The sequence below is a fragment of the Candidatus Acidiferrales bacterium genome, from assembly GCA_036514995.1.
In the GTDB taxonomy this organism is placed as follows: Bacteria; Acidobacteriota; Terriglobia; order Acidiferrales; family DATBWB01; genus DATBWB01.
On the sequence record DATBWB010000117.1, the window covers coordinates 1 to 40,920 of the forward strand.

Below are 40,920 nucleotides of genomic sequence, written 5' to 3' on the forward strand. Positions count from 1 at the left end.
CGGGCTGGCCCACTTTTTCCTGAAAACGCCCGGCCAGCTTCTTCTGGCGGTGCTGATTTTGCTTCCGGTGGTTTTCCTTTTGCACCGGCTGAGCAACGCGCGCTACTCGCCTCATGCCGGCCCATCGGCTGAAGATGCCCCGGTGAGGCTATTTTCGTAGAAGCCAGTTCACAAGCTAGTTCTGGCCTGTCGCAGTGATGCCATGCTGAACGTAGTGAAGCATTTCTGCGATGGGATTCTTCGGTCGCCGCGACGACCTCAGAATGACAGCTCTAAAACGCTCCGGACGTTATGAAAAAGGTTCCAGACCGCCTGTCTGGTGTCTGCCAATCGGACTTCATATATAGCGGCTGATTCCGTTGGGGGAGCGGAGGACAGCTCGAGCGCCGGCGCGGCGAAACATTTTGGCGCGAGCGCGCTTCGAACCGCCATAGGCGATGACGGCAAAGAATTCGGCTCGAGCGCGGCGGCTCGAGATAGCGTCGTCAATGTTGTCGCCGAGGTAGATCACTCGCCTTGTGGGAAACCGGCGAATGATTTTTTGGAGTCCGTCAGGATGGGGTTTGGGGACGCATTCGCCGGTGCAGACCATCTGGGAAACGTAGGGCCAGAGGCCAAACTTCTTGAGGGTGTGGCGGGCCTCGCGACGTTGCCGGCCGGTGAACACGGCGAGCGGTGCCTTCCCGGCGAGCGCGCGAACGAGGCCGGGCCGGATCATCAAACGTTCATCAGCAATGCGCCCGCTGAAATTTTTTCCGAGGTAGATGCGCTGGAAGAGCCGCTTGATGTCGCCTCGGGTGACATTCCGTCCGCGGCGGCGCACCAGCGTATGGGTTAGTTTCCAATCGTCGTTGTACCCGCCTTCGTCCTTAAGGGCCTGGATTTCTCGTTGCGAGGGGGTCTCGCCGGTAAAGGCGCGGGTCACCTCGGCAATGGTTCGCCGGTAAGAACGACGGACGTCCACCAGCACGCCGTCCAGGTCAAAGACAATCAGCAGTTCTCGGTTTTTCTTTTCTCGCCGCGCCACCGGCGCTAGATTATCACGAAGACGATTGAGGGCGGGAGCCTACGCCTTCTGGTTGCTCCGCCGGCTGGCTCCGAGGCTTCGCAGGGGCCGATCCAGGCAGGCCCGCATTCGGGCAGGTCGGGAGTTGACTCCCAGAGGTCACGGCTGCCAACTTTTGCCACTTGCTGCCCATCTAAGGGATTACAATCGAAACGGGAAAAGCCTAGCCAGGGAGGTTTTATGCATTGGGGACTCGGTAAGAAAGTTCTGGTTCTAGCCACCATGTTGTTGCTCGGCCTTTCGGCCATGCCGGGGTTGGCAGCGGCCGATACGCTTGAGCTGCGCAACGGCCGGGTATGGCACGGCAAGTACGCCGGCGGAACGGCCAACACGATTCGTTTCCGCATTGGCGGAGAAGTTCAAGTCTTTGAGACGCGCCAGGTTCTTGCGCTGACTTTGGATTCAACTGAAACCGCGGAGCCCTTTGAAGCGCCGACGGCACCGGCCGCGCCAACATCTCCGGGCGGGCCAACATCGCCCACGCGAGCGGCGGCGTCCCGAAGCGTGGGGACGATTACGGTTCCGGCCGGGACGCCCATCGTGGTGCGCATGATTGACACGGTGGACTCAGAAAGGAATCGGGTCGGTGACGCTTTCCTGGCAAGTCTTGAGGAGCCGATCGTGGTGGATGACCAGGTGGTCGCAAGCAAGGGTGCGGACGTCGAAGGGCGTCTGAGCGAAGTAAAAGAGGCCGGGCGCATTGCCGGCAAGTCCGAGTTGCTGCTTGAACTGACCGCCATCACCATCAACGGGCAGAGGTATGCCATTTCCACCGGCAACTATGAAGTGGCCGGTGAGGGGCGAGGCAAGCGCAGCGCTCAAGTCATCGGCGGCGGCGCGGCGATCGGCGCCGTCATCGGGGCGATCGCGGGTGGCGGGAAGGGCGCCGCTATCGGCGCTGCCACCGGCGCGGGCGCCGGCACCGCCATCCAGGTGCTGACCAAGGGCGAACAGGTGCGTGTGCCGAGCGAAACGCGGCTCAGCTTTGATCTGAATCGCCCGCTGGTGGTCAACTTGCGGTAGCGCCCTCGGCAGCGCTTGGGGGCCGTCCACCGGGAGTTGGGCCCTGGGCGGCTGTTTCGTATTGCCGCTGGTAATTACCGTATGCTAGGATGCCGCTGGCGTCTCTCGCCAAATCCTGGTTAACCTGGACAGCGGTGCCGAAAGAGAAACCGAAAGTCAACATCGGCCAGATCATCCGAAGCTACCGCGCCGAGCGGGGGCTTTCTCAGGGTGACATCGAAAAGCGGACCGGTCTTCTCCGCTGCTATCTGTCGCGCGTCGAAAACAGCCACACCGTGCCTTCGCTTGAAACGCTGGCCAAGATCGCTGAGGCCATGGAAATTTCTCTGGCGGATTTCTTCCCCGGAGATGAGTTGCGCCCCGAGCGGCCCGAGCGCCACACCCTCTCGGAGCTGAACGAAAACGAGTTGCGCTTCTTGACCCAAATCAAGAAGTACTCGACCGGGCTGAGCGACGGCGACAAGCGCTTGGTGCTTTCGATGGTGCGGAAGATGGCCGCGGCGGTTGGCCGATAGCAACGCTTCGCCTGCCTTGGCGGCGCCGGAGCGGCCTGAGGAAGCTGTCTCCACGGGCAGCGTTTCCACTCATGCCAGGCGGGCGACGAAGCGGTTGAAGTCCACAATCGCGCGCATGACCTGACCCTTTCCCACCACTTCCTCGCCGTTCTTCGCTTCGACATCAAAGGTTAGAAAACGGTCGCCGATGGCGGTGAGCCTGGCGTGCGCCGTGACCTGGGCGCCGAGCATGACCGCTTTCAAATGCCGGACGTGGATTTCCGTTCCCACGGTGAGTTGGCCGGGTGAGAGCGCCGGCTGGACGGCCCGGGCGGCAGCCACCTCCATCAGGCCAATCATCGCCGGCGTGGCCCAGACGGGCGGCAGCTTGCCGTCGTAACTCGCAATCGTTCGCTCAAAGCGGACTTCCTCCGTCACACTGGCTTCGAGGCCGACGGCGAGTGGGATGCGATGGGTAGCGGAATCTTCGGCGCTCATACGGGCCCCTGCCAACCTCCCTAAGGCTAGAAAATAGAAAATAGAAAATAGAAACTGAATAAGAGTCAGCCCTGGTCTCGCGGCAGGATGCTTGAGGCTGGAGGCTTGATTCCAGCTTCGAGCTTCCGCATTTCCTAGTTTCTGTTTTCTCTTTTCTCTTTTCTATTCTCTTCGTCCAAGCTTCCGAGGCTCGCCTCGGCCGCGGCGATCGTCCGCTCGATATCTTCCTCAGTGTGAGCCAGGGAGACAAACGCCGCCTCAAATTGGGACGGGGGCAAATAGACGCCGCGCTCGAGCATGGCCCGGAAGAACCCGCCGAAACGAGCGGTGTCCGCCGTCTTGGCCGTATCCCAGTTGGTTACCGTTTGAGGGGTAAAGAAAAGCGTGAACATCGAGCCGACTTGATTGACTGTGGCGGCGACTCCCGCTTTTTGCGCTGCTTGGCGGAGCCCTTCGGCAAGCTTCGTGCTTCGCCTTTCGAGTTCCGGATAGATTCCCGCTTGCCTCAGCAACCGCAACGTGGCGATGCCCGCCGTGACGGTCAGCGGATTTCCCGAAAGGGTTCCGGCCTGATAGACCGGCCCCTCCGGCGCCACCAGAGACATGATTTCTTGGCGGCCGCCATAAGCACCCACCGGCAGTCCACCGCCAATGATTTTTCCGAGCGTGGTCAGGTCACCCTGCACGCCGAACCGCTCCTGTGCCCCGCCATAAGCGACGCGGAAGCCGGTCATGACCTCATCCATGATGAGCAGCGCGCCGTGTTTGCGCGTCAGCTCGCGCAAGCCTTCGAGGAAACCTTTTTCCGGCGCGCCTCGATCGGATCGGGGCGGCACGCAGCCCATGTTGCCCGCCACCGGCTCGACAATCACGGCCGCGATCTCTCCTTTCCGCGTCTCCAACGCCCGCTCGACGGCAGCCAGATCGTTAAAGGGCAAAGCGAGCGTAAAGCGGGTGAACTCCGCCGGCACACCCGGGCTATCCGGCAAGCCCAGCGTGGCCACGCCCGAGCCAGCCTTGACCAGCAGATAGTCGGCGTGACCGTGGTAGCAGCCTTCGAATTTGATAATGGTGTCGCGGCGGGTAAAGGCGCGAGCCACGCGGATGGCCGACATCGTTGCTTCCGTGCCGGAATTGGTCAACCGCACCCTTTCCATCCCCGGAAGGGCTTCCCGGATCCGTTCGGCAAGCTCAACCTCGGCCGGCGTGCATGCTCCGAAGCTTGTCCCGGCGTGGAGCGCTTTTTGAAGCGCCGCCACCACCTCGGGATGGCCGTGGCCCAGGATGAGCGGGCCCCAGGAGCCAACGTAGTCGAGAAAGGCGTTGCCATCCACGTCGTAAAGATAAGCCCCGGCCCCGCGTTCGAAAAACAGCGGGTCGCCCCCCACGGCGCGAAAGGCACGCACGGGGGAATTGACTCCCCCGGGGAGCAACTCGAGAGCTTTTTGAAACAAAGCAAGGGAGCGCTTGCGATTCATCGGACTCCGAAACGGGCAGCCGAAGCAAGGAAGCTGGCGGTCATCTCAGCCAGGTTCAGGAGCAGACTCGACCACAGCCGGCGCTTCAGCGCGCGATAGCCCAGCGTGCCGCTAAACAGGTCTTCCATCAGTTTTCGGAAACTCGCGCTGCGACGGGTGAACTGAATCATGCGGGTGGTAACCGAGCGGCCAAGGAAGCGGCCAAAGAAAAAGCGGTGGGCAATCTCAGCGCCGGCGATCAAATCGCGGCCAAAATCTTCGAGCAGCCGCCGCGGATAACCTTCTACGTCACCGACCATCAGCGACTGAGCCAAAAGGTCGGCGCTGCGCAGCGCATAGTACAGCCCTTCCCCCGTAATCGGGTCCACCCAGCCGGCTGCGTCGCCGATAAGCGCCCACCGGTAGCCCACCAGGCGGCGCTGGCGCAGCGTGCTGGCCTGGGGAGAAGGCAGGACGTGGCTGTAGAGTTTCCGCTGCCTGAAATCAAGCCCTTCCTGCTTCAAGAACCGGTCGAGCTTGGCGCGCAGGCTGGCGGCGGTGTTGGCTAGCATCTTGCCGCAGATGCCGACGGAGAGATGGTCCACGCGCGGGAACGACCAGAGGTAGCCGGCAAAATCGCGCACAAACTGGATGCGCACCAAGCTTTCTTCGAGCGGCAGGAAGTAGCCGACGGTCAGTTCGAGGTCGTTCGGCGAAAGTCTTTCGCCGTCGGGCACCAGCGGGTTCCGCGCTCCGGCGGCAATGACCGCGAAGTCGGCTGTCTCGTCCACCGCCGGCCCGAGCAGCCGCACCCGACCGTTGAAATCGAGTTGAGAGATATGCTCCTGAACCATGCGGCAGCCGGCGGCCATCGCCCGCTCCAGCAGCATCCGGTTCAGCACCTCGCGCGCATAGATGACAATCGGCTTGCCAAGATGGAGGCGGGCACGCAGCCCCTCGTCAGCGATCAACTCGACGTCACTGACTTCTTTTTTGGGATGGGGCACTTGCAGAAGGAAGGGATAGGTTTCCACCGCCTTGGGAGTCAACCCGCCACCGCACGGTTTTTCCCACGCGCCGCGTTTGTCAAACAGGGTGACACACGCGCCCGCCCGGGCAAGCTGCTCGCCGCAGAAGGCGCCAGCCGGGCCCGCACCAATGATGGCGATGTGCTCCATGAGGCGCAAAGCAAGAAGTATCAGGATTCATCCCCTTCACGGTGAACCCGTTCAGGGTGAACCCGATATGCCTGTCAGGCTCAAAGCCCGACCATCCTTAAAAGAAGAGGAGCGATAAACCAGCCGGTCAGTATAGCACCAAAGCGCACACAGGGGCCTATGTTAGAATGGGGTTTTGCCAAGGCGCAAAGGGCGCGCTTTGAGAGGCTCGCTTGGGAAAAGTCATCGCCCGGGACGCGCTGCTGATCCGGAGAGCGCAGTGGAAACGCAAGGGGAAACGAGTAGTCTTTACCAACGGCGTTTTCAACCTGCTCACCCCGGGCCATGTGCGCTTGCTTGAGAAAGCGAAGGCGCATGGCGACCTCCTGATCGTCGCCATCAACAGTGATGCGAGCGCGCGAAGAATCAAAGGCCATGACCGGTACCTCGTCCCTGAGAACGAGCGCGCGGAGATACTGAGCGCGCTTGAGGCGGTGGATTTTGTGATGGTGTTTGAGGAAGACACGCCGGTTGAGATCATCCAGGCTCTGCTGCCCGATGTTCTTGTAAAAGGCGGCTGGCCGCTCGACCAGATTGTGGGCCGGAAGGAAGTCGAAGCATCGGGCGGAGAAGTCTATTCCTACCCGCTTGAACCTTCCCCATCCACGACGGACTTGATTCACCGCATTCAGTCCCTCCCGGGCCAGCCATGATCCTGCCGCTGGTCAAAGATTTCTTTTCAAGGCTGGAGGCCGATCCTGCCCTCGACGCCGCCCTGAGCTCGCTGCGATGGGGGTCAAGGGCAGTGCCGCTGGCCGGCTTGACGCCGACCGCCAAGTCGCTGGCGGTGGCGATGGTGGCTCGCTCGCTTGGCCGGCCGGTCTTCTTCCTGGTCGAGTCCAACCGGGCGGCGGAGAACTATTTCGATGCCCTCCGATTCTTCTACACCGTCCTGACGGGCAAAGCCGAAACCGGAGTCGGCTATTTGCCGGCGCACGACGTTTTGCCCTACCAGGGGCTTTCGCCTCACCCGGAAATCGCTGAAGCGCGGGCGGTGGCGCTGGCTCGCCTGGCAGCCGGCCAGCTCGCTCTGGTGGTGACGCCCGTCGTGGCGGCGCGCCTGCGCCTGCGCGAGCCGGAATTTTATTCCGCTCTTTCGCTTCCCATCGAAAAAGATCAGGAGCTGCCGCTCGAAAACCTGGTGAAGCATCTTAACCGCGTCGGCTATGAGCGCCACGAGCCGGTTGAGATGGTCGGTCAATTTTCCGTGCGCGGCGGCATCGTGGATGTGTTTTCGCCGGAATCGCGCCGGCCCCTACGGCTGGAACTTTTTGGCGATACGGTGGAATCGCTGCGGGAGTTTGACCCGGGCACGCAACGTTCGGTCGGACCGATGGAGCGGGCGACGGTACTGCCGCTGACCGACTATCCGGCCGGCCCGGAGGGAATGGGGGAGGCAGGCGGCGAAGTCGGCGGTGGCGAAGGTTTGCCGCTTTATCCCGGATGGGAGTTTCGTCGGGCAGCCGTTCAACCCAGCCCGACAACGCTTTTTGCTCAGACCAAACGGCCAGTGGTGGTCTTCGATGAACCCGGCTCGCTCGATGAGGTACAGCAGAAATTCTTTGCCCGGCTGGCCGAGGATTACTGCCGGGCGGGCGGCGACGGCCCCGCCCCCGAGCAGCTTTTTCTCACACGGGAGGAGTGGGAGGGAGAGCTGGCCCATTGCCCGCGGCTCGAGCTGGAGCAATTGCCGCTGGAACGCGAGCCGCGATTCGATCGGGGCGAGCCGGGAAAAGCGCTTGTCTGGCTGACGCAACCCACGGCGAAATTCCGCGGCGCCGTGAAGTTGTTTGTCGAGGAAGTCCGAGGCCGGCTGCAAAAAGGCGAGCGGGTGGCGGTGGCGGCTGGCAGCCTGGGGGAAATGGAACGCCTGGCCGACGTGATGCGCGAGTACCAGCTTGCTTACCGCATAGGGAGCCGCGGGGAGGATGCGACCAGCGAGCGGCTGGCCGAGGAGTCGGTGGAGAGCTTGCCCGCCGCGCTTCTCTTCCCGTCTCCGGTCGGCGAGGGGGTGGCGTTTCCGGCCAGTGGCATGACGTTCTACGGCAGCCGGGACCTGTTCGAGGTGATCGAGCCAGCCCGCAAGCCAGTGCGGCCGAAGTCCAAGACGACCGCATTTCTTTCCGACTTCCGCGATCTGAAAACAGGCGACTACGTCGTCCACGCTGACCATGGCATCGGTCAATTCCAGGCTCTGCGACAGATTGAACACGAACGCGGGGTGGAAGAGTTCATGCTGCTGCTTTACCAGGACGATGCCCGCCTCTATGTTCCGCTGGCCCGGCTTGACCTGATCCAGAAATACAGCAACCTCGAGGGGACGCGTCCGCCGCTCGACCGCCTGGGCGGGGTCACCTGGGGACGCACCAAGGCGCGCATCCGCCGCTCGATGCTGGCGATGACGGAAGCCTTGCTCAAGCTATACGCCGAGCGAAAAGTGGCTGAAGGGCACGCCTTCAGCCCCGATACCACCTGGCAGCGCGAGTTGGAAGCTGCCTTTGACTTCGAAGAGACTCCCGACCAACTGGCCGCCATTTTGGACGTGAAGCAAGACATGGAGCGACCCCAGCCGATGGATCGGCTGGTGGTGGGCGATGTCGGCTACGGCAAGACCGAGGTGGCGATGCGGGCGGCCTTCAAGGCGCTCCAGGACAATCGCCAGGTTGCTCTGCTCGCCCCCACGACCATCCTGGCCTTCCAGCATTATCAAACCTTTCGCGAGCGCCTGGCGGCGTTCCCCGTGCAAATCGAAATGTTGAGCCGCTTCCGCAAGCCGGCCGAGCAGAAGCGCGTCCTGGAGGCGCTGGAAGCCGGCAAGGTGGACATTGTCATCGGGACGCACCGGCTGCTCTCCCGCGATGTGCGCTTCTCCAGCCTGGGCCTTCTCATCGTGGATGAAGAGCAGCGTTTTGGCGTGGCCGCCAAGGAGCGGCTGAAACAGCTCAAGCGAGACGTGGACGTGCTCACGCTCTCGGCAACGCCCATACCGCGCACGCTGCACATGTCGCTGGCCGGGTTGCGCGACCTTTCCGTGATCGAGACGCCACCCAAAGATCGCCTGGCCATCCAGACGGTGGTCGCTCCCTTTCGCGAGTCGCTCCTCCAGTCGGCCATCGAGCAGGAACTCCAGCGCGGCGGCCAGGTCTATTTCGTCCACAACCGCGTGCAATCGATCCAGGCGATGGCGAATCTGGTCGGCAAACTGGTTCCGCAGGCGCGCCTCGGCGTGGCCCACGGCCAGATGAGCGAGCGGGAGCTCGAACGGACCATGCTGCGTTTCATCGAGCATGAGTTTGATGTGCTGGTGGCGACGACCATCATCGAGAATGGTCTGGACATCCCGCTGGTGAACACGATTGTGATCAATCGGGCCGACCGGCTGGGGCTGGCCGAACTCTACCAGTTGCGCGGCCGGGTGGGGCGCTCGAATCGCCGCGCCTACGCCTACCTGCTGGTGCCGCCGGAGAGCGCGCTCAGCGGGCTGGCTCGCAAGCGGCTGGCCGCCCTTCGAGAATTCAGCGAATTGGGAGCCGGCTTCCGCCTGGCGGCGCTCGACTTGGAATTGCGCGGTGGAGGCAATCTCCTCGGCCGGGAACAGCACGGCCACATTCAGGCGCTCGGGTTTGAGATGTATTGCCGGATGCTGGAGCAGACCGTGCAGGAACTCAAAGGCCTGCCCGTGGCGCCCGCATTCCACACCAGCCTCCAGCTTGGCCTGGACATCCGGATCCCGCCGGAATACGTCCCCGAGGAAAGCCACCGGCTGCGCCTTTACAAAAAAATTGCTGCCATAAGGGACGAGGCCGACCGGGCAGCCATGGAACGAGAGTTAGTGGATAGCCTGGGTGCGCTGCCGCCTTCGGTGCGCAACCTGCTGGACTACGCCGTGCTCCGAGCCGGGTGCGAACGCCTGGGCATTGAGTCGGTGGAGCGGCAGGCCGAGCGCCTCAGCATCAAGTTTCACGCTTCGACGCCCGTCGCTCCCCATCGGCTGGTCGAGGTCGTCAAGAAGATCACAGGCGCTCGCCTCGACCCCAGCGGGGTGCTGCGGCTCGAATGGCCGCACGGCGCTGGCGCGCCGCTGGCCGGCATCGAAAACGTGTTGCGGCAACTCCAGCCACAGGAATAAAATCTTGCCCGGGCACCTTATATGAAACGAGCCACAACGGCACTCCTCGCGCTTCTACTACTTTTGTCGGGTGGAGCCACGGCGCGAGCCGGCAAGGTGATCGAGCAAATCGCCGCCCGCGTGAACGAGGACATCATCACGCTGGGTGAGATCGAACGCAGCCGCCGGCAGCTCCGCCAGGAACTGGCCCAGCAATTTGCCGGCGCTCAACTGGAGACCGAGTACGCCAAACGCGAGAAGGACATCCTCCGCGACCTCATTGACCAGCAATTGCTGCTGCAAAAAGCCAGGGAACTGAACTTCACTGGCGAGAGCGAGCTCATCCGGCGGCTCGACCGCATCCGCCAGGAGATGAAGCTCAACTCTTTGGAAGAGCTGGAGAAGGCGGCTGCGAGCCAGGGCGTTGCCTTTGAAGATTTCAAGCAGGGGATCCGGTCTCAGATCTTGACGCAGCAGGTCATCAGCCGGGAGGTGGGTTCGAAGATCACCGTCAGCCGCGAGGAAATGGCGGCTTATTACGAGGAAAACAAGTCAAGACTGCAACGCCCGGAACAGGTTCGCCTGAGCGAGATCTTTCTTACCACCGCAGACAAGAAGCCGGAGGAGGTAGAGGCCATCGAGAAACAGGCCGCTGAACTGCTCGAGCGGCTGCGGAGCGGTGAGGATTTTGCCGTGCTTGCCCGGCGCTTCTCCCAGGGTGCGACCGCCTCGAACGGCGGCGGCCTCGGCTATTTCCAACGCGGCCAGCTTGCCAAGGAACTCGAAGATATCGTCTGGAAGATGAAGCGGAACCAGATCAGCGAGGTGATCCGGACCAAGCAGGGAGTGCTCATCCTGAAACTGGAAGAGCACTTCGACGCTGGCATCCCGGCGCTGGAAAAGATCGAAAGCGAAATTTCAGAAGCGATTTACATGCGGCGCATTCAGCCGGCCTTACGCGCCTACTTGGCGAGTTTGCGCGACGACGCCTTTATCGAAATTCGCCCGGGCTTTGTGGATAGCGCCGCCACGGCTACCGAACTGGCCACATCGTCGGCGGCCAGCAAGCCGATTCCGCAAGCCTCCTCCGAAAAGGAATCGGGCAAGGGAAAGAAAAAGTCCGGCAGCAAAGAGAGCGAGAAGAGGAAGGACACAAGTCCGCCTTAGGCGAACCACCCATCCATGAAGCGACTTTTTGTCACCGATCTCGCGGCCGGCAAGCCGGCCAACTCCTGCTTCCTGGTTGTCGCCAAGGATCGGCGGCTGACGCAGAAACAGTCGCCCTACCTGGCGCTGGTCCTGGCCGATCGCACCGGCAAGATTAACGCCCGCGTTTGGGACAATGCCGATCAATTTGACCCGCTGTTCCAGGCAGGCGATTTTATCGAAGTCAGCGGCCAGGCCGAAGGCTACCAGGGCAGGCTGCAACTGAAGGTGCAGAATCTTCGGCGGGTGGCGAGCAGCGAGGTCGAAGCGGGCGATTTTGTTCGCCAGAGCGAGAAGGATCCGGAGGCGCTGTTCGCCGAACTGGTCGCGATCCTCAGCGAGGTTCGCAATCCCCACCTGCGGCGGCTGCTCGCATCGGTCCTGGAGGAGAGGGAAATCGCGGAAAAGTTGAAGCGCGCTCCGGCGGCCAAGCTGATGCACCATGCCTACGTCGGCGGACTTATCGAGCACATCGTCAGCCTCTGCCGGCTCAGCCAGCGCGTGGCCGAACACTACCCCGAGCTGGACCTGGATTTGTTGCTCACCGCCTCGCTGCTCCACGACCTCGGCAAGATTGATGAACTGAAGGTCGAGCCGGCCATCGAGTACTCGACCGAAGGCCGCCTGCTCGGCCACATCGTTCTTGAACTGGAGCTCGTCAATCGAAAGATAGATGCCATCGAGGGTTTTCCCGCCGCGCTTCGTCGCGTGGTGCAGCACCTGATCGTCAGCCACCACGGCCAGCGCGAGTTCGGCTCGCCCGAGGTGCCAAAATTCGCCGAAGCGATCGCCTTCCATTTCCTGGACGATTTGGATTCCAAGCTTGAAGCGGTGCGTTCCGCCCTCGGAGAGCTGCCGCCGGGCGAAGGCTGGACAAGCTGGAACCGCGCGCTCGATCGGCAGTTGACCGACGCGAAGCGATTGCTCGGCTCGGCCGCCGGAGCTCAGGCCCTGTCGCTCCTGGACGAGAAGAAACGATGAAAGCCGCAAGCCAACCTGCTCGCTCGCCTTCAGCGGACTCTCGAAAGGCCGTAGAGGCATCCGGTTCGTCCCGAGAATTCGGGACCGAGGCTCGCCACGGCGAGCCCAGGCGAGCCAAGCCGGTACTCGATTTGCCGCAGCTCGAACTCGACTGCATGAAAGTGCTCTGGGCGCGAGGCGAAGCTTCCGTGCGCCAGGTCTGGGCCGAACTGAGCGCTCGCCGCAGCCTTGCTTATACGACAATTGAGACGATTTTGGATCGGCTGGCGCGGAAAGGAGTGGTCACACGCGCGCGCAACGGCCGGGCCTTTCTTTATCGTCCGCACTTTACCGTCGAGCAGGTCCGCCACTTTGCCCTGACGAAGTTGGTGAACAACTTTTTTGCCGGCTCCGCCAGCCAATTGACTGCTTTCCTCGAAAATCCCGATGCTTTGTCTCTTCCTGCCGGCGCCCTCGCGCCCGCTCCCCCGCCGCTGGCGCGGCCTCCCCGCCTATCCCGCCGGCCCGCCCCGATTGGATCGGGGCGAGCCCGCCGCCGCGAAATCTCTTCCGCCACTTCCGCCGCCCCTGCTATTGACGAGAGCTTATTGTAAGTTCCCTTAGTCTTCTTCCTTCCGGTGAAGCAGGCGATAAGCTTCCCTTCGCGGGATACCTCGTTCGCGAGCGGCGAGCTTCAAGGCAAGCTTTTCGCTTACTCGTTGTTCCCGCGCAATCTCGGCGACGCGCTCTCCAAGCGGTACTTCCCGGGCCGGCTCTGCCACAGCCGCCCGCCGCGCCGGGCCGGGCGCAACGAGCAGGGTGAATTCTCCGCGCACCGGTTTGCCGCGAAGCTGCTCGAGGACCTCACTCGTTCGGCCGCGGATGAACTCTTCGTGCAGCTTGGTGAGTTCTCTCGCCAGGACGATGCGGCGATCTCCGAGCGTCGCTTGCACATCGCGCAGCATCTCCATCAGGCGGTGGGGCGCTTCGTAAAAGACCAGGGTGCACCCTGCCAAGGCCAGCCCGGCAAGGGTTTTGCGCCGTGCTGCCCCTTTGGGAGGAAGATAGCCGCAAAAACGGAACGCTTCCGTCGGCAAGCCGGAAGCCGCCAGTGCGGCAAGGAGCGCCGATGCGCCGGGCACCGGCACCACCGATATTCCTTGCGCCAGGGCGAGGGAAACCAGCCGGTAACCCGGATCGGAGATGAGCGGCATGCCCGCATCAGAAACGAGCGCGACGTTCTTTCCTCCCTTGAGAGTGGATACGATCTCGGGGGCCTTTCGAGCTTCGTTGTGCTCGCGGTAACTGGTCGTGGGTGTGTGAATGTGAAAATGGTTCAATAGCTTTTGCGTTTCACGGGTGTCCTCGCAGGCGATGAGGTCCACTTCCTTGAGGACGCGAAGCGCCCGCAGGGTGATGTCTTCGAGGTTGCCGATGGGCGTGGCTACCAGGTAGAGGCAGCCCGTTTTGACATTTGCGGGAGAGGCCATCTTGAGAAGGTGGTGCCTTGCGCCCCGCCGTTCACGGCGAGCGTTCAGGCTGAGCCACGGCGGCTTCTGACCCGAGCGAGTGTAGCATAACGCAACGGGGCGCCCTTGACGGCTTTTGCCGCCTTTGCCTAGAATAGAGATTTGTTTTAAGGCGAGAAGAAGGAACCGTGCCGCTCTACGAATACGAATGCGCCGAATGTGGGAAGCGCTTTGAACGCTTGCAGAAATTTGCTGACCCGCCGATCAAGACCTGTCCCGCGTGCGGCGGCCACGTCAGCCGATTGCTTTCTTCGTCGGCCATCCGGTTCAAAGGCTCCGGCTGGTACGTGACCGACTACGCCCGCCCCGATAGAATCGGGGCCCGCGGCGGCCAGCATGCGGCTGAAAAGGAATCAGCCGACGCGGAGAAGTCCGAATCGGGCAGCTCCCAATCGGACAAGTCGGAAGCGGGGGAGAAACCCTCAAAAGAAACTGCTCACCCTGCGAAAACCAGCAAGCCCGAATCGGGCAAGCCGGGCAAGAAAAAAGATTAGCGTTTTCGCCGGATGGGAAGGGCGCGGAGATATTCGCGGAAGCTGGGGCCAAGCTGCGGATTCTTGAGCGCCATTTCCACCGTTGCTTGAAGGAAACCGAGCTTGTCGCCAGCATCGTAACGAGTCCCCTCGAACAGATAGGCGTACATCGGCCGGCGATGGGCCAGCTCGCGCATGCCATCGGTGAGCTGGATTTCACCGGCCGCGCCGGTACGGGTCTTCTCCAGAAAATCAAAAATTTCGGGAAGCAGGACGTAGCGGCCGATGACAGCCAGTCGCGAGGGCGCTTGTGCCGGCTTCGGCTTTTCCACCACGTCGCGCACGCGGAACAGCCGGCCCTTCCACTGCCGATCCTTCACCGGCTCGGCGGCGAAGATGCCGTAAGCGGAAACCATGGCGGGGGGAACTTCCTTGGCGGCGACCACCGCCCCGCCCGTCGCCCGATAGACCCGAAGAAGCTGCTCGAGGCAAGGCACCTCCGATCGAATCATATCATCCGGCAGCATGACCGCGAACGGCTCCTCGCCGATCATCTCGCGCGCCATGAGCACGGCGTGGCCGAGGCCGAGCGGCTGCTTCTGCCGCGTGTAGCAGACGCGCACCATGTTGGCAATCTCGCGGACCATCTTCTCAAGGTCCTTCTTGCCTTTTCCGGCCAGCGCCCCTTCGAGTTCCGGGTTGAAATCAAAGTGGTCCTCAATCACCGCTTTGCCGCGGCCCGTTACAATGACCAGCGTATCAATTCCCGATGCCACCGCTTCTTCGGCAGCGTATTGGATGAGCGGCTTATCCGCCACCGGCAGCATCTCTTTGGGAATGGCTTTGGTGGCGGGCAGGAATCGCGTCCCCAGGCCGGCCGCCGGCAGGACTGCCTTTTTCACTGGTTTGAGCGTCGGCATCGTGCCTTCAAGAATAGCGTTCATCCCCGCCCTGGCGGGCGAGCCCGAATACGGGCGAGAGCGCTTGAGCATACCCCGTTCCTTCAGAAAATGTACACCCCCGGCCAGGCTGATTTCCGCCGGGTAACGGCAGGTTGGATTACGAGGCCCGTGCTATGATGAAGTTCTGTCCCTGGAAGGAGTGGGAAGTGCCGGTGCCGACATGAGCCAGATAGCTACGCGCATTCTGGGCATTGAATCGTCGTGTGACGAAACCGCGGCCGCAGTGGTGGAGAGCGGCGAACGCATTCTCTCGAGTGTAGTTGCCTCGCAGTTTGACATCCACCGCAAGTACGGCGGGGTGGTGCCGGAGCTGGCCTCGCGCGAACACCTGCGACAGATTGTTCCGGTGGTGCGGGAAGCCCTGGAACAGGCCCATCTCGCCTACCGGGAGGTGGACGCCATTGCCGTGACGCAAGGGCCCGGGCTCGTTGGCTCGCTTCTGGTGGGACTGACGTATGGCAAGTCGCTGGCGTGGGCGCTTTCAAAGCCGCTCATCGCTGTCCATCATCTGGAAGGGCATGTCCATGCCGTCGTTTTGGAAGAAAAACAGAAACACCCCGGCGCCATGATTCCGTTTCCCGCCATGACGCTGGTCGTTTCCGGCGGCCATACGGTCCTCTATTTTGTTGAAAGCCAGCCCCTTGCCGGTCACGATGACGCGGCCTGTTTTTCCTACCAAAAGATCGCCCAGACGCAGGATGACGCAGCCGGGGAAGCTTACGACAAGGTGGCGAAAATCCTCGCCCTGGGCTATCCCGGCGGGCCCATCATCGATCGCCTTTCCGAATTCGGCGACCCGAACAAAGTCGCCTTCACTCGCGCGGTGATCAAGCGCGGCCCCCCGGCCGACGACACGGGGCCTCGATTTCATCGGGGCGGGCGCAGCCGGTATGATTTCTCTTTCAGCGGGATCAAGACCGCTGTCCTGCGCTACGTTCGCACTCACGGGATGGAAGCGGAGGCCGAGGAGCGTCGGCGGATGGGCGCTGGCAAGCCCGATGCCGAAAGGTTGCGCGCGCTTTCGAGCCAGGCCACGCTTGACCTCGTGGCCAGTTTCCAGAAAAGCGTCGTGGACGACCTGGTGACGCGCACGCTCGATGCTGCCGAGGAGTATGACACGCGCACCGTGCTGGTTTCCGGCGGCGTGGCGGCCAACCGGTTGCTGCGAGCCACTTTCGAGCAGGAGTGCCGGATCCGCGGGCTGCGCGTTTATTTCCCCAGCCGGCATCTTTCCACCGACAACGCCGCCATGATCGCCGCCGGTGCCTACCCAAAATTCTTGTCCCGCAATTTCGCTGACCTCGAACTGAACGCCGACGCCAGCCTGCCGCTGGGCTAGTTGCGGCGAGCTAGAAGCAGAGAGGCAGAGAAGCAAGGAAGCAAAGGAAGTAAAGGAGGTAAAGGAAGTAAAGGAAGCAGGGCGCCCCGAAGAATGTATAACTCCTGCTTGAGAACCAGCTCCCTAATCGGCGTGTTATTCTCTGTGTTGCTCTGTGTCGTCTGTAGTTCATTTTTGTTTTGCTGACCCGCGATGCGGATTGCGATTGATACCGGCGGGACGTTCACCGACTGCGTCTGGGTGCGGAAGGGCCGGCTTGAGATTCGAAAAGTCTTTTCGACTCCTCGCAATCCTGCCGAGGCGGTTCTTCGCGGAGTCGAAGAAATCCTGGGAGGGGCTCGACCGGCCACGCTGGAGCTGCATCACGGCACGACGGTCGGCACGAATGCTCTGCTCGAGCGCTCGCCCCGATTCTATCGGGGCTCGTCGCGGCGAGGCGGGCGGGTCGCGCTCGTCACCACCGCCGGCTTTGAAGATGTCATCGAGATCGGCCGGCAAGCCCGCCCACAACTCTACAATCTGTTTGTCGAGCGGCCTCCAACCCTCGTACCGGCGCGGCTGCGGTTTGGCGTGCGGGAGCGCGTGGCGGCAGATGGCCGGGTGCTGGTGGCGCTTTCTTCGGCGGAGTTACGCCGTGTGGTACAGAAGGTGGCGCGGTCGGGGGCAGAAGCGGTGGCCGTCTGCCTGCTCTTTTCGTTTCTCCGTCCCGCCCATGAACGGCGTCTGGCGGCGCGCCTGCGCAAGCTCGCCATTAACAAGGCGAGCAAGCTCCGCCTGATGGTTTGCGCCTCGCACGAAATCCTTCCGGAATTCCGCGAGTACGAGCGGACGTCCACGGTGGTCGTCAATGCTTACCTGCTGCCGCGCATGGGCCGCTACCTGACGCTGCTCGAGGAAGGCCTGCGCCTCCCGAAGCTTCGGGACTATCGGGGCCTGCGCCGCCCCGCCGGGCAGGGCCGTTCACGGCGAGCTTTCCCCGCCAGCCGCACGCGTTTGCGCGTCATGCAATCGAGCGGCGGCATCATCAGCGCCCGAGTTGCCGCCCGCGAGCCGGTGCGAACCATTCTTTCCGGGCCGGCGGGCGGGGTCGTCGGCGCGCAGTACGTTGCCAGCTGTGCCGGATTCGATCGCATCATCAGCTTTGATATGGGTGGTACTTCCACCGACGTTTCTCTGGTAGATGGTGCGATCCAGACGACTAAGGAAGGCTCGGTCGGCGATCTGCCGGTGGCGGTGCCGATGGTGGACGTGCACAGCGTGGGCGCCGGAGGGGGCTCGCTGGCGCGTTTTGACGCGGGTGGTGCCCTGCGAGTAGGTCCGGAGAGCGCAGGAGCGGACCCCGGGCCCATCTGCTACGGCCATGGCGAAGAGCCCACGGTTACCGACGCCCATCTCTTGCTCGGCCGGCTCGACCCGGAACATTTTCTGGGCGGCGAATTTCGCCTGGATCTCGACCGCACCCGTCGGGTGTTTGCGCGGTGGCGAGAGCCCCGATCCCATCGGGGCCGCGGCCGCCGCCGGTCGGAACAATTTGCCCAGGGCATCATCGCTGTCGCCAATGCCACGATGGAGAAGGCCATACGGATCATATCGGTCGAGCGAGGCCACGACCCGCGCCGGTTCACGCTGGTGGCGTTTGGCGGCGCGGGCGGGCTCCACGCCTGCGAGCTGGCGGGCGCCCTGCGCATCCCGCGCGTCCTGATTCCCAAGTTTCCCGGCGGGCTCTCCGCGCTGGGCATCCTCCGGGCCGACCCCGTCAAGGATTTCTCCCGCACGGTGATGTTGGCCGCCCCGATGGTATCGGGGCCCGTACCGCCGGTCGCCGCGAGGCGTCCGAATCGGGCGCACCCGAATCCGGTGCAAGAGCGAATCGCCGCTGCTTTTGCTTCGCTTGAAGCGGAAGCCTTGCGGGCGATGCGCGCGGAGGGTTTTTCGCGGCGAAGCCGGATTCGGCTCGAGCGCGCGCTTGATTTGCGTTACGTCGGGCAAGCCTTTGAACTCACGGTTCCCGTCCCGTTCCGGCGGGATGATTTTGTGGACGCGTTCCATCGTTTGCACGAACAGCGCTATGGCTACGCCGACCCGGCGCGGCCGGTGGAAATCGTCAACGTGCGTCTTCGGGCGATTGGATTTTCCGAAAAACCGGAATTGCCAAAAGGCAGGCTGGGTAGTCCCGGTAAGCCCGCGAACCGGGCGATCGTGGGCGTGCGAACGGCGATTTTCTCCGGTGGCCGGGAAGCCCGCACACCCTTTTACGATCGCGCGCGGCTGCGGCCGGGAAATTTCTTTTCCGGGCCGGCGATCATCGTCGAATACAGCGCCACCACCGTGCTGCCGCCGGGGTGGCGCTTGCAAGTTGACGCCTATGAGAATTTGATCCTTGAGCCGCTGCCTGGCCCCGATTGAAGCGGGGCTGGCCGGAATCCGGGCGGTCCCGAAGCTTCGGCAGCGAGGTGAGCAGTGAATTTCGATCCGGTTCGCCTGGAAATCTACAAGAATCTCTTCCACTCGATTGCGGAAGAGATGGGTGCCACGCTGCGCCGCACCGGCTTCTCACCCAACATCAAAGAGAGGCGGGATTATTCCTGCGCGCTCTTTAACGCTGCCGGCGAGGCCCTGGCCATGGGCGATCACATGCCGGTGCACCTCGGCTCCATGCCCATGTCCGTCCAAGCGGCTCTGGCGGTGCTCGCCCCGATGGGATCGGGGCTCGCGCTCGAGCCTGGCGACATCGCCATGGTGAACGATCCCTTTGCCGGAGGCACGCACCTGCCGGATATCACGCTGGTGATGCCGGTGTTTCTAGCAGCAGGAAGCAAAGGAGGCAAAGGAGGCAGAGGAAGTAGAGGAGGTCGAGGCGGCAAGGAGGACTTGGCCAAGCCAGCGTTCTACGTGGCGAACCGGGCGCACCATTCCGACGTGGGCGGCGCCCAACCCGGTTCGATGGGCCCGGCGCGGGAAATTTTTCAGGAGGGCGTGCGCATTCCGCCGATCAAAATCGCCCGCCGCGGGCAGCTTCAAACCGACGTCTTGCGATTGATTTTGGCGAACGTGCGCACGCCCGCTGAGCGCGAGGGCGATTTGACGGCCCAGGTGGCTGCCTGCCGCGTGGGCGAGCGGCGGCTGGGCGAGATGGTCGGGCGTTACGGCCAGGACGAGGTCGCCCGCTACTGCCATCATATGCTCGACTATTCCGAGCGCATGATGCGCTCGGTGCTGCGCCAAATCCCCGACGGAAATTACTTTGCCGAAGATTTCCTGGACGACGACGGCATCTCCGACTCGCCGCTGCGCATCGCGGTCGCGGTTCGCATTCGCGGGGACCAAGCGGAAGTGGACTTTTCCGGGACATCGCCCCAATGCGCCGGGGCGGTGAACGCGGTGCTGGCCATTACCTACTCGGCGGTGTTTTACGTCTTTCGGTGCCTGATCGCGGAAGAGGTGCCGGCCACTTCCGGCCTGATGCGACCCATGCGGGTGGTCGCGCCGCCGGGCACGCTGGTGAACGCTGGCCCGCCGGCGGCGGTGGCGGGCGGCAACGTGGAAACTTCGCAGCGCACCGTGGACGTACTCTTCCGGGCGCTGGCCAGGGCCATCCCCCGTCGCATCCCGGCGGCCAGCCAGGGCACCATGAACAACCTGACGCTGGGCGGCTGGGACGGGCAGCGAAAAGCTCCCTTTGCTTACTATGAGACGGTGGCGGGCGGGATGGGCGGGCGCCCGGGCAAGCCGGGAATCAGCGGGATTCACACCCACATGACGAATTCGCTCAATTCGCCGGTGGAAGCTTTGGAATTCTTCTATCCGGTGCGCGTTCTCCGCTACGGCCTGCGGCGCGGATCGGGAGGCGAGGGGAAATTTCGCGGCGGCGACGGGGTGGTAAGGGAAATCGAGTTGCTCGCCGACGCGCAGTTAGGTCTCCTTTGCGACCGGCGAAAAATTTCTCCCTACGGCCTGGCCGGCGGCGCGCCCGGCAAGCGCGGAAGAAATTCCTGGAGATTCGGCCGCCGCGTCACTAAGCTTCCAGGAAAATGCACTGCCCATCTTCCCCGCGGGGCAGTCATTCGGATTGAGACCCCGGGCGGCGGTGGCTGGGGCAAACCAAAGCATTGAGAGCTCGAGACAACTTCCAATCCGAGGCGGCGTCCGGACGAGTGGGGACGAATTTTCTCGTTGCCCCAAGCGGCATCGTCCCGAGCGGTCGGGGCGCCAACCTGAATCGAGGCAATCATCATGAGCGAGAAATTTACGCGGCGAGACTTCTTTCGAACCACGGCGCTGGGCACGGCGGCAATGCTGGCTCGTCCCGATTGGATCGCAGCCGGCCTCGATCCCGCCCAGGGCGGAACGAGGCAGGCCCTGAACCGGAATGGTTCATGGCAGGCGGAGAAAGCCGCCGCCGGCCTTGACCCGATCATTGTTTCCACGTGGCGATGGGGCAAGCCGGCCAATGAAAAAGCGGGAGAGATCCTGCTGGCGGGCGGCTCGATGCTGGACGCGGTGGAGAAAGGCATCAACACGGCGGAGCTTGACCCGGACGTCATGACGGTCGGGTACGGCTCCTATCCCAACGAGAACGGCGAGATCGAACTGGACGCATTGATGATTGACGGCCCGACTCACCGGATGGGAGCGGTGGCGGCGCTGCACCAGGTCAAGACGCCCATCTCGGTGGCGCGGCGGGTGATGGAGAAGACCAAGCATACGCTGCTGGCCGGCGAAGGCGCGCTCCAGTTTGCCATTCGGGAGGGCTTCCCGATCGAGGAGCTGCACACGGAAAAGAGCATCAAGGCTTACCTGGAGTGGAAGGCAAAGCCAGACCGCCCGAGGCACTGGCGCGAGACCGGGCACGACACCATCTCGCTTGTCGCCTTTGATGGCCGAGGGAACTTTGTCGGAGGAAATTCGACTTCCGGCCTGCGCTGGAAGGTCGCCGGCCGGGTGGGTGACTCGCCCGTCCCCGGCTCCGGGCTCTATGTGGACAACCAAGTCGGGGCCGCCGGCGCGACCGGCGACGGTGATGAGATGATGCGGTTTTGCGTCACGTTCCTGGCGGTGGAGCTGATGCGGGGCGGCATGCATCCGCAAAAGGCCTGCCAGGCCGTGCTCGAACGGATGCTCAAGAAGAATCCCGAGCACTACAAAAAGGTGGACGCCAACGTCTTCGCCATCAACCGCAAGGGCGAGATCGGCGCCATGGGCATGCAGCCCGGCCGTTTCAAGTATGCCGTGTGGACAAAAACCTCGAGTGAATTACAAGACGCGGGCTCGATAGTGTAAAGGAATCGAAGGATCCGGCCTGAAACGGGAGGGGACAGAAAGCAGGTGGGGCCAAAGGCTGATGCCTTTTCTAATTTCTACTTTCTATTTTCTCGCTCCATGGATCGATCCTGAGGGAGATTGCCACGAGCCCGTCATTACTGGACTGGCCGGCCATGAAGCAAGGGGGTTAGGGCAGGTGCAGGTGAGACTTTGCCAGGGCCTGATGGAGCGAGGCCTCGACGGTCTGCTCGGTGACGTTGCGCACGGTGGCCAACTCGCTGACCAACAGGTACTTGGCCCGGTCCAGCATCTTCTTCTCGCGGAAGGAAAGCGGTTTACCTTTGCTCAGGACGACGAGCGACTTGAGCACCTCAGCCACGCTCAGCAGCGACCCGGTCCGCATCTTTTCTGAATTTTGTTTGAAGCGGAATTTCCAGTCGTGGTGGTTGCTGCACTTGCCTCGCTCGAGGTAGGCGACGATCTCAACAATTTCGCTGGAGCGGACGGTGCGCCGCAGGCCCACGCATTTGATGTTCGACTCCGGGACCATCACCTTCAGGCCGCTCGAAGCAATCCGGAGAAGGTAACAGTTTTCCGTCCGGCCATTCATCGCGCCCACCGAAACCTGTTCCACCAGACCAACGCCGTGATTCGGGTAAACAACCTTCTCGCCGACTTTGAACATGAGGGGCTCGCCTGCGGGTTGCGGTACGCACCAATATACCCTTCCGGCAGGCAGCGAGTCAAGCGACCTTGCCACGAAATCGCAAGAGAATGAGCCATTTATTCGCAAGCTCCGGGCCAACCAGGTAGGGATCACCGGCATTGCAGGCCGTGCCGCGCTCCCGTATAATTCTTGTTAACGAGACTCGGAGCCTGGGTGAAGCTCCTGTGAGCGACGCCGCTGCCAAAATTCGCAATAAACTTCAAGAGGCGATTGACGAGATCGACCGCGAGCTCAAGACCGAGCTTCCCAGGGAACTCAAGGCGGCCCGCGCCCATGGCGATCTATCTGAAAATGCAGAGTTTAAATTCGCCAAGCAGCGCCAGCACCTGCTCGAATCGCGCCTAGCCCAGTTGAGGCACCGTCTGGCCGAGCTCTCTCTTCTGAACCTCAACAACATCCCCCGTGACCGGGTTGGTTTTGGCTCGCAGGTGACTCTGGTGGACGTTGCCCGCGACGCGGAAGTGAAGTATAAGCTGGTCCACAGTGAGGAGGCCGATGTCGCCCGGGGGCTGATCTCAACGACTTCGCCGATCGGCCGCGGTCTGATGGGCAAGCGGGTGGGAGACACGGTGAGCGTTCAGACGCCGGCAGGGCCAAAAGAGTTCGAGATCGTTGATTTTGCCACCATCCACGATGAGGCCTTCTAGTGCCGTTCCAACTTAATGAGCCTATGCATTGGGGCTAATCCCGTGCCAACTTGTTGGAATACGACTCTCAGGAGATAGCCGTGAATAGTTGGAACGGCACTAGCCCCCGCCCCGACGATTGGGTCGGTTCACCCCACCGTGCTGATGGTGTCATCACCGGCGTCAACGCGCGAGGAGAGTTCCGCGTCAAGCTCGTGAATGGCCGGCTTGTCCACGCCTGCCCCGACAGCATCGGGGCCCGCATAAGCGATGAACTGCACCGTTGGTTGGTGCGACTTCTGCCCGGGGATAAGGTGGAAGTGGATCTGGAAAATCCGCAAGGCAGCCGCGGGGTGATTCTGGACCGGCGTTTGCCCGACGGCCGTAGCTTGCTGACCGCATTGCGGCAAACGCCGCCGGGTCCACCGGGTTTTGAGACGTGATCACGCGAAGCATTGGCGAGGGTTGCCGCTGGCTGCTTTACAAGATCGTGGACGGGCTGGCCGCCACCGGAATCCATCCGAACGTCCTGACGACGATCGGTTTGGTGATCAATGTGTGGGCGGCGGTGCTTTTTGCGGCTGGCCTGTTTCGGAGCGCCGGCGCGGCGATGATTCTCGCCGGCTTCTTTGACATGGTGGACGGCCGGGTGGCTCGCGCCCAGGGTCGCGTCACCGCCTTCGGCGCCTTCTTTGATTCCGTCATTGACCGCTACTCGGACATACTGCTCTTTATCGGCATCATCGTGTATTACGCCCGCGTGAATCGTTTTCTCTACGTGGTGGTGGGGGTGGTGGCGCTGGGCGGATCGGTGATGGTGAGCTACACCCGGGCGCGGGCCGAATCGCTCATCACCCAGTGCAAGGTTGGCTTCTGGGAGCGCCCGGAACGGATCGTGCTTTTCATCCTGGCGGCGCTCGGCAACCGGATTGCCCCCGCGCTGTGGTTGCTCGCCGTGGGAACCAATCTCACCGTCATCCACCGTATGTACCACACCTGGCGCGAAACCGAAGCGGGCAATACGGTGGAAGTCGTCGCCAAAAAAAAACCCTCTGAACAAGCGATGACGGCCGGCTCAGCCCGGTAGCGCGCCCCTCTCGCCGCCCTCCTGCGGCCAGGGAGAACGTCAAGACGACGGGTTATCCAATCCTCTGCTAATCCTCGGCCGCGCCCATTGCCTCGGGCATCTCGACCTCAATATCCTTGCCGACGACCCGCACGGGAAAACTGGCGACCCCCTGGGGCGCTGGCGGACCAAGCACCTTGCCGGTTTTGATGTCGAAGCGCGCCCCGTGCCAGGGACACACCACCACCCCCTCGGCTTCCAGCAGCATCCCCTCCGAGAGCGGACCGCCGCGATGGGTGCAGGTGTCTTCGATCGCGTAGTAGCGGTCGGTGACGTTGAACAAGGCAATCCTCTTCCCTTCGCACTCCACCAGCGCTCCTCGCTCGGAATCAATCTGGTCCACGCTGGCCACCTTGACGAATCGGCTCATAGAAACCTCCTCTCCCGGTGAAATACCATCCTGCTCCGCCTGGCTGAAGCTGAAACTTCACTGTAAGCGGAAGCGTGGCACAGAACAAGAGCGGTTTTCCCGAATCTCGAGCTTCCGGGATTGGGACGAAGCTTTTTGCGAAGTCGTTCCGCGCGGGGGAAGCCGCCCGAGGAGCGATGCTGGCGCGATTCATGAGAACTGCAGAGGGAGAGGGTTGACAAATGTGAACCCATGCAGCTTCAATCTGAAAGCGGGGTAGCCACATGATGCAGGTGGGCAGCCGTGAATTGAAAAATCGTTTGGGGCGCTATCTCGCTCGTGTCCGCCGTGGTGAATCACTGGTTGTGACGCATCGTGGCGCACCGGTGGCGAGGCTGGTTCCTCTCGAAGGCGTCCGGAAAGAGGACGAACTGGAAAGAAGGTTGAATCAACTGGAAGCGGAAGGGCATCTGCGCCGCGCCAGGGGGGTATTCAAAGACTTCGAGCCTATCCACATCATCGGGGGAAAGGCGCTTTCCCGACTGATCCTCGAGGACAGAGAGTGATACCCTACTTGGTCGAGCCCTTGCTGGACCAAAGTGGTTCTTAGAATGGCTCCGCAACCCATCCTCATCGTCCACGGTGGTGCCTGGGACATCCCGGATGCCGCCGTCGCAGCCTGTCGGGAAGGCTGCCGGAGAGCGCTTGAGGCCGGTTGGAAGATCCTCGACGAGGGCGGCTTGGCCGTGGATGCGGTGGAGGCGGCGATCGTGGTCCTGGAGGATGACCCCATCTTTGACGCGGGCATCGGCAGCCACTTGAACCGCGACGGGGTGGTGCAGCTCGATGCTATCCTCATGCGGGGTGATACGCTCAAGGCCGGAGCGGTGAGCGCTGTCGAGCGCGTCCGGAATCCCATCCGGCTGGCCCGTGCGGTGATGGAAAAGAGCGAGCACATGATGCTCGTGGGCCGGGGCGCCGAGCAGTTTGCCGAGGAAAATGGCCTGCCCCTGTGCGACCCCAAGGAGCTTATCGTCGAGCGCGAGGCGACCGCTTGGCGTCATTTCCGGGATGGGTTGCGCCCTCTGCACAAGCTCGGAGGAACGGTCGGGGCGGTTGCCATGGATGGCGCTGGCTTGCTCGCTGCGGGCACTTCGACCGGCGGGACTTGTTGCAAATTTCCCGGGCGGGTGGGTGATTCTTCGCTCATCGGTTGCGGTTGCTACGCCGACAATCACTCGGGCGCCGCCGGTTGCACGGGCTACGGCGAAGCCATCATGAAGATCGTCATGGCAAAGACCGCCACGGATCTCATGCTACGGGGGAAATCTGCCCAGGAGGCCGCGCATGCCGCCATCCGCATCCTGGCCGAGCGAACAGGCGACAGAGCCGGTCTCATCTTGATTGATACCCAAGGAAACATCGGCTTTGCCCACAACACCTCGCGCATGGCTTTTGGCTACGTTGCCCGGGACCGAGCACCGCGCGTTTCCGTGCAAGCCTAACAGCTGCTCGTCGGTCGGGCTGGTTGAATCCTCTTTTTCAACTGTGCTAGCATCGAGTTTTTCGGAAGCCCTCTTGCCCCGACGTGTCGGGGCGTGCCGCCTTTCTGGGCGGGGGCCGAACCCTCGAATCCTTAGGAGACTGCCGTGAAGGTTTATAGCGGCGAGAACATCCGCAACGTGGCCATCCTTGGACACGGTGGCACGGGAAAAACCTCCCTGACGGCGGCGATGCTCTATCTTGCCGGCGCCACCCCTCGCCTCGGCCGCGTGGACGATGGCTCCACGGTCACCGATTGGGATGAAGAAGAAATTGCCCGCAAGATTTCGATCTCGACCGGCCTGGCCTATGCCGAATGGGCGCCGCGGGGGAGAACAGAAAAGATCAAGGTCAATCTCCTCGATACCCCCGGGTACAACATCTTCATCAACGAAACCAAGGCCACCTTGCTGGCCGCTGACGCCGGGTTGATCCTGGTGGATGCGGTGGCGGGTTCGGAAGTAGTCACCGAAAAAGTCTGGGACTACTGCACCGAGTACGACCTCCCGCGCGCGTTTATGATCCACAAGATGGATCGCGAACTTGCCGGCTTCGAGCGGGCAACGGAGTCCATTCATCAGGTTTACGGCCGCGGCGCCGTTGCCGTCCAGCTTCCCATCGGCCAGGAAAAGAATTTCAAAGGGCTGGTGAACCTCATCGCGATGAAGGCTTACACCTACGTGGCGGGAGGCGAGGGGAAATACACCGAGAGCGAAATTCCGGCCGAGCTTGCCGAAAAGGCCAAGGATGCGCATGAAAAGCTGGTCGAGATGGTGGCCGAGGGCGATGACAAGTTGATGGAGGAATTTTTCGAAAAAGGGACGCTCGAGCCGACGCGATTGCAGGAGGGACTTCGCCAGGCCATCGCCGCCAAGAGAATCTTTCCGATGTTGATCGCTGCCGGATTGCCGAACATCGGGGCCGAGAACCTTCTGAACTTTATCTGCGATTTTCTGCCTTCGCCGCTTGCCCGGGGCAAAATCATCGGCGCGGCCGAACCCGGCGGGGGTGAAACGGTGGAGCGAAAGATTGCCGACTCCGAGCCGCTCTCGATCTATGTTTTCAAAACGCTGGCCGACCCGTTTGCCGGCCGTATCACCTACTTCAAGGTGATGAGCGGCGTGCTGAAGAACGACGCCACGCTCCAAAACTTCAATCGCAACACGGCCGAGCGTTTCCAGCACGTGGAAGTTCGCCAGGGGAAAACCCCCTCGGCAGTCGCCGAACTCCGCGCCGGCGATATCGGCACGGTCGCCAAGTTGAAAGAAACCACCACCGGCGATACGCTCGGCGACAAAGCCGCGCCCATTTTCTACAAGCCGGCGCGCATCCCCGAGCCTTCCATCAGTTTCGCCATCGAGCCGAAGACCCGCGCCGACGAAGATCGGCTCAGCCAAGCGCTGCACCGCATTCTGGAGGAAGACCTGGCGCTGCGCTACGTCCGGGATGCGCAGACGAAAGAGTTCCTGCTTGCCGGTTCCGGCCAGCAACACGTCGAGGTCGCCGTCGCCAAGCTCAAAAAGCGTTACAACGTGGATGTGGCGCTGAAAGCGCCCAAGGTGCCTTACCGCGAGACGATTCGCGGCAAGGCTGACGTCGAAGGCCGGCACAAAAAGCAGACCGGCGGCCACGGCCAGTTTGGCGTTTGCCGGATCAAGGTGGAGCCTTTGCCGCGCGGCAGCGGGTTCGAATTCGTGAACGACATTTTCGGCGGCGCCATTCCCAGGAACTGGGTTCCTTCGGTGGAACGAGGCATCCGCGAATCGGCCGCCCGCGGCTACCTGGCCGGCTACCCGGTGGTGGACTTCCGCGCCATTCTCTACGACGGCAAGTACCACGACGTGGATAGTTCGGACATTTCCTTCCAGATTGCCGGCCAATTGGCTTTCAAGGCGGCCATGGAGACGGCCAAGCCGGCGTTGCTCGAACCCATCATGAACGTCGAGGTCTATGTCCCCGAACAATACTCGGGCGACATTATGGGCGACATGAGTTCTCGCCGCGGGCGAGTCTCCGGCATGGAATCGCGCGGCACCAATTCCCTCATCAAGGCTCAGGTGCCGATGGCGGAGATGCTCACCTACGCCACCGACCTTACGTCCATGACCCAGGGCCGCGGCAGCTATACGATGGAGTTCTCTCACTACGATTTTGTCCCGCCCGAACTGGCCCAAAAAATCATCGACCACGCCAAAGCCGCCCGCGCCGGAGCCGCCCCTGCCGAGGAATAGTTCGGGTTCCCGTCACCCATCCATTTTGGCTGTTGCCCGTCCCTCCGCCGCAGCATAGACTCGGCGGGTTGTATGCAACACATCATGCGCTGAGAGGGACTTCTGTAGGGGCGACCTTAAGGCCGCCCCTACAACCGAGTTGCATCTGACACAGGACGCACTGACAGGGGGATTTTGATGCCCTCGCAAGTAGGGGCGACCTTAAGGTCGCCCCTACAACCGAGCCCCTACAAACCAGTTGTATGTAACGCATGACGTGCTGAGGGGGGAATCCAAATGGCCGCTCGCAAAACCAGGGAATTTCTTGGCAATGCCACAGCGACGATTCATACAGGAGAGATGAAGCACGGGGTGGCCGTGCCTGTTGCGCCGCCAATTGTTCAGACCTCGACTTTCACTTTCCCGAACATCAACGAGATGAAGCGCTGGGCTGAAGGGAAGTCCAAGGCGTACATCTACACTCGCTACGGGAACCCAACGCTGGCGGTGGCTGAGGCCAAGCTGGCGCAGCTCGAGCGCGGCGAAGCGGCCATTGTCACCGCCTCCGGCATGGCCGCTATTTCGAGTTCTCTGCTGGCCGTTTTAGGAGCTGGCGATGAGGTCATCGCCACCCGCTATCTCTACGGCGGAACCTACCGGCTGATGCGCGATGTCTTGCCCCGCCTCGGCATCCGGGTGCAGCACGTCGGGACAAACCTCGAAGGCGTCGAGCGGCTCGTCAACAAAAATACCAAGGTGCTTTACACCGAAACGCCCACTAACCCCACTTTGCAGGTGGTTGACCTGAAGAAAGCGGTGGCGCTTGCCCGGCGGTATAAGTTGGTCTCGATGGTGGATAGCACCTTCGCCACGCCCATCCTCCAACGGCCGCTAGAGCTTGGTTTCGACGTGGTGCTTCACTCGGCGACGAAATACTTGGGCGGCCACAGCGACATCATTGCCGGGGCGGCGGTGGGCAGCCGGGAAATTGTCGAAAAGGTTCGCCACATGGTGATCTACCTGGGCGGCTCGATGGACCCCTATGCTGCCTTCTTGCTCATTCGCGGGCTGAAAACGCTCGAGGTGCGCGTCAGGAAGCAGGCGGAAAACGCCCTGGCGATTGCACGCTTCCTCGAAAAGCACCCCACGGTTGTCCGCGTGCACTACCCGGGGCTGAAGTCGCACCCCGACCATGGCCTCGCCCGGCGGCAGATGGCCGGTGGGTTTGGCTCGATGATGGCGTTCGACCTGAAAGGGGGGCTCGGCGCGGCCCGGCGCTTCTGCGACCGCCTGAAAGTTGTCTTGCTGGCTGCCAGCCTGGGGGGAGTCGAGTCGCTGGTTTCCCTCCCTATTTATACCTCCCACTACCGCATGAGCTTGGCCGAACTGCGTTCGAGCGGAGTCGAGCCAGGGACGGTGCGGCTTTCCGTCGGCATTGAGGATGTGCGCGACCTCATCGCCGATTTGCGCCAGGCCCTTGCCCGCCAATGACCCTTTTTCTAGCCGATACCCTTTATCCTAGGCGGGCTTGCCTGAATCCCGTTTCCTATCAAGCAATTCCGGTTGACGCTTTGTCTTGACCGGACAGGTTCGAGCCCGCTAGAATTTGTTGACTCTGCCTCCCGAATGCATGTGACGGAGTGCGCCCGGCAACGTCAAAGGGGTTAACCAGCCGGAAGGAGTAGCTATGGAGGCTCAGCGTGGCGGTAGGCGGGTACGAGCTGGAAGAATCCTGCTTGTCATTCCTGTCCTTCCGTTGGTTCTAGTGCTGTTTGGCTGTGAGACCGGCAAGAACCGCCGGGCGGCGACTCCGCCACCTCAGGCGGTTGTCGTCTCTGGCCAGGCAAATGGTGAACCCCCGCCCCTTCCCATCCCGCAGTTTCGGGGTGCGTCCCTCCTCCTCTTTACGGCCTATGTGTCGCCAAGCCATCCGACCGAGGAGCTGATCCGGCGCGTCGAGGAAGCCTATCGGTCGGGCGAGCAGAGCTATCATGCCGGGCACCTCGAAAAGGCACGCCGGGAGTTTGACCGCGCCCTCGACCTGCTGCTCCTGAGCGGCCAGGATGTTCGCCAGGATGAGCGCCTGGAGAAGCTTTTTGATCGCATTGTCGAGCAGGTGCGCGCCTTTGAGGTAGCTGCCTTCCGTGAGGGCGATGGTTTCACCGAGCAGGCCCCGACCCCCGCTCCCATTGACGAGGTGGCCGAGATCGAGCCACCGGAAGCGCCGGTTGACCCCCAACTCGAGCGGCAAGCTTCGTCCACCATGCAAAGCGTCGCTCACGATTTGCCGTTGACGCTCAATGAACAGGTTCTCTCCTTCATCAATTTCTTTCAAACGAGTCGTGGCCGGGCCATCATCAGCCGGGGCCTCGAAAAGGCTGGCCGGTATCGTGGGATGATCGAGCGCGTGCTCCGGGAAGAGGGTTTGCCGCAGGATTTGATCTATCTGGCGCAGGCGGAATCGGCCTTTGAACCCTATGCCCTCTCCCGCATGGGGGCCAAGGGCCTCTGGCAATTCATGGCCTACCGGGCCCGTCAATACGGTCTGATGCGCACCTGGTGGGTAGATGAGCGGCAGGATCCGGAGAAATCCACCCGCGCCGCCGCTCGCCATCTGCGCGATCTTTACCATCAATTTGGCGATTGGTATCTTGCCATCGCTGCCTACAACTCCGGCCCGGGCGCGGTTCAGCGGGGGATCGAGCGGACCGGCTACGCCGACTTTTGGGAGTTGCTTCGCCGCCGGGTTCTGCCGCGCGAAACGGAAAACTACGTGCCCATCATTCTCGCGGTGGCGTTCATCGCCAAGGATCCGGGGCGCTACGGTGTTGACGTTGCCCCTGAGCCGCCGGTGCGCTTCGAGCGCGTTGCCGTCCCCAAGCCGATTGACCTGCGCTTGGTGGCAGAGATGATTGACGTGGACGTGCAGACGATCCGCCGGCTCAACCCCGAACTCCTTCGCCTGGTGACGCCCCATCAGCCCGATTTCGAATTGAAGCTTCCCTCCGGAACCACTCAGAAATTTCTCGCCGAGATTGCGACCGTCCCCGAAGACAAATGGGTCTCCTCAAGAAAGCACCGCATCGAGCCGGGCGAAACTTTGGGTGGCATCGCCAAGCTCTATCGCACCAAGCCCGGCGCCATCGCCGATGTCAACGGGATCCAACTCACCGCCGCGCTTCGGCCGGGCGATAAGCTCATTATCCCGGTCGCGCCCGGGCGGCAGGACCTCGCTCAAAAGCGACGCGCCATCACCTATCGAGCGCGCCGTGGCGATACAGTCGATTCGGTGGCCGAGCAGTTTTCCGTCACCCCCCGGGAACTTCGCCGCTGGAATCGCTTGCGCGGTTGGGCTATCCCCCGCGGCAAGCGCCTGCGCGTTTATGTGCCGGCCTTCCCGGAAGGGGAGCATGCCGCCCGAGCTGCCAAGCCGAGGAATTCCTCTAACACAAAGAAACAAAGCGAGTTAGTAAATTCAAGCGGGGTGGTGCATAAGGTCAAAGCGGGCGAGACGCTGTGGTCGATTGCCTCCTCTTACCACACCACGGTTGGGGCGCTCACGCGCGCCAATTCCTTCCTTGCCTCGCGTAGCTTGCAAGCAGGCGATCGCCTGATTGTTCACGCACCCCGCCGCGGCCAGTGAATCCTCGGTAGCCGACCGTAGGACTTGACAGATACCCTGAGGTATTATAAGTACGCACCGACGCGCGCTCGTCTTCTTTTTATCTTCCCCGACGGGCGGAGGGCGAAATCCATCGCCGGAGGTACTCCATGCCGGCCTCATTTAGCAAGCACCGCGATGATGATTTCGAAGACAGCTCCGAGTACAACGAAGAGGAAGAGGGGATGACGGACGAGCGCGACATCTACAAAGAAGAGGAGGAAGAAGAGGCCATGGAAACCGACGAACAGCGACCCACCATGCCACCCGAGCCCACACCCATCTGGGCTCCACCTCCGCCCCCCGCTCCCAAGCCGGCCAAAAAGAAAGCCAAGAAGAAAGCCAGGAAGGCGCGGAAACCGAAACGGAAGGCTAAGGGCAAGGCGAAAAGAGCCAAGGCCAAAGGAAAGCGCCGCAGACGCTAGGGCCGTTCCAACTATTGGGCGCTATTTCCCGCTCCCTCCCAACAGGTTGGTACGGGGCCCGCGAGTCCCGTTCCCCGCCGCGGCGGGCTGGTACGACACGAGCGGAATCTGCCACGGAATTTCGAAACCAAGATATACGGGTTTTGTGGAGGCCCGGCCCACAGGGTTCGGGCCTTTTTCTTAACGGCAGATCACGACGAGCGCCACCACCAGTCCCACAATCCGCGCTTCGGTGACTGTGCCCTGCCAAGGCCAGATCTCGCTCGGTTGACGGGGATGGTGAGGCCGGAGCAGGAGCCGGTCACCCTGCCGCTCCAGGTAGCGAATCTGTACTCCGCCCGCGTTTTTCACCGCATAGAACCGCCCCCGATCGAATCGGGGATCGCCCGGTGCCAGCCGATGACGATCTACGATCACGCAAGCGCCCGGCGGAACGCGTGGCGCCATGCTGGTGTCGTTGTCGGCGACCTCCAACGCCACGAAGCGAGTCCAGCCTTTTCGAGAGGGGTGCCCGTCGGCAGTGGTGCGAACCCCGGATAGAATCGCGGCCAGCCGAAGCGTGCCGTGGGCCAGCATCCGCGTGATCACCGGCGTGGTAGCCGCCGCCGGTCGGATCAGTGGCACCTCGGCCGTCTCGGCCTCGGCCCGGCTGACGGCCGGGGCATAGCCCGCCAACTCCTCAGCCGGGAGAAGCGAGTAGAAATCGAGCGCCATCACGGCCACCGCCCGGTCCAGCGTGGAGAGCTTCAGCCCGCGCTTGCCATGCAGGAAGTTCGAGATGTGCGCTTGGGTGAGACCGAGGCGGCGGGCCAGTTCTGCGCCCGTCAGCTCTCCCGCCGCCACCCTCCGGCGCAGCTCCTGGCGTAGGTTCTCCTGAAGATTCAGAAAACTCATTGCTGTGAGCATAGCAAAAAGATAATTGGTTGTCGAAGGCCTCTCAGCCGGGAGCGCCTGTCTGGGGGCGTCCGCGTTGGCCACAGCCCTTGGTGACTGCCTTGAGTATTCGCTTGTCGGTGATCGGTCTTCCCCTTTAGCATAGCGGCTGCCCCGCTGTGGCGGGGCCGTCCGGCCGTGGCGGGATCGGCGCCTGCCCCAGGGACGCCGTGTTCGGTCCAATGCTCTTTTTCGGCTCTTGAAGCCCATGCCGCTGGCAGTGGAACACGTTCGGCGAATGCGCGGCGGCGCGCAATCCCACCTCATGCGGGCGAGCGACGGCGGCTACTACATCGTCAAATTTCAAAACAACCCGCAGCATGTGCGGGTGCTTGCCAATGAAATGCTGGCCGCGCGGCTCGCGGAACGGTTGGGGTTGCCGGTGGCGCGCCCGGAAGTGATCGAAGTGACGTCCGAGCTGATTGAGGACACGCCCGAGCTGCACATCCAAAAATCGCTGGGGCGAGAACCGTGCCGGGCAGGGCTGCAATTCGGCTCGCGCTACCCGGGCGATCCGGCCGCACTCGCGGTGCATGACCTGGTGCCGGAGGAGCGCTTGCTCGAGGTAGGGAACCTCGACGCCTTTCTCGGCATGCTGATTTTTGACCGCTGGACGTGCAACACCAACGGCCGACAGGTGATTTTCTATCCCAATGGCGCGCCCACCCGCTATCGGGCGATGATGATTGACCAGGGATTTTGCTTTAACGCCGGCGATTGGAATTTTCCCGATTCGCCGTTGCGGGGCCTCTATCCTCGCCCACTCGTCTATCGGCCGGTGCGTTCCCTCGATTCTTTTGAGCCGGCTCTGCACCGGGTGGAGGAGATTTCGCCGCGGGTGCTGGATGAGGCGGTCGCCAGCGTGCCGCCCGAGTGGTACGATTTCGACCAGGAGGCGCTGCTCTCGCTGATCAGCCGGCTCTACGACCGCCGCAAGCGGATCCGGCAGATGCTCATCGAGACCCGGGATTGTTTTCGACAGCCGTTTCCGAATTGGACGACTTGATGCCCGAGGCAACCTTCGAGCGCTGTCAATTCTTTCTTCTGCGTTATACCCCGAACCTCATTCGGAATGAGTCGGTGAACATCGGGGTCTTTTTCTACCATCCCGCCGAACGGGAATTGCAGGTTCGCCTGACCGATAATTTTCGCCGCGTCAAACGGCTCCATCCCTGGGCGGATGTTGAGCTGCTCGCCCGGCTCGAGGCGGATTTTGCCGCCCAGATCGAATCCCAGGTGGCCGATCTCGGCGCCTACGTGACCCATCTCCAGGACACCCTTTCGGCCACCCTCCAGGTCAGCGAGCCCAAGGGCGTCTTGACCCAGGATCCGGCGGCGGAATTCGACCGGCTGTTTGACACCTACGTGCGCGAGCCGCGCTATCCGGGCCGGGCGGCCGTGGCGCTGGAAGGTGGTCGAGCTTGGATTCGCAATCGGATGGTGCCTGTGTTTCGCCGGCTGGGCATCCTTTCCAAACTCGAACTGCGGGTCTCGGTGGCGGAATTCACCTGCCATGGCGACCGCTTCCGGCTCGACTACGGCTACCGAAGAAATGGCACTCGCGGCTTTCTCCATGCGCTTTCCCTCGCTGCTGATCCCGCCCAGGCAAAAATCCTGGCCTATACCATGGAGCGCATCCGGGCGAAGCTGCCCTCTTCGGAGATGACGGTGATCACCGAAGCTGAAGCCTCTCCGGAGATCGAGGCCCACCAGTTCGTGTCTCGTATTTTGGCGGAGCAGGAGATTCAGATGATTTCCGTCGCCAGGCTCGACGAGCTGGCCGAATCCCTCCGCCAGACGATTCGCTGACTGGCCGCTGATTGCTTGGGGCCCCATCCGCGCTTGAGCCGTACCCGATTCCACTAAAGGGTTGCGCGGTGTTGCCGCTGGGCGTGGTAGGAGCTGCGGACGAGTGGCCCGGCCTCGACGTGCCGGAAGCCCATGCGTTCGCCCTGGCGCTTGAATGCGGCAAACTCCTCGGGGTGGTAGTAGCGAGCGATGGGCAGATGCTCGCCGTCGGGCTGGAGATATTGGCCGATGGTCAGGATATCGCAGCGCTGGGCAACGAGGTCGCGCATGGTGGCGAGGATTTCTTCCTTCTCTTCGCCCAGCCCGACCATCAGGCCGGACTTGGAGATCATGGAGGGATCGATTTCCTTGACGCGGCGAATCAGTTCGAGCGAGCGCTCGTAGCGCGCCCCGCGGCGCACCTGACGGTAGAGGCGGGGAACGGTTTCGGTGTTGTGGTTGAGCACGTCCGGGCGAGCCCGGACAACGGTTGCGAGCGCCTGCCCGTCACCGCGAAAATCGGGGATGAGGACTTCCACCTGGCAGCCGGGCTTGGCGAGGCGGATGGCGCGGATGGTTTCGGCAAAGATGCCCGCGCCGCCGTCGGGCTGGTCGTCACGGTTGACCGAAGTGACCACGGCGTATTCGATCCCCATCTTGACGACGGCCTCGGCCACTCGCCGCGACTCATCCGGGTCGGGTGGAGCGAGCGGCTTGCCGGAAGGGACGGCGCAGAAGCCGCAACGCCGCGTGCAGAGATTGCCGAGGATCATGAAGGTGGCGGTGCGCTGCTCCCAGCATTCGCCGATATTCGGGCAACGGGCCGACTCGCAAACCGTGTGCAGCCCGTTCGCCCGCATGAGGCGCTTCAGTTCGAGGTAATTGGGCCCGCCGGGAAAACGCACCCGGAGCCACTCGGGCCGCGGCAAGCGCGGCGGTGTGGCCTGAATGACTGGCAGTGTGAAAAGGTGCATATGCAAGCTTTGATTGTAGCACGACAGATAGACAGGTAGCGGCGACGAAGGCTACGCCTTCGTCGCCGGTTTGTACCGAGTGCGTGGTATATAGTTCGGTTCTATGACGCGCCTTCGGCGGCTGGTGCTCAGTGACAAAATCTTTTTTCTCACGACGAATCTCCGTCGCGGACTAGCGCCGTTCAGTCCCAGAGAGCGTAAGCTGTTGTCTCACACGGTGGCGGCAGTTCGCAGGCGAAGGCAGTTTCAACTCGCTGGCTTTGTGGTTATGCCCGACCATCTTCATCTCTTGGTCCGGCCGCTGCCTGGGGATCCGATCTCAGTGCTCATGCAGGAATTAAAGTATGTAAGCGGGCGAAGGATCAACATCGCCCGGGGCAGCCGAGGAACGCTTTGGCAAAAGGGATTCTTTGATCACTTCATGCGCACTCCCAAAGAATTCGCCGAGACACTTGACTACATACATCAAAACCCTGTGCGCAAGGGACTGGCGCAGAGTGCGGAAGATTGGCGCTGGTCAAGCGCCCCAGCCTATGCTGGCCTTGAATGCATAATCACCATCGACTTCATCGATCTACCTGCACAGTCAGAGAAACCCTTGAGCTAGTGCCGTTCCAACTATCTCCCACTAAGTGTTTTTCGAGAAGCGCAGCCGGATGGATAGTTTGCCGCTGCATTTCACGCTTATGCTTAGTTAGTTGGAACGGCACTAGCGGTCTGCCCCAAAAGCCGACGAGGAATGCGGGCAAAGCCCAAGCGCATTCCTCGCCGCTACCGCCACGCGGCGCCCCTTGTCTCGCAGCGAGGGGGCTGTTAGAGTTTTGTGTGCACTTAAGCGAGAAAATGGAAAACAGAAAATGGGAAACGGGATTAAAGGCCTGTTTTCCGATTTCCGACTTCGGTTTTCTAATCGCATTTTTCGAGCGCCGCGGCAAGCATTCGGAGGTGTCTTTTGGCTGATACGCCGCAGTACGATCTGGCCGTCATCGGGAGCGGACCCGGGGGCTACGTGGCCGCCATTCGCGCCTGCCAGTGGGGGCTGAAAACGCTCATCATCGAACGTGAAGCCGTCTTTGGCGGCACTTGCTTGAACTGGGGCTGCATCCCTACCAAGGCGCTGCTCTACCATGCCGAAATCTACGATCTCATCAAGAACGCACGGGAGTTTGGCATCGAATGCAAAGGCGTTTCGCTCGACTGGGCTGCCGTCCGCGCCCGAAAAGATAAGATCGTCAAGAAGCACAACAAAGGCCTGGAATTTCTCTTCCGCAAGAATAAGGTGGAATCCATGACCGGCGTCGGGCGCATCAAGGCGCCGCCCCGACAAGTCGGGGCGCCGGGCGTCGTCACGGTCGAGAAGGACGGCAAGACGAGCGAAATCCGAGCCAGGAATATCCTCATCGCCGCCGGTGCGGAGGCGCGCGGTTTGCCCGGAATCGAGTTTGATGGCGAGACGATTCTCAGCAACAAGGAGATCTTGAGCTTGCCGGCGGTGCCGAAATCGTTGATCGTCGTCGGCGCCGGCGCCGTCGGCGTCGAGTTTGCTTCCATCTTTCACGCCTTCGGCGCGGAAGTAACGCTGCTCGAAATGCTGCCCCGCCTGGTGCCGATCGAGGACGAAGAAATTTCCGCCGAACTTGAAAAATCTTTCAAGAAGCGCGGCATCAAAGTCCTGACGCAAGCCCTGGTCGAGAGTGTCAAGAAGACGGCGAAGGGCGTGACCGTCACCTATGAAAGCAAGGCTCAAAAGGAGTCCGCCTCGGGCGCGCTCAGCGCCGAAAAAATCCTGATCGGGATTGGACGAAAGCCGAACACGGAAGGACTGGGGCTCGATAAGACCCGCGTCAAGGTTGACCGCGGCTACATCCACGTCGGGCCGTACATGGAGACGGACGAGCCGGGCATCTACGCCATCGGCGACCTGGTGGCTGGCTTTCCGCAACTGGCTCATGCCGCTTCCATGGAAGGCATTGTGGCGGTGGGGAAGATGGCTGGCCGGAAGGTGCCGCCGGTGAATCGAGATCGCATCCCGGGCTGCACCTATTGTGAGCCGCAGATTGGCTCCGTCGGGCTTACCGAGCGCGCCGCCCGCGAGGCGGGGCACAAGGTTCAGGTGAGCAAGTTCCCGTTTGCCGCCAACAGCAAGGCTTCCATCATCGGCCAGCAGGAGGGCTTTATCAAAGTGGTGGCGGATGAAAAGTACGGTGAGCTGCTGGGCGTGCACATCATCGGCCCGCTGGCGACGGAGTTGATTGCCGAGGCGGTCCTCGCCCTTCAGCTTGAGGCCACGGTGGATGATCTCCTCTTTACCATCCATGCCCACCCGACTCTCTGGGAGGGCATGGCGGATGCGGTGGCGGGGGTGCGGGGACTGGCAGTGAATTTCTGAAGCTGCTCGGAGCAGTATGCTTCCTTGTCCGGTTCTCCAACTTGGCACGACCGACTACGCCCGCGCAGGGGACCTCCAGCGGCGATTGGTCGAACTGCGCAAGGCTGAGGCCATCCCGGATGTCTTGCTTTTGTGCGAGCATCCGCACGTCATCACCCTGGGACGGAATGCCCGGCGGGAGAACCTGCGGCTGCCCGAGGAGGAACTGGCGCGGCGCGGCGTTGAGGTCCACGCCACGGATCGGGGCGGTGACGTTACCTATCACGGTCCCGGGCAGCTCGTTGGCTACCCCATTATGGATTTGAAGCAGGTCAAGCGAGACGTCGCCGCCTATATGCGCTCGCTCGAAGAGGTTTTGATCCGGGTGGCGAGCGATTTTGGGCTCCTCGCCGGGCGCCTCCCCGGCCTGACCGGCGTCTGGGTGGGCGGCGAGAAGCTGGCCGCGATGGGTGTTCATATCAGCCGCTGGGTGACCTCCCACGGCTTTGCCCTGAACGTGAATACGGATCTCAAGTACTTCGATCTTATCGTTCCCTGCGGCCTCGCCGCCCGGCGCGCCACCTCCCTCGAAGCCCTTCTCGGCCAACGAGTGGAGATGGCCGAGGTCGAGTCCAGCGTCGTCGAACATTTTGCAGAAGTTTTTGTCCGGGAGACCTGCCCGGCTCGAAGCCATGATCCGGAGGAATGGCTTGCCCGTCACGCTCACCAAATCGCAACATCTTGAGCTGTACTACTACATGAAGCTCAACCGCATGGTCGAGCAGCAACTGACGAATTTGTATCGCCAGGGCAAGGTGGTCGGTGGACTCTATTCCAGCCTGGGTCAGGAAGCCATCTCCGTCGGTTGCGCTTATGCCCTCGGTCCGGAGGATTACTTGGCGCCCATGATTCGCAACCAGGGAGCGGTGATGGTCAAAGGCTTCCGGCCGCGCGACCTTTTCACACAATACATGGCCCGCGCTACCGGGCCCACCGGCGGCCGCGACAGCAGCTCACATTTTGGCGACCTGGGTCGGCGCAAGGTGGTTGCCCCCATCAGCATGCTGGGCGATCTCATCCCCGTCCTGGCCGGCGTCGCTCTGGCGGCGCGCTACCTTGGCAAAAAGATCGTCACCCTCACCTGGATTGGCGATGGCGGTTCTTCGACCGGAGCTTTTCACGAAGGCCTCAATTTTGCCGCCGTCCAGCGCCTGCCCCTGGTCGTGGTGCTCGAAAATAACCAGTGGGCCTATTCGACCCCGGTTTCCAAACAATCGCTCCTCAAGGATTTTGCCGACAAGGCAAAGGCTTACGGCATTCCGGGCGTCGTGGTGGACGGAAACGACGTGGTCGCCGTCTATGGCGTCGCCAAAGAGGCAGTGGATCGCGCCCGCGCCGGCCACGGGCCGACCTTGATTGAGGCCAAGACGATGCGCATGAAGGGCCACGCCGAGCACGATGACGCCGCCTACGTCCCCAAGGCAGTCTTGGAAGAATGGAAGAAGAAGGACCCGATCGAGCGGTATGAAAAGTTTCTTGCCTCGAAGAAGATCATGGCGGAAGCAGAAAAAAGGGATATCGTGGCCCGCATCGAGCGCGAGTTGAAGGAGGATTTGGATTTTGCCGAGAAGAGTCCCTTTCCCGACCCGGCCACGCAACAGCAGGGGGTTTATTGCGAAGCGGGCTGTCACGAGATTCGACCGGACTGGGCCGAGCCGGTGAAGAAGGTACGGGCGGAGCCGGTACTGGTAACGAACAACCCCCCAAAGCGTGGCATCAAAAAGGGCTAACCCTAATGTTCCGAAATTCGAAATTCGAAACTCGAAACTCGAAAATCGAGAGCCCCAACTTTCAGGTTTTGTCGAATTTCGAGTTTCGAATGACGAGTTTCGAAGGTTAGTGGCGGTCAAAGCGACCATGGCAGCGGTTACCTATCTCGAAGCCATTCGCCAGGGCATCTGGGAGGAGATGGCGCGCGACCCGAGCGTCATCCTCATCGGGGAGGATATCGGCGTCTATGGCGGGGCTTTCAAGGTAACCGCCGGGATGCTCGAGCAATTTGGCGAAGAGCGCGTGATCGATACGCCGATCGCGGAGTCGGCGATCGTCGGGGCGGCGATTGGCGCCTCCTATCTCGGCCTGCGCCCGGTGGCGGAGATGCAGTTCATGGACTTCATCGCCTGCGCCTTCAACCAGATCACGAATTTTGCCGCCAGGTCGCATTACCGCTGGAACGCTCCGGTGCCGATTGTCATTCGCGGGCCCTCCGGCGGCGGCGTGCACGGCGGGCCCTTCCATTCGCAGAACCCGGAAATGTATTTTGTGCACACGCCCGGCCTGAAGGTGGTCTGCCCGGCCACGGCCTATGACGCCAAGGGATTGATCAAGGCCGCCATCCGCGACAATAATCCGGTGCTCTTCTTCGAGCATAAGTTTCTTTACCGGCGCATCAAGGAGGAATTGCCGAAGGAGGACTACCTCGTTCCGCTGGGGAAAGCCGCCCTCCGGCGCGAGGGGAAAGACATCACCGTGGTAACCTACGCCGCCATGGTGCATACGGCGCTCGAAGCGGCGGAGAAGTTGGCTGAGGAGGGCAT

General features: G+C 62.1%; 37 protein-coding genes. 27 read left to right on the forward strand and 10 right to left on the reverse strand.

What is annotated here, in order from left to right; translation table 11 throughout:
- Positions 1 to 337: 337 nt before the first annotated feature.
- Positions 338 to 1,027, reverse strand: a complete 690-nt coding sequence (locus VIH17_08290; protein ID HEY4683234.1) for an HAD-IA family hydrolase — start codon at positions 1,025 to 1,027, stop codon at positions 338 to 340.
- A gap of 219 nt (positions 1,028 to 1,246) precedes the next feature.
- On the opposite strand from VIH17_08290, the gene VIH17_08295 reads away from it, so the two are divergent.
- Both VIH17_08295 and VIH17_08300 read left to right on the forward strand, forming a co-directional pair.
- Positions 1,247 to 2,089 carry a hypothetical protein gene (locus VIH17_08295; protein HEY4683235.1) on the forward strand — a complete coding sequence of 281 codons (843 nt, stop codon included), beginning with the start codon at positions 1,247 to 1,249 and terminating at the stop codon, positions 2,087 to 2,089.
- Between the two features lie 89 nt (positions 2,090 to 2,178).
- Positions 2,179 to 2,604, forward strand: coding sequence for a helix-turn-helix transcriptional regulator (locus VIH17_08300; GenBank protein HEY4683236.1), 426 nt, complete (start codon positions 2,179 to 2,181; stop codon positions 2,602 to 2,604).
- Between the two features lie 69 nt (positions 2,605 to 2,673).
- Here VIH17_08300 and VIH17_08305 read toward each other — a convergent pair whose 3' ends face one another.
- From VIH17_08305 to VIH17_08315, 3 genes are all read right to left on the reverse strand, one after another.
- Positions 2,674 to 3,081 (reverse strand): hotdog domain-containing protein, encoded by a 408-nt coding sequence (locus VIH17_08305; GenBank protein ID HEY4683237.1) that lies wholly within the window; start codon positions 3,079 to 3,081, stop codon positions 2,674 to 2,676.
- A 134-nt stretch (positions 3,082 to 3,215) separates the two neighbouring features.
- Positions 3,216 to 4,559: a glutamate-1-semialdehyde 2,1-aminomutase gene (hemL, locus tag VIH17_08310; GenBank protein HEY4683238.1), complete on the reverse strand. Its 1,344-nt coding sequence runs from the start codon at positions 4,557 to 4,559 to the stop codon at positions 3,216 to 3,218.
- On the reverse strand, positions 4,556 to 5,716 hold the full coding sequence (locus VIH17_08315) for an FAD-dependent monooxygenase (GenBank protein ID HEY4683239.1): 1,161 nt from the start codon (positions 5,714 to 5,716) through the stop codon (positions 4,556 to 4,558). The genes hemL and VIH17_08315 overlap by 4 nt, the downstream gene beginning before the upstream one ends.
- A 212-nt stretch (positions 5,717 to 5,928) precedes the next feature.
- Between VIH17_08315 and VIH17_08320 the strand changes: the two genes are divergently transcribed.
- Genes VIH17_08320 through VIH17_08340 form a run of 5 tightly spaced genes read left to right on the forward strand, consistent with a single transcriptional unit; the run spans position 5,929 to position 12,643 of the window.
- Positions 5,929 to 6,408, forward strand: a complete 480-nt coding sequence (locus VIH17_08320) for an adenylyltransferase/cytidyltransferase family protein (protein HEY4683240.1) — start codon at positions 5,929 to 5,931, stop codon at positions 6,406 to 6,408.
- Positions 6,405 to 9,884 (forward strand): transcription-repair coupling factor, encoded by a 3,480-nt coding sequence (mfd, locus tag VIH17_08325; protein ID HEY4683241.1) that lies wholly within the window; start codon positions 6,405 to 6,407, stop codon positions 9,882 to 9,884. The genes VIH17_08320 and mfd overlap by 4 nt, the downstream gene beginning before the upstream one ends.
- Before the next feature lie 21 nt (positions 9,885 to 9,905).
- Complete coding sequence (locus VIH17_08330) at positions 9,906 to 11,030, forward strand: peptidylprolyl isomerase (GenBank protein ID HEY4683242.1); 1,125 nt, start codon at positions 9,906 to 9,908, stop codon at positions 11,028 to 11,030.
- Positions 11,031 to 11,045: 15 nt separating this feature from the next.
- Complete coding sequence (locus VIH17_08335) at positions 11,046 to 12,050, forward strand: OB-fold nucleic acid binding domain-containing protein (protein HEY4683243.1); 1,005 nt, start codon at positions 11,046 to 11,048, stop codon at positions 12,048 to 12,050.
- Positions 12,047 to 12,643, forward strand: a complete 597-nt coding sequence (locus tag VIH17_08340) for a BlaI/MecI/CopY family transcriptional regulator (protein ID HEY4683244.1) — start codon at positions 12,047 to 12,049, stop codon at positions 12,641 to 12,643. The genes VIH17_08335 and VIH17_08340 overlap by 4 nt, the downstream gene beginning before the upstream one ends.
- Before the next feature lie 6 nt (positions 12,644 to 12,649).
- Here VIH17_08340 and rsmI read toward each other — a convergent pair whose 3' ends face one another.
- The gene (gene rsmI, locus VIH17_08345) at positions 12,650 to 13,519 is read right to left on the reverse strand and encodes a 16S rRNA (cytidine(1402)-2'-O)-methyltransferase (GenBank protein ID HEY4683245.1); all 870 of its coding nucleotides are present in this window, start codon (positions 13,517 to 13,519) and stop codon (positions 12,650 to 12,652) included.
- A gap of 167 nt (positions 13,520 to 13,686) precedes the next feature.
- On the opposite strand from rsmI, the gene VIH17_08350 reads away from it, so the two are divergent.
- Positions 13,687 to 14,052 carry an FmdB family zinc ribbon protein gene (locus VIH17_08350; GenBank protein ID HEY4683246.1) on the forward strand — a complete coding sequence of 122 codons (366 nt, stop codon included), beginning with the start codon at positions 13,687 to 13,689 and terminating at the stop codon, positions 14,050 to 14,052.
- Here the strand turns inward: VIH17_08350 and galU are convergent.
- A complete protein-coding gene (galU, locus tag VIH17_08355; GenBank protein ID HEY4683247.1) occupies positions 14,049 to 15,023 on the reverse strand; it encodes a UTP--glucose-1-phosphate uridylyltransferase GalU in 975 nt (324 codons plus the stop codon). The genes VIH17_08350 and galU overlap by 4 nt on opposite strands.
- A gap of 130 nt (positions 15,024 to 15,153) precedes the next feature.
- Between galU and tsaD the strand changes: the two genes are divergently transcribed.
- The 4 genes from tsaD (at position 15,154) to VIH17_08375 (ending at position 21,612) form a co-directional block, all read left to right on the forward strand.
- Complete coding sequence (gene tsaD, locus VIH17_08360) at positions 15,154 to 16,332, forward strand: tRNA (adenosine(37)-N6)-threonylcarbamoyltransferase complex transferase subunit TsaD (protein HEY4683248.1); 1,179 nt, start codon at positions 15,154 to 15,156, stop codon at positions 16,330 to 16,332.
- A gap of 192 nt (positions 16,333 to 16,524) precedes the next feature.
- A complete protein-coding gene (locus tag VIH17_08365) occupies positions 16,525 to 18,738 on the forward strand; it encodes a hydantoinase/oxoprolinase family protein (GenBank protein HEY4683249.1) in 2,214 nt (737 codons plus the stop codon).
- A gap of 54 nt (positions 18,739 to 18,792) precedes the next feature.
- On the forward strand, positions 18,793 to 20,445 hold the full coding sequence (locus tag VIH17_08370; protein HEY4683250.1) for a hydantoinase B/oxoprolinase family protein: 1,653 nt from the start codon (positions 18,793 to 18,795) through the stop codon (positions 20,443 to 20,445).
- 120 nt (positions 20,446 to 20,565) lie between these two features.
- The gene (locus VIH17_08375; protein HEY4683251.1) at positions 20,566 to 21,612 is read left to right on the forward strand and encodes a N(4)-(beta-N-acetylglucosaminyl)-L-asparaginase; all 1,047 of its coding nucleotides are present in this window, start codon (positions 20,566 to 20,568) and stop codon (positions 21,610 to 21,612) included.
- A 169-nt stretch (positions 21,613 to 21,781) separates the two neighbouring features.
- Here VIH17_08375 and VIH17_08380 read toward each other — a convergent pair whose 3' ends face one another.
- Positions 21,782 to 22,279, reverse strand: coding sequence for a CarD family transcriptional regulator (locus tag VIH17_08380; GenBank protein HEY4683252.1), 498 nt, complete (start codon positions 22,277 to 22,279; stop codon positions 21,782 to 21,784).
- A gap of 206 nt (positions 22,280 to 22,485) precedes the next feature.
- On the opposite strand from VIH17_08380, the gene greA reads away from it, so the two are divergent.
- The 3 genes from greA to VIH17_08395 all read left to right on the forward strand — a co-directional run bounded on the left by greA (position 22,486) and on the right by VIH17_08395 (position 24,034).
- Positions 22,486 to 22,968, forward strand: coding sequence for a transcription elongation factor GreA (gene greA / locus VIH17_08385; protein ID HEY4683253.1), 483 nt, complete (start codon positions 22,486 to 22,488; stop codon positions 22,966 to 22,968).
- An 80-nt stretch (positions 22,969 to 23,048) separates the two neighbouring features.
- Positions 23,049 to 23,390 carry a hypothetical protein gene (locus VIH17_08390; GenBank protein HEY4683254.1) on the forward strand — a complete coding sequence of 114 codons (342 nt, stop codon included), beginning with the start codon at positions 23,049 to 23,051 and terminating at the stop codon, positions 23,388 to 23,390.
- On the forward strand, positions 23,387 to 24,034 hold the full coding sequence (locus tag VIH17_08395) for a CDP-alcohol phosphatidyltransferase family protein (GenBank protein ID HEY4683255.1): 648 nt from the start codon (positions 23,387 to 23,389) through the stop codon (positions 24,032 to 24,034). The genes VIH17_08390 and VIH17_08395 overlap by 4 nt, the downstream gene beginning before the upstream one ends.
- A 67-nt stretch (positions 24,035 to 24,101) precedes the next feature.
- Here VIH17_08395 and VIH17_08400 read toward each other — a convergent pair whose 3' ends face one another.
- On the reverse strand, positions 24,102 to 24,443 hold the full coding sequence (locus VIH17_08400) for a non-heme iron oxygenase ferredoxin subunit (GenBank protein ID HEY4683256.1): 342 nt from the start codon (positions 24,441 to 24,443) through the stop codon (positions 24,102 to 24,104).
- 263 nt (positions 24,444 to 24,706) lie between these two features.
- Between VIH17_08400 and VIH17_08405 the strand changes: the two genes are divergently transcribed.
- The 6 genes from VIH17_08405 to VIH17_08430 all read left to right on the forward strand — a co-directional run bounded on the left by VIH17_08405 (position 24,707) and on the right by VIH17_08430 (position 32,260).
- Positions 24,707 to 24,988, forward strand: coding sequence for a type II toxin-antitoxin system prevent-host-death family antitoxin (locus VIH17_08405; protein ID HEY4683257.1), 282 nt, complete (start codon positions 24,707 to 24,709; stop codon positions 24,986 to 24,988).
- Between the two features lie 45 nt (positions 24,989 to 25,033).
- Positions 25,034 to 25,927 (forward strand): isoaspartyl peptidase/L-asparaginase, encoded by an 894-nt coding sequence (locus VIH17_08410; GenBank protein ID HEY4683258.1) that lies wholly within the window; start codon positions 25,034 to 25,036, stop codon positions 25,925 to 25,927.
- A gap of 144 nt (positions 25,928 to 26,071) precedes the next feature.
- A complete protein-coding gene (gene fusA, locus VIH17_08415) occupies positions 26,072 to 28,195 on the forward strand; it encodes an elongation factor G (protein HEY4683259.1) in 2,124 nt (707 codons plus the stop codon).
- A 276-nt stretch (positions 28,196 to 28,471) separates the two neighbouring features.
- The gene (locus VIH17_08420; GenBank protein HEY4683260.1) at positions 28,472 to 29,665 is read left to right on the forward strand and encodes an aminotransferase class I/II-fold pyridoxal phosphate-dependent enzyme; all 1,194 of its coding nucleotides are present in this window, start codon (positions 28,472 to 28,474) and stop codon (positions 29,663 to 29,665) included.
- A gap of 196 nt (positions 29,666 to 29,861) precedes the next feature.
- Positions 29,862 to 31,817: a LysM peptidoglycan-binding domain-containing protein gene (locus tag VIH17_08425; protein ID HEY4683261.1), complete on the forward strand. Its 1,956-nt coding sequence runs from the start codon at positions 29,862 to 29,864 to the stop codon at positions 31,815 to 31,817.
- A 128-nt stretch (positions 31,818 to 31,945) separates the two neighbouring features.
- On the forward strand, positions 31,946 to 32,260 hold the full coding sequence (locus VIH17_08430; protein HEY4683262.1) for a hypothetical protein: 315 nt from the start codon (positions 31,946 to 31,948) through the stop codon (positions 32,258 to 32,260).
- A gap of 180 nt (positions 32,261 to 32,440) precedes the next feature.
- Here the strand turns inward: VIH17_08430 and VIH17_08435 are convergent, their stop codons facing one another.
- Entirely contained in the window at positions 32,441 to 33,154 is a 714-nt protein-coding gene (locus tag VIH17_08435) for a LexA family transcriptional regulator (GenBank protein ID HEY4683263.1), read from the reverse strand.
- 247 nt (positions 33,155 to 33,401) lie between these two features.
- Between VIH17_08435 and VIH17_08440 the strand changes: the two genes are divergently transcribed.
- Together VIH17_08440 and VIH17_08445 are read left to right on the forward strand one after the other, a co-directional pair.
- Complete coding sequence (locus VIH17_08440) at positions 33,402 to 34,199, forward strand: HipA family kinase (protein ID HEY4683264.1); 798 nt, start codon at positions 33,402 to 33,404, stop codon at positions 34,197 to 34,199.
- Positions 34,163 to 35,002, forward strand: coding sequence for a DUF3037 domain-containing protein (locus VIH17_08445; protein ID HEY4683265.1), 840 nt, complete (start codon positions 34,163 to 34,165; stop codon positions 35,000 to 35,002). Before VIH17_08440 ends, VIH17_08445 begins: the two co-directional genes overlap by 37 nt.
- Positions 35,003 to 35,055: 53 nt before the next feature.
- Here the strand turns inward: VIH17_08445 and lipA are convergent, their stop codons facing one another.
- Positions 35,056 to 35,955, reverse strand: a complete 900-nt coding sequence (gene lipA, locus VIH17_08450; GenBank protein ID HEY4683266.1) for a lipoyl synthase — start codon at positions 35,953 to 35,955, stop codon at positions 35,056 to 35,058.
- 952 nt (positions 35,956 to 36,907) lie between these two features.
- Here lipA and lpdA point away from each other — a divergent pair.
- From lpdA to VIH17_08470, 4 genes are all read left to right on the forward strand, one after another.
- Complete coding sequence (lpdA, locus tag VIH17_08455; GenBank protein HEY4683267.1) at positions 36,908 to 38,344, forward strand: dihydrolipoyl dehydrogenase; 1,437 nt, start codon at positions 36,908 to 36,910, stop codon at positions 38,342 to 38,344.
- The gene (gene lipB, locus VIH17_08460; GenBank protein ID HEY4683268.1) at positions 38,337 to 39,068 is read left to right on the forward strand and encodes a lipoyl(octanoyl) transferase LipB; all 732 of its coding nucleotides are present in this window, start codon (positions 38,337 to 38,339) and stop codon (positions 39,066 to 39,068) included. The genes lpdA and lipB overlap by 8 nt, the downstream gene beginning before the upstream one ends.
- Positions 39,034 to 40,113, forward strand: a complete 1,080-nt coding sequence (locus tag VIH17_08465; GenBank protein ID HEY4683269.1) for a thiamine pyrophosphate-dependent dehydrogenase E1 component subunit alpha — start codon at positions 39,034 to 39,036, stop codon at positions 40,111 to 40,113. Before lipB ends, VIH17_08465 begins: the two co-directional genes overlap by 35 nt.
- Positions 40,114 to 40,222: 109 nt before the next feature.
- Positions 40,223 to 40,920: transketolase C-terminal domain-containing protein (locus VIH17_08470; protein HEY4683270.1), on the forward strand; the 698-nt coding region annotated here is incomplete at its 3' end.

What these genes read in the sequence shown, in the direction of transcription:
- VIH17_08295 (HEY4683235.1), top strand. Translation starts at nt 1,247, where the DNA reads ATGCATTGGGGACTCGGTAAGAAAGTTCTGGTTCTAGCCACCATGTTG.
- VIH17_08300 (HEY4683236.1), top strand. Translation starts at nt 2,179, where the DNA reads ATGCCGCTGGCGTCTCTCGCCAAATCCTGGTTAACCTGGACAGCGGTG.
- VIH17_08305 (HEY4683237.1), bottom strand. Translation starts at nt 3,081, where the DNA reads ATGAGCGCCGAAGATTCCGCTACCCATCGCATCCCACTCGCCGTCGGC.
- hemL (HEY4683238.1), bottom strand. Translation starts at nt 4,559, where the DNA reads ATGAATCGCAAGCGCTCCCTTGCTTTGTTTCAAAAAGCTCTCGAGTTG.
- VIH17_08315 (HEY4683239.1), bottom strand. Translation starts at nt 5,716, where the DNA reads ATGGAGCACATCGCCATCATTGGTGCGGGCCCGGCTGGCGCCTTCTGC.
- mfd (HEY4683241.1), top strand. Translation starts at nt 6,405, where the DNA reads ATGATCCTGCCGCTGGTCAAAGATTTCTTTTCAAGGCTGGAGGCCGAT.
- VIH17_08330 (HEY4683242.1), top strand. Translation starts at nt 9,906, where the DNA reads ATGAAACGAGCCACAACGGCACTCCTCGCGCTTCTACTACTTTTGTCG.
- VIH17_08335 (HEY4683243.1), top strand. Translation starts at nt 11,046, where the DNA reads ATGAAGCGACTTTTTGTCACCGATCTCGCGGCCGGCAAGCCGGCCAAC.
- VIH17_08340 (HEY4683244.1), top strand. Translation starts at nt 12,047, where the DNA reads ATGAAAGCCGCAAGCCAACCTGCTCGCTCGCCTTCAGCGGACTCTCGA.
- rsmI (HEY4683245.1), bottom strand. Translation starts at nt 13,519, where the DNA reads ATGGCCTCTCCCGCAAATGTCAAAACGGGCTGCCTCTACCTGGTAGCC.
- galU (HEY4683247.1), bottom strand. Translation starts at nt 15,023, where the DNA reads ATGCTCAAGCGCTCTCGCCCGTATTCGGGCTCGCCCGCCAGGGCGGGG.
- tsaD (HEY4683248.1), top strand. Translation starts at nt 15,154, where the DNA reads ATGAGCCAGATAGCTACGCGCATTCTGGGCATTGAATCGTCGTGTGAC.
- VIH17_08365 (HEY4683249.1), top strand. Translation starts at nt 16,525, where the DNA reads ATGCGGATTGCGATTGATACCGGCGGGACGTTCACCGACTGCGTCTGG.
- VIH17_08375 (HEY4683251.1), top strand. Translation starts at nt 20,566, where the DNA reads ATGAGCGAGAAATTTACGCGGCGAGACTTCTTTCGAACCACGGCGCTG.
- VIH17_08380 (HEY4683252.1), bottom strand. Translation starts at nt 22,279, where the DNA reads ATGTTCAAAGTCGGCGAGAAGGTTGTTTACCCGAATCACGGCGTTGGT.
- VIH17_08400 (HEY4683256.1), bottom strand. Translation starts at nt 24,443, where the DNA reads ATGAGCCGATTCGTCAAGGTGGCCAGCGTGGACCAGATTGATTCCGAG.
- VIH17_08405 (HEY4683257.1), top strand. Translation starts at nt 24,707, where the DNA reads ATGATGCAGGTGGGCAGCCGTGAATTGAAAAATCGTTTGGGGCGCTAT.
- VIH17_08410 (HEY4683258.1), top strand. Translation starts at nt 25,034, where the DNA reads ATGGCTCCGCAACCCATCCTCATCGTCCACGGTGGTGCCTGGGACATC.
- VIH17_08420 (HEY4683260.1), top strand. Translation starts at nt 28,472, where the DNA reads ATGGCCGCTCGCAAAACCAGGGAATTTCTTGGCAATGCCACAGCGACG.
- VIH17_08425 (HEY4683261.1), top strand. Translation starts at nt 29,862, where the DNA reads ATGGAGGCTCAGCGTGGCGGTAGGCGGGTACGAGCTGGAAGAATCCTG.
- VIH17_08430 (HEY4683262.1), top strand. Translation starts at nt 31,946, where the DNA reads ATGCCGGCCTCATTTAGCAAGCACCGCGATGATGATTTCGAAGACAGC.
- VIH17_08435 (HEY4683263.1), bottom strand. Translation starts at nt 33,154, where the DNA reads ATGAGTTTTCTGAATCTTCAGGAGAACCTACGCCAGGAGCTGCGCCGG.
- VIH17_08440 (HEY4683264.1), top strand. Translation starts at nt 33,402, where the DNA reads ATGCCGCTGGCAGTGGAACACGTTCGGCGAATGCGCGGCGGCGCGCAA.
- lipA (HEY4683266.1), bottom strand. Translation starts at nt 35,955, where the DNA reads ATGCACCTTTTCACACTGCCAGTCATTCAGGCCACACCGCCGCGCTTG.